This window comes from Vibrio mimicus CAIM 602 (assembly GCF_000338875.1).
Lineage (GTDB): Bacteria > Pseudomonadota > Gammaproteobacteria > Enterobacterales > Vibrionaceae > Vibrio > Vibrio mimicus.
Map to the genome: position 1 here is coordinate 1 of NZ_AOMO01000046.1, position 57671 is coordinate 57671.

General features: G+C 45.1%; 34 protein-coding genes, 1 tRNA gene and 3 pseudogenes (1 of these 38 running past the window's edge). 27 read left to right on the forward strand and 11 right to left on the reverse strand.

Translation table 11 applies throughout. From position 1 onward, the window contains the following. The first annotated feature begins 68 nt into the window (after positions 1-68). Positions 69-142, forward strand: a tRNA-Gly gene (locus D908_RS04955). Between the two features lie 293 nt (positions 143-435). On the opposite strand, the gene D908_RS04950 is transcribed toward D908_RS04955, so the two are convergent. After that, on the reverse strand, positions 436-1017 hold the full coding sequence (locus D908_RS04950) for a TetR/AcrR family transcriptional regulator (protein ID WP_005526044.1): 582 nt from the start codon (positions 1015-1017) through the stop codon (positions 436-438). Positions 1018-1155: 138 nt separating this feature from the next. On the opposite strand from D908_RS04950, the gene D908_RS22590 reads away from it, so the two are divergent. The 4 genes from D908_RS22590 to D908_RS04940 all read left to right on the forward strand — a co-directional run bounded on the left by D908_RS22590 (position 1156) and on the right by D908_RS04940 (position 5381). Further along, a complete protein-coding gene (locus D908_RS22590) occupies positions 1156-1524 on the forward strand; it encodes an MFS transporter (RefSeq protein ID WP_235047370.1) in 369 nt (122 codons plus the stop codon). 64 nt (positions 1525-1588) lie between these two features. Next, on the forward strand, positions 1589-2359 hold the full coding sequence (locus D908_RS22595; RefSeq protein ID WP_235047371.1) for an MFS transporter: 771 nt from the start codon (positions 1589-1591) through the stop codon (positions 2357-2359). A gap of 389 nt (positions 2360-2748) precedes the next feature. After that, complete coding sequence (locus tag D908_RS04945) at positions 2749-4317, forward strand: gamma-glutamyltransferase family protein (RefSeq protein ID WP_005526046.1); 1569 nt, start codon at positions 2749-2751, stop codon at positions 4315-4317. A gap of 77 nt (positions 4318-4394) precedes the next feature. Next, positions 4395-5381 (forward strand): Solitary outer membrane autotransporter beta-barrel domain, encoded by a 987-nt coding sequence (locus D908_RS04940; protein WP_000777558.1) that lies wholly within the window; start codon positions 4395-4397, stop codon positions 5379-5381. On the opposite strand, the gene D908_RS04935 is transcribed toward D908_RS04940, so the two are convergent. Next, positions 5378-6616 carry a GGDEF domain-containing protein gene (locus tag D908_RS04935; protein WP_005526049.1) on the reverse strand — a complete coding sequence of 413 codons (1239 nt, stop codon included), beginning with the start codon at positions 6614-6616 and terminating at the stop codon, positions 5378-5380. The two genes, D908_RS04940 and D908_RS04935, sit on opposite strands and share 4 nt — an antisense overlap. Positions 6617-6895: 279 nt before the next feature. On the opposite strand from D908_RS04935, the gene D908_RS04930 reads away from it, so the two are divergent. From D908_RS04930 to D908_RS04845, 20 genes and pseudogenes are all read left to right on the forward strand, one after another. Beyond that, positions 6896-7270, forward strand: coding sequence for a late competence development ComFB family protein (locus tag D908_RS04930; RefSeq protein ID WP_001176542.1), 375 nt, complete (start codon positions 6896-6898; stop codon positions 7268-7270). An 11-nt stretch (positions 7271-7281) separates the two neighbouring features. After that, entirely contained in the window at positions 7282-7560 is a 279-nt protein-coding gene (locus D908_RS04925; RefSeq protein ID WP_000522490.1) for an HlyU family transcriptional regulator, read from the forward strand. 292 nt (positions 7561-7852) lie between these two features. Beyond that, positions 7853-9391: a Re/Si-specific NAD(P)(+) transhydrogenase subunit alpha gene (pntA, locus tag D908_RS04920; RefSeq protein WP_001165526.1), complete on the forward strand. Its 1539-nt coding sequence runs from the start codon at positions 7853-7855 to the stop codon at positions 9389-9391. 9 nt (positions 9392-9400) lie between these two features. Continuing rightward, complete coding sequence (gene pntB / locus D908_RS04915) at positions 9401-10777, forward strand: Re/Si-specific NAD(P)(+) transhydrogenase subunit beta (RefSeq protein ID WP_005526052.1); 1377 nt, start codon at positions 9401-9403, stop codon at positions 10775-10777. A gap of 118 nt (positions 10778-10895) precedes the next feature. Continuing rightward, positions 10896-12377, forward strand: a complete 1482-nt coding sequence (vxrA, locus tag D908_RS04910) for a sensor histidine kinase VxrA (protein ID WP_022578896.1) — start codon at positions 10896-10898, stop codon at positions 12375-12377. Next, positions 12352-13008 (forward strand): response regulator transcription factor VxrB, encoded by a 657-nt coding sequence (gene vxrB / locus D908_RS04905; protein WP_000815040.1) that lies wholly within the window; start codon positions 12352-12354, stop codon positions 13006-13008. Before vxrA ends, vxrB begins: the two co-directional genes overlap by 26 nt. Positions 13009-13010: 2 nt before the next feature. Continuing rightward, a complete protein-coding gene (locus D908_RS04900) occupies positions 13011-13895 on the forward strand; it encodes a DUF2861 family protein (RefSeq protein ID WP_005526055.1) in 885 nt (294 codons plus the stop codon). Between the two features lie 59 nt (positions 13896-13954). Then, entirely contained in the window at positions 13955-15121 is a 1167-nt protein-coding gene (locus D908_RS04895) for a conjugal transfer protein TraF (protein ID WP_005526058.1), read from the forward strand. A gap of 42 nt (positions 15122-15163) precedes the next feature. Then, positions 15164-15325 carry a YoaH family protein gene (locus tag D908_RS04890; RefSeq protein WP_000459076.1) on the forward strand — a complete coding sequence of 54 codons (162 nt, stop codon included), beginning with the start codon at positions 15164-15166 and terminating at the stop codon, positions 15323-15325. A gap of 270 nt (positions 15326-15595) precedes the next feature. Next, positions 15596-15838 (forward strand): annotated as a pseudogene (locus D908_RS0119740) (single-stranded DNA-binding protein). A 481-nt stretch (positions 15839-16319) separates the two neighbouring features. Next, a complete protein-coding gene (locus D908_RS04885) occupies positions 16320-17294 on the forward strand; it encodes a helix-turn-helix transcriptional regulator (RefSeq protein ID WP_005526063.1) in 975 nt (324 codons plus the stop codon). A gap of 157 nt (positions 17295-17451) precedes the next feature. Beyond that, positions 17452-18426 (forward strand): helix-turn-helix transcriptional regulator, encoded by a 975-nt coding sequence (locus tag D908_RS04880; protein WP_005526066.1) that lies wholly within the window; start codon positions 17452-17454, stop codon positions 18424-18426. A 329-nt stretch (positions 18427-18755) separates the two neighbouring features. After that, positions 18756-20642 (forward strand): TonB-dependent receptor, encoded by a 1887-nt coding sequence (locus D908_RS04875; RefSeq protein ID WP_005526067.1) that lies wholly within the window; start codon positions 18756-18758, stop codon positions 20640-20642. Then, a complete protein-coding gene (locus tag D908_RS04870; protein WP_005526070.1) occupies positions 20623-21912 on the forward strand; it encodes an MFS transporter in 1290 nt (429 codons plus the stop codon). Before D908_RS04875 ends, D908_RS04870 begins: the two co-directional genes overlap by 20 nt. A 110-nt stretch (positions 21913-22022) precedes the next feature. After that, on the forward strand, positions 22023-28187 hold the full coding sequence (locus D908_RS04865; protein WP_005526072.1) for a non-ribosomal peptide synthetase: 6165 nt from the start codon (positions 22023-22025) through the stop codon (positions 28185-28187). A 61-nt stretch (positions 28188-28248) separates the two neighbouring features. Beyond that, positions 28249-40374 carry a hybrid non-ribosomal peptide synthetase/type I polyketide synthase gene (locus D908_RS04860; RefSeq protein ID WP_005526074.1) on the forward strand — a complete coding sequence of 4042 codons (12126 nt, stop codon included), beginning with the start codon at positions 28249-28251 and terminating at the stop codon, positions 40372-40374. Next, positions 40367-41475, forward strand: a pseudogene (locus D908_RS0119745) (Gfo/Idh/MocA family oxidoreductase). Before D908_RS04860 ends, D908_RS0119745 begins: the two are co-directional and overlap by 8 nt. Further along, complete coding sequence (locus D908_RS04855) at positions 41472-42338, forward strand: thioesterase II family protein (RefSeq protein WP_005526076.1); 867 nt, start codon at positions 41472-41474, stop codon at positions 42336-42338. The pseudogene D908_RS0119745 and the gene D908_RS04855 overlap by 4 nt, the downstream one beginning before the upstream one ends. Next, positions 42331-43719: a salicylate synthase gene (locus tag D908_RS04850; RefSeq protein ID WP_005526078.1), complete on the forward strand. Its 1389-nt coding sequence runs from the start codon at positions 42331-42333 to the stop codon at positions 43717-43719. The genes D908_RS04855 and D908_RS04850 overlap by 8 nt, the downstream gene beginning before the upstream one ends. Next, positions 43719-45353, forward strand: a complete 1635-nt coding sequence (locus tag D908_RS04845; protein WP_005526081.1) for a (2,3-dihydroxybenzoyl)adenylate synthase — start codon at positions 43719-43721, stop codon at positions 45351-45353. Before D908_RS04850 ends, D908_RS04845 begins: the two co-directional genes overlap by 1 nt. 53 nt (positions 45354-45406) lie before the next feature. On the opposite strand, the gene D908_RS04840 is transcribed toward D908_RS04845, so the two are convergent. The 8 genes and pseudogenes from D908_RS04840 to D908_RS04815 all read right to left on the reverse strand — a co-directional run bounded on the left by D908_RS04840 (position 45407) and on the right by D908_RS04815 (position 52379). After that, positions 45407-47095, reverse strand: coding sequence for an ABC transporter ATP-binding protein (locus D908_RS04840; RefSeq protein ID WP_005526083.1), 1689 nt, complete (start codon positions 47093-47095; stop codon positions 45407-45409). Next, positions 47088-48740: an ATP-binding cassette domain-containing protein gene (locus D908_RS04835; protein ID WP_005526084.1), complete on the reverse strand. Its 1653-nt coding sequence runs from the start codon at positions 48738-48740 to the stop codon at positions 47088-47090. Before D908_RS04835 ends, D908_RS04840 begins: the two co-directional genes overlap by 8 nt. Positions 48741-48894: 154 nt before the next feature. Next, positions 48895-49101 (reverse strand): annotated as a pseudogene (locus D908_RS22600) (4'-phosphopantetheinyl transferase superfamily protein); the annotation flags it as partial. Positions 49102-49137: 36 nt separating this feature from the next. Next, a complete protein-coding gene (locus tag D908_RS0119750) occupies positions 49138-49596 on the reverse strand; it encodes a 4'-phosphopantetheinyl transferase family protein (RefSeq protein WP_005526088.1) in 459 nt (152 codons plus the stop codon). Between the two features lie 154 nt (positions 49597-49750). Then, positions 49751-50062 (reverse strand): stress response translation initiation inhibitor YciH, encoded by a 312-nt coding sequence (gene yciH / locus D908_RS04830; protein ID WP_000177193.1) that lies wholly within the window; start codon positions 50060-50062, stop codon positions 49751-49753. A gap of 10 nt (positions 50063-50072) precedes the next feature. Beyond that, entirely contained in the window at positions 50073-50456 is a 384-nt protein-coding gene (locus D908_RS04825) for a DUF3319 domain-containing protein (RefSeq protein ID WP_005526091.1), read from the reverse strand. A gap of 189 nt (positions 50457-50645) precedes the next feature. After that, complete coding sequence (locus D908_RS04820; RefSeq protein ID WP_005526093.1) at positions 50646-51650, reverse strand: D-alanine--D-alanine ligase; 1005 nt, start codon at positions 51648-51650, stop codon at positions 50646-50648. Positions 51651-51800: 150 nt separating this feature from the next. Further along, positions 51801-52379: an SPOR domain-containing protein gene (locus D908_RS04815; RefSeq protein WP_000724564.1), complete on the reverse strand. Its 579-nt coding sequence runs from the start codon at positions 52377-52379 to the stop codon at positions 51801-51803. 217 nt (positions 52380-52596) lie between these two features. Here D908_RS04815 and D908_RS04810 point away from each other — a divergent pair, with 217 nt between their 5' ends. Then, positions 52597-55278: a bifunctional acetate--CoA ligase family protein/GNAT family N-acetyltransferase gene (locus tag D908_RS04810; RefSeq protein WP_001016198.1), complete on the forward strand. Its 2682-nt coding sequence runs from the start codon at positions 52597-52599 to the stop codon at positions 55276-55278. A gap of 50 nt (positions 55279-55328) precedes the next feature. On the opposite strand, the gene D908_RS04805 is transcribed toward D908_RS04810, so the two are convergent. Then, positions 55329-56216, reverse strand: a complete 888-nt coding sequence (locus D908_RS04805) for a LysR substrate-binding domain-containing protein (protein ID WP_000950827.1) — start codon at positions 56214-56216, stop codon at positions 55329-55331. A gap of 238 nt (positions 56217-56454) precedes the next feature. Here D908_RS04805 and D908_RS04800 point away from each other — a divergent pair, with 238 nt between their 5' ends. Further along, positions 56455-57671 carry the 5' portion of a TonB-dependent hemoglobin/transferrin/lactoferrin family receptor gene (locus tag D908_RS04800; RefSeq protein ID WP_005526097.1) on the forward strand. Its footprint extends 919 nt past the window's final position, so only the first 1217 of its 2136 coding nucleotides appear in the window; it begins with the start codon at positions 56455-56457; its stop codon lies beyond the right edge, outside the window.

The window sequence follows — 57671 nt, forward strand, 5'->3', positions numbered from 1 at the left end:
ATGCAAATGATTAAAAAGGGGTTTTCTTTTCTCAAGAGTGTGGCATATTAGCGACGTCACTTCGATGCGCGGGCATCGTATAATGCTATTACCTCAGCCTTCCAAGCTGATGATGCGGGTTCGATTCCCGCTGCCCGCTCCAATCTTTTATTAAAATCAGCGAATTTATCCGAATCATATTGTAGATAGGCACTAATATAGAACATGGTGTCACAATGTACATGCTCAGAAACTGCTCTTCGACTTACTACGCTTGAAATTGTTTTCCCAATTCTAGATTACCCTAAGAGCTTACCGCACAAAACAAAGCTCACGAGACAAAGGCTTCTAGCTGTTCGGTAGGTTCTTCTTAGCCAATAGGTTTTCAGTATTACCTCTATGGAGAGTAACCTAAAACGATCTTTGGTACCTGAGGATCCTCGCATGATCATGCTGTCAGGCACGTATCCCTTGTAGAAGCAATTCCATAGCAGAAAGAGCCTGCGTTAAACGGTCTTTGCTGTTTTCGGACTCAGCGATCCAAAATGCGGCCTCGACCAGACTGCCGTAAATCATCAAGGCTAAGGCTTCGGGACTAGATTGCACCACAATGCCGAGCTGCATGAGCTGCTCCAGCAGCTTTTGCATAGATGTGATGCAGTACCGTTGTTCTCCCAGAGAAGGTGGGCCTAAAACCGCCCTAGCATCCCGTAGTACGATGCGCTGGATCTCGGGCTCCTGCGCCATTTCTAGGTAGGCCTTGCAGCGGTTCCTGAAGCCTTCCCAGGCATCATCGGTACCATTGGAAATGGCCAGCAGCCTAGCATCTATCTCAGCATCAATTTGAGCGACCACAGCGGCCAGCAGCCCCTTCTTGTCACCGAAGTGGTGATAGAGCGCTCCACGAGTCAGACCAGCCTGTGCGGTAAGGTCGTCCATTGAGGTGTCGGCATAACCCTGCTCGCTGAAAACTTGGCGTGCAGTAGCCAGCAGTGTGGCACGGGTTTCTTCCATCTCGGCTCGGGTACGTCGAACCATAGTCTCCTCCTTCATAAATACATTCTTGCATTATTTACATACATCTCGTATGTTTAATTTTAATCATACGAGATGTATGTATTATTCCCGCTCAGCGCTGCTTTAGCAAGTTGGGCTCTATAGATAAGGAGAGTTTATATGCCCAATCCATATAGTGAACTGTTCGACACCCATGGCACCAAAGGTTTTTCTCTGGCAGGTCTTATAGCGCGTATTCCGTTGCCGATGACCGGTATCGGCATCATTACCATGTTGTCGCAACTACGCGGCAGCTATGGCTTGGCAGGTGCAGTGGCAGCCACCTTCGTATTGACCTATGCGTTGCTATCTCCGCAAATCTCACGCTTGGTCGATAGGCACGGCCAAGGCCGGGTATTGCCGACTGCTGCTGGTATCAGTGTGATGGGGATTTTGCTGTTGGTTGTCTGTTCGCATTGGCAGATGCCAGACTGGACTTTGTTTATAGGTGCGGTGCTAGCGGGCTTTATGCCGAGTATGTCGGCATAAAGCCCGCTGGACAGCCATCTACCGGGGAGAATCTCGCTTACAGACTGCCTACTCACTGGAAACGGTGCTTGATGAAGTAACTTTTATTGCAGGCCCTCCGCTGTCGGTGGGGCTATCGGTGGCTCTGTTTCCTCAGGCAGGCCCACTAGTGGCTGCGGTACTGCTGGCATTCGGTGTACTGACCTTTGTCGTATTGCGTGGTACTGAGCCACTGATAGTGCAGCGCGACGCTGTGTTAGACAGCTCTGGGTCAGTTATCCGGTTGGCAGATGTGCGTCTGCTGACACTGTTGATGATTGCAATGGGGATCATTGTGGGAACGGTCGATATCGTCAGCGTTGCGTTTGCCGAACAGATGGGACGCCCAGCAGCGGCCAGTTTTGTGTTGTCGGCGTACGCGATTGGCTCCTGCCTGGCAGGTCTGCTGTTTGGTGCGCTCAAGCTGAAAACCCCAATGCACCAGTTGCTGCTAATCGGAGGGCTGGCGACCGCAGCAACGACACTACCACTGTTGCTTGCAGGCAATATCGTCGGCTTGGCTGGAGCGGTGTTTGTTGCTGGTTTGTTCTTTGCCCCAACAATGATCGTGACAATGTCACTGGTTGAGCGCATCGTGCCGGAAAACAAGCTGACAGAAGGCATGACCTGGCTTCTTGCGGGTTTGAATATCGGGGTAGCGATGGGTGCTGCTGTCTCTGGTCAGGTTGTGGATATGGAAGGGGCACGCGGTGGCTTTAGCGTAGCTCTTGTTGCAGGAGGTGCTGTGCTGGTTGTGGCTCTGTGGTGTTATCGCCGTATGAGGGAGCATGCATCTACAGTTTCCTACTCCGTGTAAAAGTGGGGGCTAGCGCCCCCATTTCTCTTGATGTTTTCTTGTCTAGTCGGTGATATAGGGTCAGTCACTAACGTGTAATTGGGGGATTGGGTCAAATAGTCTCACGGCATAGCCATGCAACTAGCACGTTTTCTCAAGTCCAGATACTCAACTTGCTGGAGTGTTTGTGAAACAGCCACAGTTTTTCGAATCGTTCTTCCCCCACTGCTAGTTAGAGGATGCCGCTGTGCAGACTCAAAAAATGCGGCCACATTCAAAGATTATTGCTCTAATCCTTGTCTATGTTTCCCCCAAAATTCTGCTTATCTTCCAGCATATCTACCAACGTACAATAGCTCAGCCAAGTCAAAACGATTAAGTTGTTCTCGTAATAGTTTACGAGGTGATTTATGGCCAATGTCGCGTTTACCGCTCCACACCACAAAGCCAGTGAAGTTGGGTTAAATATCCTCCGCCAAGGTGGTACAGCTTGTGAGGCTATGGTTGCTGCTGCAGCTATGGTCGCCGTTCAGTATCCACATATGAACAGTATTGGTGGTGATGGTTTTTGGTTGATTGCAGCTAAAAATAAATCTCCTATTACGATTGATGCCTGTGGCGCTTCAGCACAACATATTGCTCTTGAGCAGTATGATCCTACCCAAGGTTTGCCACAACAAGGTGGTAAAGCGGCACTCACCATGGCTGGAACTATCTCAGGTTGGCAAAGTGCATTACAGCTTTTCTCTTCTGGTATCCGTCAGCAGGGCTTATTAGAGCCCGCGATTCAAGCTGCGGAGCAGGGAATACTCACAACCTCTAGCCTTGCTGCTGCGAGTCAAAAAACATGGGCAAGACTTTATGAATTGGATGACTTTGCGCGTATTTATCTCAATCAATCTCGACAGAAACTAAATTCCGGTGACATTGTCACGCAGAAAGAGTTAGCTAGCACGCTGTCTTACCTAGCTCAGGATGGACTTGACAGTTTTTACCGCGGAGATTTAGCCAAACAGTTAGCTAAAGAGTTAGAGCAAGCAGGTAGCCCGTTACGGTTATCGGATTTTTCTCAACATCAGGCTCGTATTGGTACACCGCTAACCTATGAAACTTCGCAAGGACAATTCTACAATCTCGGAGCACCAACGCAGGGGCTTGCATCATTACTTATTTTAGGAATTTATGATCGCTTGGTTAATCAGGCTAAATCGACAGCTGATCATGTTCATCTGTTGATTGAAGCAACAAAACTGGCTTTCGATATACGTAACCAAACGATCACAGATGAAAAATGTCTTTCAGTGCCACTGCAGGATTACCTTACTCAGGCACATATCAATTCTCTTGCACGCAATATTCAGTTAAATCAAGCGACATCTTGGCCAAAAGAAACTCAATTAGGTGATACCGTGTGGATGGGAGCTTTAGATCAGTACGGCACTATGGTCAGTTTTATTCAGAGTATCTATTGGGAATTTGGCAGTGGTTTGGTATTGCCATCGAGTGGCGTACTTTGGAATATTCGTAGCCAAAGTTTTTCGTTAGATCCTGAACATATCAATTGTCTTGCACCCAACAAAAAGCCTTTTCACACTCTTAATCCGGCCTATACACAGCTCAACGATGGTAGAAGAATTGTCTATGGAACCATGGGAGGCGATGGGCAGCCGCAAACCCAAGCTTGCTTAATCAGTCGCTATCTCTATCAACAGGAACCCCTTCAACAATCGATTGCTCAACCACGCTGGCTGTTAGGAAGAACGTGGGGAGATAGCACTACACAACTCCGAATGGAATCAACATTAGCAAAGCAGTTGGAAAGCTCGCTAGCAGAGCGCGGCCATCAGATTCATGCTGTCCCAGATAAAAGTGAAATGATGGGACATGCAGGAGCAATAGTGCTACACAAGGGGGGGAATGTCGATGTCGCTACTGATCCACGCAGTGATGGTACTGGATTACACACATCCGTTGAATAATCTAGTTTTACAGTACCTTAAATGCATCAAGTCGATTATCATCTGCAACCTAAGCGTTGAATGGGTATCGAGAGTTTATGAAGTTATCTTTAAACCTTGTCTGTGGGTGTTTCATTGTTGTGTCAGCTCAGGCATCAGCACAAAGCTATGCTTTTATCGAAGAGTATCTTGAACAAGCATTCTCTTCGAGTGTGGTATTAGCAGATAGTGATGTGTTTACCGCTGGATTCAACAATTTTGACCCTAACGATTGGTTTCATACCGATAACGAAAATTTAGGTACAGCAGAATCGATTGAAAATCGCCAAAGATACAAATCGAGTACCTTGCCTATCACTCTTTCATTAAGTGATGACGAGGCATACCACAAACATCAACTGTTTTTCCGCCTGTCAGCTTCTGTTATAGACGATGATTTAACTCTTCCTGATGCACTAAATTCAGGTCAAACGGAACACTATCGACAATCAGTGTTAGGCGGGGCTGCATTCTACCGCTATCAATATCGCTTAACCGAAAACTGGACATTAACCCCTGCGGTTGGTACGCATCTGCTTTATTTCAAAAACAGTGTGACTTTTAACAATCCTTCCTTTAAGAAGCTGTTATCACCGTTTGATGGCGTACTGGTGAACACTTATGCGTGGGCAAATTTGTTTGAAACTAATTTGAAGATCCAATACGACGAAGAAAAAAGCTGGGGCCATTGGCGAGCTTCTTCTGCTTGGCATTATTTCGGCGGATACGGGTGGGGTAGAGCCAACAACGGCCAAATTGGAAACCCTGAAGGTTGGTATGTCGCCAATACATTGACTGGTGTTTACGACTTCACCCAAGTGGGGCGTTCCGTACAATCAATTTATGGCAGTATCCGACGGGTTGATGTGGGCAGTACAACTCAAGAACCGCTGGGCACTTCAAACTATTACGAAGCCAGTTTCGGTTGGTTAATGACACCACCTTTTGAAATTGAATTCGTCGATAACATTGGATTAGGTTTAACCTTTAACTACGGCAGTGCATTTAAAGGTGGTAGCATCGTACTCTTCTTTAATCAAGATTAGCTCGCCAGTTTGACGCAGTTTCTCCCAGCTTGTTTCGCTTTATAGAGTGCGGCATCTGCAGCCTTTAACGCTTCATTAGGATTTCGATGTAACTGGGAATCACATACACCAATACTGATGGTTATCGTGACAATGTCACTATTGGATTTTCGAGTTCGCTTTTTAGCCCCTTCAGTATCACTTTTAGGACGCTTACTCGAGTTGCGGATCACTAATTCATAAGATTCAATGTCTTGGCGCAATGCTTCAATGAAAGGCAGCACTTCATCAGCCAGTCTATTCCTATAGATAATCGAAAATTCTTCTCCACCATAGCGATAAACTCGAGCTTTACCTTCAATCAAACGCAATCTCGACGCAACCAGTTTTAAAACATCATCACCGGTGTCATGTCCGTAGGTATCATTGAATTTTTTAAAGTGGTCCACATCAAGCATCGCAAGCGTAAATTTTTTCCCAATATGTTTTAAATCCTGATCTAAAGCTTGTCGCCCAGGAATTTGAGTTAAGGGATCATTAAATGCCATCTCATGTCCAGCTGAAATCAAATAAACCAATATCAGCAAGCCTGATAGTGAAAACATCGTGGTTGATACATAGGGGATATGGAACAGCACAAACGCATTCATCCCCAATAAAATGGCACTGTACACCACCACATCGAGGATCTGGTTGCGGGTTAACACTGAAATGCCAGCAATACCGACTAGTGCAACAAGGTAAGCAACAATAATCAGGGGTAAACGTGATATTTGTGGCACGACAAAAAATAGATTTTCGGTCAGAGTTGAATGGTCTGTCTCACCGATGTGCAGCCGCGTCAACCAAGCCCAAAACGTACAAAGAAGTAAAAAAGCCAGATAGCTGAGAAAGGATTTACTAAATAATCCTGCATTTTTATACGCATAGGGTAAAAAGCAAGCCACAGGAAGCAACAAACTCAACATTATGAGCTCAAGCATTGTAGAGCTTTCAGTCAGAGGTGTTTGTAAACGAACTTGAATCAGCCAGTAGGAAAACAGCATAGTCACTGCAACCATAGCGATCCGACTTTGCTTAAAAATATGAGCGACAATCAGCGACACTAAAAACAGTATGTAAGGTAGATTAACCGCCATACCTAAGTTGGACTTTATTACCAGCACCACATTGCTCATACCTAGCCAGATTGCGACCAGCAGCAATAAAGGAAAACCAAAACGAAACCAAGGTGAAGTAACAAAGCTAGAAGACATGAATACCAAAAGGTCTACATCGAATTAATGACAATTCTACTATTAAAATCTATTGCCAAGCATACTTTGATTTCATGATTTTCCAAGCTTTTTACTAAACTTAGGTGACGATAACAGCGCTTATCGAGTAAGTTTATTGTGACAAGTGTTTGATTGATTAAATATGAACCTCAGAAAATTCGACTACAGTAATCTCAGAGCCTCAGATCATTTTGCGCATCGAGTTACTAACCAGTCTGATGTGCAAGGTTTTCGGTTGCCTTATTTGGGAGAGACAAGATGCAATTGAATGAAGATGTTCATAACTACATGGAGACTTTAGTGGGCCAAGTGCTTGGGTCACCAGAATATTCAGATGTGTATGATCAGGACCAATTGGCTGATTTAGCATGCTTGGCGCTGTGCCAACTTAAACCACTTTATATTCGACATGATATCGATTTTCTTTCTGCCTTACCTGAAAGCAAACTAGTGATTCTTAAAGAACATGCCATGATTGCTGTTCAAGCCGCAGAATCCATGATAGTAAATGACCGACGTCAGAATCGAGATCGTGATGTGCCTGTGATCTTCACTCACGCGCGATTTGATGATGATGCAGAGTTGGAGTGGTTTGAAACTCCAATTGTCAACAAAATTAACCGTCGTCAATAAGGAAAGCCTAAGTGGGATTATTTTCGCGCCTTTTTGGTAAAACCCAACAACCAGAACCAGCTCAAGCCGAACCAGTAGAGTATAAAGGTTTTATGATCTACCAAGAGCCAATAGCAGAAAATGGCCAGTTTCGTGTTGCAGGGCGCATCACACAAGAAATCAATGGTGAGCTAAAAACGCATCGCTTTATTCGCTCGGACTTAGTTTCGAATAAAGCGGATGCTGAAGAGCTGATGTTGAAAAAAGCCCAGTTATTTATTGATCAAATGTCAGGACAGATCTTTTCCTAACTGGCCAATATATTGATGGAAATCATGAATATCCCATCCTGCTAAGGCTATGCTTAGTCACATTTTTAATGTGGCACGATGTAACTCCCTGTTTTTAAGGAAAATAGCCTTCACTGGTTCGACCTCTGCTTTGTGTGAAAACCGTTGTAATTATCTAACAGAGTTCACACAATCAGCCTCAACTTGACATTAAAAGTAACCAAGCTTCGTAATTGAATTACAAACAACTTGCAGTTCATGTCATCGTCCGATAAAAACATTTAATCATTGTGCCAATAGTCAAGGAACCGCTATGCAAATTGGTGTACCAAAAGAACGACTCGCTGGAGAAACGCGAGTAGCCGCTTCACCGTCCTCGGTTGAGCAGCTGATAAAACTAGGTTTTGAGGTTTGTATCGAATCAAAAGCCGGAGCGCTTGCCAGTTTCGATGATGCAGCTTATACCACAGCAGGGGCCACAATCGGCTCAAGCGAAGAAGTTTGGGCTTGTCCGCTTATCCTCAAAGTAAATGCACCACTAGATGACGAAATTTCTCTTCTGAAAGAGGGAACAACGTTGGTCAGTTTCATTTGGCCTGCGCAAAATCCTGCTTTAATGGAAAAGCTTGCCAGCAAGAATATCAACGTTTTAGCCATGGATGCGGTGCCGCGTATTTCACGCGCACAAGCACTTGATGCGCTTTCTTCTATGGCAAACATTGCTGGTTACCGTGCAGTCGTCGAAGCGGCTCATGAATTTGGACGTTTCTTTACAGGTCAAATTACCGCAGCAGGTAAAGTTCCACCGGCAAAAGTATTTGTGGCTGGTGCTGGCGTTGCGGGTTTGGCTGCAATCGGTGCTGCAGGCAGTTTAGGTGCCATTGTTCGCGCTTTTGACGTTCGTCCTGAAGTTAAAGAGCAAGTGCAATCCATGGGTGCTGAGTTTTTGGAAGTTAACTTCCAAGAAACCGCTGGCTCAGGTGATGGCTATGCAAAAGAGATGTCTGATGACTTCAATCGCAAAGCTGCTGAACTGTATGCTGCACAAGCGAAAGATGTAGACATCATAATCACTACCGCACTGATCCCAGGAAAACCTGCGCCAAAACTGATCACCAAAGAAATGGTGGACAGCATGAAAGCAGGCAGTGTGATTGTCGATCTTGCCGCTGCGAACGGTGGTAACTGTGAATACACAGTAAAAGATCAGGTGATTACTACGGCTAATGGCGTAAAAGTGATCGGCTATACCGATATGGTGGGCCGTCTACCAACGCAATCTTCACAACTTTATGCCACTAACTTGGTCAACCTACTAAAGCTTCTGTGCAAAGAAAAAGATGGCAATATCGACATTAACTTTGAAGATGTAGTGCTTCGTGGTGTTACTGTCATTAAAGAAGGTGAAGTCACTTGGCCAGCGCCACCTATTCAGGTGTCAGCGCAACCTCAACAAAAAGCGAAAGCACAACCAGTAAAAGCGCAGAAAAAAGAAGCCGAACCCACATCACCAATCAAAAAACTGGCGGGTTTAGCGGTTGGTGTAGGTCTGTTTGCGTGGGTTGCCTCTGTTGCACCAGCTGCTTTCCTTGGTCACTTCACCGTATTTGTACTCGCTTGTGTGGTCGGTTACTACGTAGTTTGGAACGTGACACATGCACTACATACACCTTTAATGTCTGTAACTAACGCAATCTCAGGCATTATTGTTGTAGGTGCACTGTTACAAATTGGTCAGGGCAGTGGCATTGTGACCTTCTTGTCCTTTATCGCTATTTTGATTGCAAGCATCAACATTTTTGGTGGTTTTACTGTCACCAAACGTATGCTTGAAATGTTCCGTAAAAACTAGGAGTACACAATGTCTGCAGGATTGGTACAAGCAGCGTACATTGTTGCTGCTGTGTTTTTCATCATGAGCTTGGCTGGTTTGTCTAAACAAGAATCAGCAAGATTTGGTAACTACTATGGTATTGCTGGTATGGCAATTGCCTTACTGGCCACCATTTTTAGCCCAAGTGCACAAGGTATTGCATGGGTGCTATTGGCTATGGTGATCGGTGGTGGTATCGGTATCCACTACGCAAAGAAAGTGGAAATGACCGAAATGCCAGAACTGGTTGCGGTGTTACACAGCTTCGTGGGTATGGCAGCAGTATTGGTTGGCTTTAACAGCTACATCGATGCGCCAGAAGCTGCAACCCATGCTGAACACGTAATTCACTTGGTCGAAGTATTCTTGGGTATTTTTATCGGTGCCGTTACCTTTACTGGGTCGATTGTCGCGTTTGGAAAGCTGCGTGGTATCATCAAGTCAACACCATTAAATCTACCTCACAAGCACAAACTGAATTTGGCCGCTCTGGTTGTTTCAGGTTTACTACTCATTCATTTTGTAAACGTGAATGGTAGTTTATTTGCACTGATCGTGATGACCTTGATCGCTTTTGCCTTTGGTTACCACCTAGTAGCTTCAATTGGTGGTGCTGATATGCCAGTTGTGGTTTCTATGCTCAACTCTTATTCAGGATGGGCAGCAGCAGCGGCAGGTTTCATGCTTGCCAACGATCTACTGATTGTGACTGGTGCATTAGTTGGTTCTTCAGGTGCGATTCTGTCTTACATCATGTGTAAAGCGATGAACCGTTCGTTTATCAGTGTAATCGCAGGTGGTTTTGGCCAAGAAGTTGTGATTAGCAGTGATGAAGAGCAGGGCGAACACCGTGAAACCACGGCGGAAGAAGTCGCTGACATGCTGAAAAATTCTAAGTCAGTTATCATCACTCCGGGATATGGTATGGCCGTCGCTCAGGCACAATATCCTGTTTACGAAATTACAGAGAAACTGCGTGCACAAGGCGTAACGGTTCGATTTGGTATTCATCCAGTAGCGGGACGTTTGCCTGGTCATATGAACGTATTGTTAGCTGAAGCGAAAGTGCCTTACGACATCGTATTGGAAATGGATGAAATTAATGAAGATTTCACCGATACCGATACTGTTCTGGTTATTGGTGCTAACGACACCGTTAACCCAGCGGCACTGGAAGATCCGAATAGCCCAATTGCAGGCATGCCAGTACTTGAGGTGTGGAATGCGAAAAACGTTATTGTATTCAAACGCTCTATGAATACGGGTTATGCTGGTGTTCAAAATCCCCTGTTCTTTAAAGAGAACACTATGATGCTGTTTGGTGATGCGAAGGAGAGTGTCGACTCCATCGCTAAAGCACTATAAAATCAGCACCCATCAGAAGCCAGCATCACGCTGGCTTCTTCGTTTTATGGCTTGCCATTATTGACATCAATATAACACTCGAATTTCTCTTTACCAGATAATGCGTTATAGTTTTCGCATGCTATTAAAACCAAATAATCCCTTGATAAGAGCGCTCAACCTAACATTGGCAAGTTTATGCTTCGCCATATTACCGACATCTGTGTATGCCGATTCGCTGCCTGAGCGCATCGATCTCTTCGTTTCGCTTTTTGATTACAATTCAGCAGCGACGACTTACGACATTCGTTCAATTCAAAACGATTTCCCGACGCGCTTACTGACTCCAGATAGTATGCTGCCACAAACGTCAGTGTATCCGCTAAAAGATATTCAGTTGCTCTATAAGCTCTCACTAAATTGCACTGGGAAGTTGCCGCTCAGCCCGTTGATCACGGAGCCACTGGTTTTTACACGCTCACTATGCAAAGGCTCGAGCCTTTCCCCACGATGGTTTGCTCGCAGCGGATTGATCCATCCAGGCGGAGGAACTTACGCATTCCGTTATGCAGAAAAGTATCCTGCACAATTTGAAAATCTGCTGCCTTATATGCATATTCAAGAGCGCCCCAATGCTGCAGAAGGAACACTGCTTTACCATCTACAAAATATGAGTGAAGACTCGATCAACGCCTTGATCGCAGGTGCATCAATGTTTGGTTCAGGTAGTGAACTTTGGCTAAGAAAAGGGGATATCTATTATCTCTTTAACGAAGAAAGCTGGCTAACCAATGCTAACAAGGCCGGATTGAGCTACAGTTTGTTGTCCGCCGATAACACTTGCTTTATTCAACGCGGGAACATCTGCTGGGATGTTGAAGATCATTCAGATCTTTTACGGTCAAGCATGATCATTCTGGTGATGGCGAATATTTTCCTAGTACTGGGGTGGTCAGGTTACCGTTGGAACTCTAAACGGCAAGAAATGCGCAGCCGTATGCTGATTTTACAAATTCTTACCCATGAATTACGCACTCCGATCGCTAGTCTTTCGTTAACTGTTGAAGGTTTCCGTCGGGAGTTTGAGCATTTGCCGGAATCTCTGTACGATGAGTTCCGTCGTTTGTGTGAAGATTCAAGGCGTTTACGTCAGCTAGCAGAAGCGAGCAAAGATTATTTACAGTCTGATAGCAAACCATTAGCTTCAGACTGGGTTCCATCTGTTGAAGAGTGGCTACAATATAAAGTTGAAGAAGAATTCAGTGGTGCAGTCACCCTGAAACTCAATCAAGATGTCGCCGCCAAGCTAAATGTGTACTGGTTAGGAACGTGTGTGGATAATTTATTGCGTAATGCTGTCAAATATGGTGTTGCGCCTGTCACTCTTGAAGTGATAACTCAAACAAACTTAGTCACTTTTAGAGTGACAGACCAAGGCTCGTTAACTCATCGTGATTGGCGTCATTTACGCAAACCATTTGTGAGTAAAAGCGGATTAGGTCTTGGTTTGACCATTGTCGAATCTATGGTGGGGCGAATGGGCGGCAAAATGTCGCTTGAAGGTCCGCCAACTACTTTTATTTTGGAGATACCTTGTGAAACAGACACTGCTTCTCGTTGAAGATGATAAAAACCTCGCTGACGGCCTATTGGTCAGTTTAGAGCAAGCCGGTTATGACTGTTTACATGCAGAGACCATTGCAGATGTCAAACAGCATTGGGACAAGGCTGATCTCGTGATCCTCGATCGCCAGTTGCCAGATGGAGACTCCGTTCAACATTTGTTGGACTGGAAAAAAATCAAAGATATCCCTGTGATTCTGTTAACTGCTTTAGTCACAGTAAAAGACAAAGTAACAGGACTGGATGCAGGCGCTAACGACTATCTTACGAAGCCTTTTGCAGAAGCAGAGCTGTTCGCTCGTATTCGCGCACAGCTACGTTCGCCTGATAATGGTCAAGATGACAGTAAAGTTGTAACAGCCAACTTAACCATTGATAAAGCAACTCGTGAAGTTTTCTTCAATGGTGAGTCAATCACGCTAACCCGTACCGAATTTGATTTGTTGTTATTTTTAGCCAGTAACTTAGGCCGAGTGTTTACTCGTGATGAGCTTCTTGATCATGTGTGGGGATATAACCATTTCCCAACAACTCGAACAGTAGACACGCATGTACTTCAGCTGCGTCAAAAACTACCAGGGCTTGAAATTGAAACACTGCGTGGTGTTGGCTATAAAATGAAAGCGTGATCATGGCTAGGCCAAATACTTTTTTGTTGTTATCAGGTGTGCTATTGAGCACACCTGTAGCTGCTGATGTAACAGGGTGGTTTGAAAAGAACACCCCATTAACTCAAGCCCATCAGCATCTACTAAACAATGATCTGGAAAATATGTTCAGTTCATTAGTTGAAGTGTGGCAGCTAGAAAAAAATAAAAACCTGAAAACACACCTAAATGATTTGTTGATTCAATCTCTAACCGTTGATTGCGGTAAAGGGCTCGACAATAAGCCATTTCCTGAGTGGATTCAGGCTGTAACCATAAGACGAGTGGATGTTCAAAGCCCTGGGCGTGATGCATATCAAGTTGCAATTGATACCAAAACCAAAGTGCCTATCGCAGATATTCGTTTAACCAAATGGGTCGATAAAGTCGTTTCTACTGATGGTACACTCACCAATCGTGGTGACAATGGCACATCAGGTATTTACACCTATGCTCAGCGCTATAACCTGACGAATCCTCTCGGGGCTGGATTATATCGTATTGATATAACAGCAGCGGATCAGGAGTCTTGGAGTGCATGGGTTATTTTTGGCGACACCATCGCTAAGCAAGTAGTCCGTTGGACATCGAAAGATGAATGGCAGATCCAGAAAACCCAGTTACTTAATCCGCATTGCCCATTACCTAAGCTATCCATTTCCGTTTTTGATCACATTGATGGTAACTATAAACAGATTTGGAGTGAAAGCTATGAATCAGATTATCCAACCAACTTAGAGAACGTATCCTTACCATCAGACCGTTACATTGTCACAGTTTCTATGATTCACCAACGTTGGCAAGGACCGCTAGCTATTGAACAATCTCAAGTTATTAGTAAAACCTACGACGTTAATGTAGAGGAATGATTGAAGATATTGGACAATATGCCGCTATAAAGAAAAAGGACGAATAGGCTTACATCACTATGAAAAAAATCTCTCTTTCCTTTGGTGTTTCATTAGTTTTAATTTCTCCACTTGTGCTAAGTGCTAACTATGCCATTGAAGCTCGTGGGGATGCCATGGGCGGTGTCGGTGTCGTTTCAGGAAACTTTCTAACAGGGCCATTTTATAACCCAGCTCTGGTGGCCATTTATCGCCGTAATGATGATGTCGGTATGATTCTGCCGAGTATTGGTTTGTCTTATAACGACCCCAATGACCTAATCACTGATTTAGATAAAGTCACTGAAATTATCAATCAAAGCTCCAAAGGTGATTACAGCAACGTCGGTGACCTCAGTAAAAGCTTGACCTCGATGCAGGGTGATGTACTGAATGCTGAATTAGGCGGTGTAGTCGCTTTTGCAATACCGAATCAATTTATATCTGCCAACGTTTTCGGCAAAGCCTACACTGAATCATTTGTTTCTCCGATTATTGATAGCCGTGTATGTACAGATGATCTTTGCGAGCTAGATCGAGCAAAGGCTAGTTCAATCAATGCGGTATCTGTTGGAGTGACAGAACTTGGGATTAGCTTGGCCAAGTATCAGACATTTCTAGGCCAGCATATTGCTTTTGGCGTAACACCAAAGCTACAACGGGTGTATACCTATGTCTATGAAGCAAGCTTAAACAGCTACGACATTAAAGATTTACGAGACAACGGTACAGGCGAAACCATTTTTAATATGGATGCTGGTGCGCTATGGTTCTACGGACCAGTTCGAATTGGTTTTGCAGCAACCAATTTAATTTCTCGTGAAATAAAAACCCAAACCATCACATCATCTGTTTCTGGAAACCCGATTTCGTATTCTTACGATATGAAGCCACAATATACTGTTGGTGCGGGGATTGTAGCTGATTACTTCACTCTGAGCGTAGACTATGACCTCAATGAAGAAGAACGCTACAAAGATTTTAAAGACAATACTCAAATGATCCGTGTTGGCGGTGAAATTGACATCATGCGTCAATTGAAGTTGAGGGCAGGGTACAACAAAAACTTAGCGTACGATAACACAGAAGGAACAATTACTGGTGGTATCGGACTTTCTCCACTGAATCTCTTCCAACTTGATATCGGTGCAAGTTATACCAATGAAAATGCAATGGGAGCCTACATCAACTTCCTTGCGAGTTACTAAGCATATCTTTATAGTATGGCTCCTTTTTGAGGAGCCTTTTTCATGTTTGATGATTTACCTACATTAACTCATGCTGAGCAACAAGCCGCAGTTGAACAAATTCAAAAATTGATGGCAGAAGGCATCAGTACCGCGGAAGCAATAAAAATCATTGCTCAACAAATACGTCAAGATAAAGCAACACAAAACGAAGGCACTCAATGAGTGCCTTTTTTAATGTCTTCTAAAATAAGTAACATCAAAAACATGCAGTAATCGCATTCGCATTTTACAACCATTATTTATATGAAAACTATCAAAAGCAATCACTTACGTCGACATTTTGTGCTGATCGCTTCGGTCTGACGGAAGGATTTCCGTTGTGTCTGTAATAAACTTACGAAGCGCCAGTAGGCGCATGATTTGACAGAATACTTCACTGATTACGCTACAGTGTCACAATTGGAAGTGACGTGCCTATGCTCAGAATAAAAAGTGTTCAAAGAGAATAAACGTGTTGAAACTCGAGCTATTAAAGGTAAAGAGGACAAGACGTCCCGTGGAACAAACCGCTTACGTTTATCTGGGCGGTAAATTCCCTGTAGAAATGAAAATCGGTCTAGACGAAGGCTGCTACCATATGCAGTCGGGCTTTATACAGTGAACAGCTCTAGCTATATTGTTAATAATTACGGAGGCTTGGAACTCAAGAAGTACGGATTAACAATCGAACCGTAAGAGAAGTCGATCTGTAAAATGACTGCCATAGGGCTTAAGATTTGTGGCAGTGGAAATCCGTTACAAAAACCATCCCAAAACCAAAACACCTTAGTGCGTATTATATATATTATGTTAAATAAACATGGAAAGTAAACTCACTAACTAATGCCCGAACCACTTTCCTGCGAACAATTAAACATAACTGGATTTACCATAAAATATCGAATAATCATATTTATCATTTTCAATGTTAAGTATGATTATTTGATAATGACCAAGATGCCACTACTCAATTCAGACGTGTGCATGAAATGAAACACTTCTATTTTGAGCAGACAAAGTAATCAAGTTGATGAGAATTACTAGTTCTAAAATGAAAAATTAATAAATATGAGAACTCATAAAAGACAAATGCTCTCTTTATGATGTGATGCGCTTTTATTACACATGTGAATCCGATGTGCAGTACCTACCCAAGCATTTTGAACGGTATCTATAAATGAACAGCGTTTATTCGAAGTCTACATCTGCGCACATCCAATTAGCTAAACCCCTTCGCCAAGAAAAAGCCTCTGAGCTACAACAAACGCCTGTCTGCCACTCTCTTGGAGGCTGTTTAGGTTGTCACATTCATACTTTGTCGGGCTACGGAGGTTGTACGTCTTATGAGCCTAACACCAAGGAGGATCTCTATTGTTTACGCTTACTGACGGTGATAAAGGGCGAGAATGTTATCTGGTATCACGGTACAGATAAGCCAATTAGCTTGCACAATGGAAAAAGTGTTCTGATCTTTTCCGCCAACTCTTTTAATGGCGTCTTCATCAGCGAGGAGGAAAGCTACATCGAAATATCAGATATCCGCTTCGACTGCCAATATCTGACTTCGATTTATCAACAGATGAAAGATAGCCTTGCTGACAACGGCATCAATCCACTTACGGAAAATCGTCCTTTGATCTTTGATACCAGCATTGAAATTCAACAGTTTATCAACCAGCTAAATACGCACGATGGAATGTGCAGTGCCACTGACCATTTGTATGCCGTCTCACAGGCCTACCAGTGTCTATCGAAATTACTAAACCAAATTCCCATGCTCAAAACAAACAAGAAGCATGACAACTCCTCACGACTGTCCAACCGCACACTCAACAAGATACGCAAAGCACACGCGATGATAACTTCAGAACCGGGAAAAAATTGGTGCTTAAACGAATTATGTCGACAGGTTTGCACAAATGAAACCAGCTTTAAGCGTGGTTTTAAACTTCTTTTCAACACCACATTCTCCAAGCTACTTCAGCAAACGCGTATGAAGATTGCCGCCGAAGAGCTTGAGCACACAGATCACCCCGTTATTGATATCTCCTTTAAAGTGGGATATTCCAGCCCCTCACATTTTACTAAGCTCTTTAAACAACACTTTGGACAGAATCCACTTCAATACCGTAAAAATCACCAACAGCTTTAGTAGATGACTTCATCTAATTGAGCAAAATCAGTCAGGGAATGATAATGACTTCCCTGCTTTTTTGAACAATTCAATAGTTAAAGTGAATCATTTCGTAGACGCCCATTAATGGTAATGATAACCTTTATCAATTGAAGAGTGCTAAAATCATCATACTATGCCCTACTATCGACTCCCTTTCAGTTTGGACTTGATGGAAGAGTCCATTCAGACTAATGGCAACATCTTGTTCAAGCAAGAATGTGGCGAATTCTCTCTGCGCTGCAATTTACTTAATGATGGAATTATCATGAGTAATTTTAAAGGGCTCTTTCAAACGCCAACGCAGTTAGATACAACGGATATCACCGACGACGACACTGTCACTTTGATGTTAAATTTAGGAAACTCCGTTTACTATAAAATCAACAATTTAAACTCACCAAAAATTTTTGCGGCTAACACTATCGCTCTTTGTTACTCCGGCGTGAGAACAGGATTTTGTCGTTACCAGCCTCAAACGACTCAGTTATTTGCCTTACAAATCCCAAGGCGGATGCTGCTTGAATACCTAGACATCATGCAGATTGGACAAAACATACTTCATATGCTGCAGCGGCAGATTCCTTTCTTCCTGATGAAACCAGCTGAACCAGCTTTTCGACATATTGCTCTTAAGCTATCGGCACATGAGCAACTGAGTGATGCTCTTTGTCGTCAACTCTCCTATTCCTTCATCAGCGATACAACACGTTATCTACTTAACGATAATGCTCATCAACAGTATGACAATCGATGCACCAATCTTGAAAAAGCAATTTGCATTTTAGATAAGGAATTTATCCTGCCGCCCACAATTACAGAATTAGCTCGCAGGGTTGGAACTAACGAAACAACGCTTAAACAATGCTTTAAAAAAGAACTCAATACGACGATTCATCAATATATTATTTTGCAAAGAATGATTAAAGCCGCCGATTTACTCTCTGCGCAATCCTATTCCGTTTCACATATTGCCCATGAAGTGGGTTATTCCAATCATGGTCATTTTGCCAGTGCATTTAAGAAAGAATTTGGATGCACCCCTTCTTCATTTATATCTCTGAAAAAATCGAATACCCCACCAAAGCCTTACTATCAACATATCAAATAATAAGGTTGCCATGTTTTAAACGTAACAAAAAACAATGAGACAACTTCAGTAATTAAATGAATAAACAAAAGTTTAAAACGCAAATCTCCATGTTAACTCATTACTCTTTGTTTAAAAGAATTCCCAAAACACCAAGAAGCGTCGATTCGCGCTTTTTTTATGTCTTATTCAGTTAGAAGAAATAGCTGGTAATCCGCAACATAAGCTCAAAGCTTTAACTAAAGGAAAGACTAGATGCACAAGAAAGTCCCTCAAATCTCCTCGCTCACTTTAACCATGGTTTTGAGCACACTTACCCACCTCTTCTCGCAACCGAAAATGCCCGAGAAGTGATTGTCATTGAGTCAAGTAAACAATCGATTCCTCTAGAACGGATAGACAGTTCGGTTTTAGTAAAAACCGGAGAAGAACTCGAACGTGCTGGCATTTATCAAGTGCAAGATTTGGGAAAGGTCTTCCCTGGTTTAGTGATTCAATCCAGAGGCAACCGCACTTATGCTAATACGACAATTCGCGGGATCAGTTCCCCCGATTATTACTCCCCCACAGTCAGTGTTTATGTGGACGGTGTACTGCAAGACAATGCCTTTCTCACCCAGCAACTACTGAACATTGAACGTGTCGAGTTATTACGGGGTCCACAGGGCACTCTGTATGGGGGGAACGCTCAAGGTGGCATCATTAATATCGTTACCAAAAAATCTACGGGGCAACCTAAAGCCGCAGCCGATGTCTCTTACAGTAATCTGAGTAAACAGTTCAATGGTTCTAGCGCATTTGCGCTCACTGACTCTGTGTACACTGATGTGGTTGTTCGCGCACTCAAGCATGATGGGAATATTACGCATCTACCAAGCAACACTAAGGATGCGAACGATACGCAAGAGTTTAGTGGTGTAGCTCGTATCCACTATTTGCCACAAAACTCCCCCCTAACCCTGTCTTTTTCTGTATCGAGTGACAATCTTGATAGTCATGAAGAGTGGTATTTAACTCAATCTGAGTTCGACAATAAAGAAACACGCCAACCTATCCCTGAGTTACAACGCATCGTCAATAGTTATGCTTTACAAGTCGGTTACGACTTGGGAGAAACTCAACTTACAAGCGTTACGGCCTATCAAAACCGTAATATCGAACGTCAGTTCATTGGTGGCAATTGGCAAGAGGATCAAAACACATTCAGTCAGGAATTTCGAGCCAACACCTCCTTTAACGAGACATTGTCTACCCTGTTTGGTGCTTATTTCGAGCACCGTGATTTTGATGCAAAATCAGGTGCAACCTCTAAGGTTACTAATCAGGTTAAAACTGATAACTATGCTCTTTTTGGGCAAGCCATCTATGCAATGACCGATGCCGTTGACCTCACTTTAGGTATACGTGCCTCACATCTTTCAACTCGCGCAGATTACAGTGGTAATCCAGCATGGATGATTAATGCTTACAACCAAGATAAGTCCGAGAATACCCTCTCTCCAAAAGCTGCCATTGGTTGGCAACTTAATGAGGACACGAGAATTTTCACCTCTCTTTCTAGCGGTTATCGCCCGGGAGGCTTTAGTTCGCAACCTCGCAGCAACGGCGACAAAAACGGCTATAAAGATGAGAAATCACTGAATGGTGAACTCGGTTGGCGTACACGGTTGGTTGAGGATACCCTTGAATTCAGTGGCGCTCTTTACTGGATTAAAACCCAAGATCTTCAGCTTTATACTGGCAATCCGGGCAGTCAGGTGCTCAGAAATATGGGAGATGCTCGTAGCCATGGTTTAGAACTTCAATTTGCCTTCTACCCAACCCATGACTTGACTCTGACTTTAGGCGGTACTTTGGGTGAGTCGACCTTTGAATCGGGCAATCAGGGCTTAGATGGCAAAACACTCCCTTACGCTCCCAACACAACAGTTGTTGCTGGCATTGAATACTTCTTACCTCAGTCATGGGTGGATGGTGAACTCTCCATTTCATCCAATGCGCGCTACACATCCAGCGTCTTTTTCGATGAGAACAATAGCTTGTCACAGCCTAGCTACACCTTAGTCGATCTTGGTGTCAGCTATGTGGTGAATCCACATCTTTCATTGCGCCTATTTGGTAACAACATTACAGACCAAGAATACAAAACCTACGCATTTGCGATGCCAGGCTCAAGCCTAATGAGCAACTATGGTCAAGGCCGTGAAATCGGCTTAAATGTCAAACTTGAGTGGTAATGAAATGGCCCTTTCAACAACTCACCATCCAACACTTAGCCTAAAAACATTACTTCCACTCATGGCGGGTGTGTACACCATACAGAGCCTTATCGGTATGTTTTCACTGCAGGGGATCCCTGCAGTGTTACGCTCGGAAGGAGTTCCCACCTCTCAAATCGGCCTTTTCTATTTAACTATGCTCCCTTGGGCGCTGAAATTCCTTTGGGCACCTTATATCGAAAAGATACGTCACCGAGGAACAACCTTTGCTCATCACGGGGGCCTAATTGTTATGGCTCAAGCTGGTATTTTGCTCACTCTTGGGGCGTTTGCATTCACTTCTGCTCTTACTCACCAAGCCTGGTTATTTGCGGGTGTGTTATTGCTCGCCTTACTCTCTACTATTGCAGATATCAGTACAGATGGATTGGCTGTCGATCAATTACATTCCTCGCAAAGACGGTTAGGAAACGTCATGCAAGTGGGTGGCGCCTACCTAGGCGCACTGTTTGGCGGTGGCGTATTTATTTATCTCACCGCCAGTGTTAGTTGGCAGAATGCAACTCTTCTACTTATAGCTCTTGTCGCATTAATGTCTATGCCGAGCATAGTGTTGTTCAGTAAACACAAGCTTCAAACAAACTCTCTGAGTCGTCATACACCTTCGCTGAAAACAGCGTTTTCTAATCCTAAAGTGACACTGGGGCTACTTTTGGTCGCGCTGTTCCAATCAGGAACTCGCGGAGTCCAGTCGATGATGATGCCATTTATGTATGATCAAGGTCTTACACTAGAAAATCTTGGTTTATTGGTGGCTGGAGGTGGCATAGTCACCGCCATTATAGGTATAGGGTTTAGTGGCTGGTTAATGAAACACGTGAGTGCAATACAAATGGTTATTGGCTGCCTAGTACTCGAAATGTTCATCTATAGTGGCTTTGCTCTTTACTCAACGTCGATTCTACAGCTACCGCATGGGTTAGAAACTTTGTATGTATTCAATGCAATACTGACCGCCGCGAAATTTGTTGCCCTGTATACCTTAATGATGGAGTGGTCCTATGGTAATCAAGCTGGTGTCGACTTCTCGCTCTTCCAATCAATGGATATGTTGATGGCGATTTTGATGGCGATGGTATGTGGGTGGATAATTACAAATTATGGCTATCAGATACATTACCTGTTTGCACTGATAGCCTCAGCCCTCGCTCTAGGCAAAGCAACTCAAATTCTTTCTGAACAGACCTCACCGAGTAAGGAAGCTCACTATGTCCCCAATAATCCTTAACGCCTAGTTTTTGCCCGTGCTTACACGGGCTCTACCTCTCTTTCACTTTAGTGATTGCATACGCCATCACAGGACGTGCTCATTCAAAATTTAACGGAGTCAGCTGCCTTATGTCATTTCAGAACGAACTTTTATCCACTTTCCGAGAGGCGATTTGCCAATCATTGAGCATTCCAATTCATGGGTTGAATGAAACCGACAATTTATTCGAACTTGGTTTAGATTCGATGTTCATGATGCGCATGGTAAACCAATTCCGCCGTGCTGGATGTAAGGTGACATTAAAGGAGATATATCAAAACCCAACACTTGCTCAAATAGACCAGTTGATAGAGAGCAAGTTGACCACTTCGACGGCACTCTCCACTCCTAGCCCACGATTCCAATCATTTCCAACTATGAAAGATGGCGTTCCCTTTGCCATGACGCCAGTACAACTTGCCTATTACATAGGCCGAGGTGAACAACAAGTTTTGGGTGGGAATGGCTGTCACCTCTATCAGGAATTCAACACTCTTGGTCTTGAAGCTTCATCGTTAGAAGAGGCAATCAATGTGTTAATACATCGGCATCCTATGCTGAGTGTTGCTTTTCAAAGTGACGGTACACAACGTTGGGTGGAGCCTGTCCGCAAACACCGACTCCCCTTGCACGATCTCAGACATTTATCCGAAGAAGATGCCCATCAGGCGATGCTGGCACTTCGTGATCAACTCAGTCATCAAGTTCTTGATGTACATAACGGGCAAACCTTTGATTTTCAGATGGCATTACTGAATGAAGGCCACAGCCGCGTATATGTCAGTATTGATCTGCTTGTCATGGACGCTTCGAGCTTTAGCCTGTTTTTCAATGAATTATCCTTGCTGTTGCAAGGAAAAACCTTGCCACAACAGCAATCGGACTATGATTTCCGCAGTTATCTTCTGCAAGAACAAGAAGAATTTAATACTCAACGGAAAGCGGCATCTCTATTTTGGCAGGAGCAGCATGAGCGATTACCCGCAGCTCCAAACTTACCATTGGTGCAAGATCCCGCTCAGCTAAAAAAACCGACATTCCACCGCCGTCGATATCCATTAACTCCAGCTCAATGGCAACAATTTCAAACGCTCGCATCATCCAATCAAGTAACGCCAACAATGGTGCTGGCAACGTTATTCGCGGCCGTATTGTCACGTTGGAGTGGTCAACGCCAATTGTTGCTCAATCTCACACTGTTTGACTGTCACCCATTCAACCCACACATGAATGAGATGCTGGCAGACTTCACCAATATTCTGCTTCTAGATGTCGAGATCAACGAAGCAAGCGTGCTTGAGCTTATTCAGGCACATCAGCAACGTTTCGCTGAACTTTACGAACACCGAATCGTTTCTGGTGTTGAAGTGCTGCGAGATCTCAAAAAGAACGGCAGCCATCCCCATGGCGCGCCTATTGTGTTTACCAGTAATCTTAATCGCTCGTTATTTGGTGATGATGCTGACAGCCCGCTTGGTGAGCCAGGTTGGGGAATATCGCAAACTCCCCAAGTTTGGTTGGATTTTGTAGCGTTCAAACAAGGTAATGGAATTGTGCTGCAATGGGATGGGATTGATGCGCTCTTCCCAACCGATTTTGTTGATACCATGTTTGATGCTTTCACCCAACTGGTGGAATACCTACTGCAAGACCAGTCAGTTTGGCATTCGCCACTCCATGATTTATTGCCTGAAAAGCAAAAACAAGTGCGGGAACAGCGTAACCACACTCATGAAGAAGTGCCACAAGGTTTACTGCACGACCGAATATTTGAACAAGCGCAAATCAACCCAAATAACACAGCCCTGATCAGTGCTGAGCAAACATTAAGTTTTAATGAAGTCGCAACCAAAGCCAAACAACTAGCGCAAAGTTTGATTGAAGCTGGAATGCATAGTGGGGAGCATGTCGCTGTCAGTATGGAGAAAGGCTTAGGACAGGTCATTGCGGTTCTGGCTATTCTACATACTGGCGGCGTGTACGTTCCTATTGCTCCAAATCAACCTTTAAGCCGTCGCCAATCAATTATAGAGAATGCCAATATTCGGATTGTAGTGCGGTGTAAGACTGCGAAAGAGAAATTTGAGTGGACGTCATCGACCCACATTGACTGGCAAGAAACCAGTAACACTCTCCTAGATTATTCTCCACATTCTCGAAGCCCTAAAGATACTGCTTATATCATCTATACCTCAGGCTCAACCGGTACACCGAAAGGAGTCGTGATTTCTCATCAATCAGCGCTCAATACATGTCTTGATATTAACCAGCGCCATGGTATTTCCCATCGTGATCGCGTACTGGCGATTTCTGCGCTGCATTTTGACCTATCTGTATACGATATATTTGGTGTGCTGGCAGCAGGCGGTGCTTTGGTTCTGCCACAAGAAGTGCAATCTCGCGACCCTATGGCGTGGAGCGGTCTGATTGCAGAGCATCAGGTAACTATTTGGAATAGCGTACCGGCACTGTTTGATATGTTCCTCACTTTCTGTGAAGGCATGAAACTCACAACACCCGTTCAATTAAGAGCTGTGATGCTTTCAGGTGACTGGATAGACCTTTCACTTCCCGCTCGATATCGCGCTTTCCAGCCACTCGGCACATTTAGCGCTATGGGTGGTGCCACTGAAGCCGCCATTTGGTCCAATGAGTACCTTGTCAATCACGTTGATCCACATTGGCGATCCATTCCTTACGGCTACCCATTAAAAAACCAATGTTATCGTGTGGTGGATGACGCTGGCCAAGATTGCCCAGATTGGGTACCAGGTGAACTCTGGATCGGCGGCATAGGTGTTGCTCAAGGTTATTGGAATGATGAGGCGCGTACCTTAGCCCAATTTGTTGAAACTACTTGCCCGCAGACTCATAAAATGCAGCGTTGGTATCGCACTGGCGACACTGGTTGTTATTGGCCTGACGGTACACTCGAGTTTCTAGGTCGTAAAGATAACCAAGTGAAAGTCGGTGGTTATCGAATTGAATTAGGTGAGATCGATGCTGCGTTGAACCGTGTCCAAGGAGTTCGTCATGGTGTTGCGCTAGCCACTAGCCTCTCTGGTGGCAGAGATAAACAACTCGAATGTTTTGTGGTAGTCGAGGGCAATACACTCTGCTCAGAGGTCGAGCCAGATCCATCTCTCCCGCAAGACTACGCGGTATTTTTTTCAGACATTGAGAGTGCAACAGCCCCTCAAGTTACCTCTTTGATTGCCCATTTCTTACATCAACATCTCACGGCTTATTTGCCCGAAAACAACCACCCCAAACCTTTGGCAATATTTGCACAACAGTATGGGGTAAGCGCTCGTTATTTCGATCTCTTTGAGCAGTGGTGGCATTTTCTTTGTGCACAGGGTTATGCGGAAAAACATACCCAAGACACAGGTGGATCATATCGACTACTACCCTTGACTTCGGATAGCGAAGTCACGACTCATCCATGGCAAAGCTTCCTTTATTGTAGTGATTTATTGCATAACGTTCTGAGTGAACAAACTACAGCACAAGCACTGCTGGAAAGTGATCTTTCCCCAGAAGTAATGTTGATGAAAGAACCCGCATTCCAGACTCTGCTGACCCAGATCATTAAAGCGATTTCCACACTGTCCGATAAGCTCAACAGACCGATTCAACTGGTTGAAATCGAAGCTCGCAGTGCTCTTTTGGCGCAACAAGTCTGTTCATTATTAGGGCCAGAAAAAGTGCAATATCGAGCACTGGATTCGTCCTTAAGCTTGGTTCAACAAGCTGAAAAGCGTCTAAAGCGCTTAAGCCATGCACAAGCTCAACATGCCTCGATGGCCGATATGACGCCCCTCATCGGGCAAGCTGACATTCTAATTCTCAACAATGTCCTGCATCGCCAGAACGATCCTGCACGCACTCTTAAACAAGTGATAGACATACTGAAACCTCAAGGCATGCTGCTAGTCAGCGAGATGGCGACATTACCCGAGGCCGCTTTGATCAGCGCTCAAGTATTAGAGCAGCAGTCTCCCTCACTGCTGTCGTTCGCTGAACTGGATAGCGCATTTAAACAGGCCAACCTCGGTTTACAACATACTGTGTGTATGGAAGAGCATCGACTCTATGTACTCAAAAACCATAATGCGCACAACAAACCCGATAGCGATAAATTGTCAGCCAAACTTAGTACGCTGCTTCCCCCTTACATGGTGCCGAAACGTTTTACGTTTATGGAAGCCTTGCCGCTAACCCCAAATGGTAAAGTCGACCGAAAAGCCTTGTCAGACGCAACCTTAGCAACAAGCCCAAGAACATTGCCTCACAAGCCGGTATTGACTGAAAAAGAGAAGGTACTAGCCAGAGTTTGGCAAACGTTATTTAACCATTCAGATTTAGATGTCGAGAGTGATTTTTTCCTACTCGGCGGTGATAGTTTACTTGCAACTCGCTGCATTGGAGCACTGCAACACCAAGGCTACCATGCTGACTTAACTCAGCTTTTCAGTTCACCTACCTTAGGCCAATTTGCAGCCACATTAATGATGATGGAGCCTGACGAGCCAACAAGCTTAACTCCTTTAGTCGCAAAGCCTACCCATCGATATCTGCCCTTCCCGATGACCGAAGTTCAACAAGCTTATTGGGTTGGTCGTCAATCAGACTTTGCGTTAGGTGATACAAGCTCTCAGTTTTTTATTGAGTTTCGAGTAAAGCAGCTAGATGTTGAACGTTTCAACCAAGCGATGAACCGCCTGATTCAACGTCATGACATGCTTCGTGCCGTGGTACGTGACCACCAACAACAAGTTTTGATCAGCGTCCCCTTCTTTTCTCTAACCTGCCATGCACTTGATGAATTAGAGGGTTCTCAGGCTAATGCGATTCGTGATGGGTTGTCCCATCAGGTAAAAAATCCGGCGTTGTGGCCTCTGTTTTCGGTAGAAGCCATTACCCACACAAGCGGCGAAGCGCGAATTTTCATTAACTTAGACAATATGATGCTTGATGGACTGAGCATGCAGATCTTCTTTGCTGAATTGGAAGAACTTTACCAAGATCCTTCTCGCACACTTCCTGTACTTGAGATTACGTTTAGAGACTTCGTTGAATGGCAGCAACAGACCGAAACCAAACAAGATCTGTCAGCGGCAAAAGCCTATTGGCAACAAAGACTGACTCATCTGCCTTCAGCGCCAAATTTACCAATCCAAGCGGATCCAGCGACGATCAGTAAACCGAAATTTATTCGCGCCGCTGGCTCACTATCGCCCAAAGAGTGGCAAGCGCTGAAAGTCATCGCAGCAAGACATCAAGTGACGCCATCGGTGGTGTTGATGAATGCCTATGCTTGCACGCTCTCCGCTTGGAGCAACCATCAAGCATTGACTCTTAACCTCACCTTGTTCGATCGACCGGATGTCCACCCCAATATCCAGCAGATAATGGGGGACTTCACTACCTTGTTACTTCTGGCATGGCATCCTGAGTACGATTGGATGGCAAGCCTGAAACGCTTGCAAAACCAATTAGCCAATGATCTCCAACATAGCCAAATTTCAGCGGTTTGGGTAATGCGTGAGTTGGCACGTCAACAGCAACAAGCCAGCACAATGATGCCAGTCGTCTTTACCAGTGCGCTTGGAACATCAGAAGGTGATTTTCTCTCCAATTCAGGTTGGCTTAAACCGACTTGGGGGATCTCGCAAACCCCACAAATCTGGCTAGATCATCAAGTTTATGAATCATCGGGACATCTATGTCTCAACTGGGATGCAGTTGAAGCGCTACTTCCTCAACCGCTGCTAAACCAAATGTTTGAACAATACCTTTCTTTGTTAAAAACCTTAGCAACTCAACCTGAGTCTTGGACTATGTCCATTAACCAGTTATTGCCTATCCAGCGCACTGAAACTCGCTTTATACCAGCACAAGCTTCTTCTGTTGATCTTGAGCCGATCAGATCTAGAGACGACGGAGATCCCGCTACGATCGAGAAGATTCAGCAGGTTTTTAAGCAGATCGTCAACTCTGCTATCGGTGAAAAAGAGAACTTCTTCGATGCGGGCGCTAACTCGCTGCAATTGGTTCAGTTACACGCCGCATTACATCAAATGTCCATGCCTTTATCGGTCACTGACTTATTTACTTACCCATCTCCTGCCTTGCTAGCAGCCTTCTTATCTGAAGGATGGCTCAGCGATAAACCTAGTGATGATCAGCTGGCGCGTAGACAACGACAAAACGACAGAAAACTGAACCGCCGACAACGAGTTCAATCATAACCACAGCACATGAAGGGTTGCGCGGAGAACCGAGCACTGCATTAGCATTCAGAGGATAACAATGAATAACCTAGACAACTCATTTGGAAACAGTGACCCGATTGCCGTTATCGGGTTGGCTTGCCGCTTTCCAAAAGCGCCAAACGCAGAGGTATTTTGGCACAATCTGATTCATGGTATTTCAGGCCAGTCTTATTTCACTCAAGAAGAACTAAGCGCGGCAGGGATCTCAGACCAAATATTTCAGCAAGATAATTTTGTTCCCAGTGGAGCCATTATCGAAAATCCAGAGTTCTTTGATGCCGGATTGTTCGGATATTCTCCGACGGAAGCGCTTTCCATCGATCCACAGCAAAGGCTATTTTTACAAAATGTTTGGCATGCACTTGAAGATGCAGGTTACTCCCCCACGTCCATAAAAGCTAAAACAGGGGTTTTTGGCTCGATTCGAGCCAGCACATATCCTTCTTTTGCGGATTTTGATGTTACCCAAGTTGGTCAGGTCAAAGGGCTACAAGCCTTAGTAGGTAATGATAAAGATTATCTAGCCACCCGAGTGGCCCATAAATTCAACTTCACTGGTCCTGCATTCACCGTTCAAACCGCATGTTCTAGCTCCTTAGTTGCCACTCACCTTGCCTGTGAAAGCTTGCGTTCGGGGGAATGTGATATGGCGATCGCAGGAGGCGTTGCCGTGTCATTCCCTCAAGCGTCTGGTTACCAGTACCAATCAGGCATGATCTTCTCGCCAGATGGCGTGTGTCGTCCTTTTGATGTCAATGCCAACGGCACTTTCGGTGGTCATGGCTTAGGGTGTGTAGTGCTAAAACGCCTGGACGATGCGATACAAGATGGCGATACGATTCTCGCGATTCTACGAGGCAGTGCTATCAACAACGATGGCCAAAATAAAGTCGGCTTTACAGCCCCTTCGGTCAGTGGCCAAAGCCAAGTGCTTACCGATGCGTTGCATTTGGCGGATGTAAATCCTGACGATGTGGAGATGATAGAAACCCATGGTACTGGCACAAAACTGGGCGACCCCATTGAGATCACGGCGATAAAACAAGCCTACTCACGTAACTCACAAGGAAATCCCTGCTTTTTGGGCTCGGTGAAAAGTGGGTTTGGTCATCTGGATACTGCTGCCGGCATCGCCTCTTTAATAAAAACCATATTGTCGGTATCACGCGGTAAGATCCCTGCATCGCTAAACATTTATCAACCTAATCCCGCTTTAGGCCTTGAAGACTCAAGCTTCAAGCTTTCCACCGAAACGATAGATTGGCAGAGCAACATTCGTACCGCTGGTGTCTCTTCATTCGGAATTGGCGGTACAAACTGCCACATGATAGTGCAATCGGTATCTGACTTTACCGAGCCATCAACTCCCATCGTTAGCCCTGAGATCACAAAGCTGCTGATTTCAGCGAATAGCGAAACTTCATTGCGACAACTGGCCGCACAATACGCGACGCGATTAGAACAACATGGTGACTGGGGTGACATAGCTTATTCAGCCATCTCGAGCCGTTCTTTGGATCTTCCGTATCGTTTAGCGGTGAATTGCGACTTATCCGCTATCGAGCACCTGCGCCACTACGCAGAATCAGGGCAAACCGCTCCTTGTTTACAAGTTGGACAAAGAGCAGAAAAGAACAAAATAGTATGGTGTTTCACTGGCCAAGGAAGCCAATGGGCTGGCATGGGTCACGAGTTATACCAAACCAGCTCAGCATTTCGTCAAAGCATCGAACTCAGCCAGCAGTATGCGCTAGACGTTACAAAGACGCCCCTAACCGAGTACCTGTTTGGTGAGAAAACGGATTTACTGAAACGCACCGACTATGCCCAACTGGCTATCGTAGCGTTTGAAATCGCAATGGCTGCTCATTGGCAAGCCAAAGGCTTCGAACCCGATATTGTGATGGGTCATTCGGTCGGTGAATTTGCCGCTTGTGTAGTAGCAGGCTACCTCAGCCACCAGCATGCTATTTTGCTTGTCGCCGAACGAGGCAGACTGATGCACCAATGCGCTCAAACACAAGCTGGCGCTATGTTGGCCGTTTTCGCAGAACAATCCGTGCTGGATTCACGGTTAACTCTGCACTCTCTGGATCTGGCCGCGCATAACGGCGATCTACACTGGGTTTACTCAGGTCAGATAAGCGATATCGATCAAGCAATACAGGATCTTGAGGGACATAACATCCATTACAAAAAATTGGACGTGCCCTGCGCAGCGCACTCTCGATTACTGGATGATATGTTGCCCTCCTTCACTGAGTTTGCTGCGAGCATCCCAGCCTCTGAAGGCACAATCACCCTTATCTCTTCACTGACAGGTCAACCGATCGCCCATGCAAGTACACTCAACGCTCATTACTGGGCACGTCATGTACGAGAGCCAGTGCAATTCCATCAAAGTGTTGAGTCAGCTTTAGTACAAAAGGCGAATATTTTTATGGAGATGGGGCCTGCGGCTCATCTTAGCTCGATTGGGCGACGAGAAGTTTGGTCGCACCCAGCTCACTGGCTACATACCTGTCAATCGAGCCTTTCCTCACAACGCGCAGAAGCAGAAGCGTTAGCTACACTCTTTGTCGCTGGAATTGATAAAGCGTGGCCGACACTGTTCAAGCTGCAAGGACGACGATGTGCTTTACCGCTGTATGCCTTTGATGAACAACAATACTGGTATCAGCTGTCCACCGTGCAACAAGCTGAGCACAGCCAAATTCCCCTCAGCACAGAAGTTGAAAAACCGGCCTCGATCCAAGCCATTTATGAAATGCTGCGTTGCTGTGTTATTCGCGATCTGCTTCGCGCTTGTTCAGATCAACCGCGCTTTACACTGCGTGATGTTATTCGAGGCGGCCGCCTGCTACCACGCTACCGCGATCTTGTTGCTGCACTCTTAGATAGAGTGATAGAGCACGGCTACGTGCAAAAGCACGGAAAAACATTCAAATACAGTGCAACGCCTTTACCCGCCACTGAGCTTGTCGCACAATGGTTACGAGACGCTTTGCTCGCCAATCAAGAACCCACATCACTTCAGTTGACCGACCTTCGTGTACTGTGTGATGCGGCACCTCGCATCCAAGATCTATTGAGTCGCTACAATCCTCTTCCCGAGCACGCTACCAATCATTTTGTGGAAATCGAACTCTTGCTGCGTACTCAATCCGTTACAGCGCAACAACTCAATACAAAATGTGCGGTATCGAACGATTCTCATCTGCTGTATTTGGATTGGCCACATCAAGCAACCGAACAGAGCTGGGAAGCCGTCATTGCCCAGCAAATCCCCCGCTTTGTGCATGAAAACCGTAGTGATTGGCAGCTTTCCGTCACTCATGCATTCTCCCCAAACGCCATTACTCAGCTTGTGGTGCATCGTGCGGCACAAATGTGGGGGGAAGTGAAGTACCGCCTCAGAGGGCAATTAACCTCCGGCCAGTGGGCTTGGGTTGGTGATGTCAAAACCCCGAATTTCAATGAACTTTCAGAACTAACGCCGCTGCCTTCTCCACATAATCGGTATCAATGGCAGTGGCAACTTACTGAACCTTGCCAACAAATGCTTCCTGTAAGCCAATCTGACATCGCATGCGCCTTCTCAACTAAAGGGGAACTTTACCGCGTGAATTCGGCACTCAGCCTTTTGGTGTTGCCAGATGGATCTCTGGCCGACAGTGCTGCACAAGTAGCAAATGCCCTGGTGGGTGATTTTGAAACCCTTTATGTGCTGACCTCAAAAGGCATTCCTGCTCAAAACAACGATACTGTAGAGCCAGAAAAATTTGCGCTGATTTCTTTGGTACGTGTAGCGCGCACTGAGCGAAAACATCAGCAGATTTATCTCCTTGATATTAACGAGCATGACACTCGTGTCATTGCTGATGCACTCATGTATGCGCCATTTCATCAATCCTTTGATATTGCCTATCGCAACCAAAGCTACTGGTTTCCACAACTTGTCCATGCGGAGCCTGTGAAGGATACGATTCCTTCTAGTTGGTTTACCGCTTCGGGCTGGCATATTGTGACTGGAGGGACAGGAGGAATTGGTCGAATCCTCATTCAGTGGCTAGCAAAATCAGGCGTGCGCAATATCGCCGTGATTGGACGGCGTAAGCCGACAGACTGGGGAGAGTTTTGCCAAACCATGTCAAGACAAGGCTGCCACATCACGACTTTGCTCTGTGATTTGAGTGTTGATGGAGAGCTAGAGCAAACACTTAACGGTTGGCAACACGATTTGCCGATCATTGGAGCATTTCACGCCGCAGGTATACCAGCCCACGGCTTGCTGGCTCAATGGGAAGCCCAAGAAGCCAGAGCATTAATCCAAGTCAAAGCTAACTCTTTTGCCTCGTTACACCGTTGGCTAGAGAGTCAAAAGGCGCAGTATTTGGTCGGTTTTTCTTCTGTCGCGTCCTTAGGAGCGTTAGGACAAGGGGCCTATGCTATCGCTAACGCTTATCTGGATGGCTATGCCCTCGCTCAGCAAGATAAACCCGGTTGTCGAGTGGTGAGCATTGCTTGGGGGGCATGGGATAAAGTCGGCATGACGTCAGAACTGGCTCTACTCGATAAGCTTGCCAAAGAAGGTATGCATACCATCAGTCCAGAAGAAGGGGTATGGCAAGTTAGCCAAAGCTTGCTCAGTGGATCACCAGTTACTTTGGCGATGAATATCGAACCTCAGCACGCTAATTTTTGCCGCTATTTTAAGCCGTTAGACATATCCAATACGCAGTCTTCCCTTGTTGAGCCAACAGATTTAATCCCTAAACAGCCGATCACTGACTTATTGGCGTGGATGACAGATCGTATCCGTTACCAATTGGGTATCAGCGAAAACACAACGATCAGTGCAACACAGGATTTATTGCAACTCGGTTTAGACTCATTGCAATTCTTAGAGCTTAGCGCCTGCCTACAAAAACAGTTTGCAATCAAAATCAATCCTGAAGAAGCCTATCGCGATATGTCGGTAGCGGGCTTGGTGGCGATGATCGAGCAGAAACGCAATGAGGATCGTCAACACACGACAGTTGAGCCGTTTATTATTGATCAAGAGAACCTATATTCACCTTTTCCTCTCACCCCCATTCAACACGCATATTGGATTGGTCGTGAGCCATGGGTGCAATACGGTGGTATTGCGTGTCATGTCGTGTTTGAGTGGGATAAGAACCTCACCGAATTTGACCCACAAAAATTTGAAGCCGCTTGGAATGCCTTAATTCAGCGTCACGACATGCTGCGTATGACAATCACCGCCAGTGGTGAGCAAGTGGTTCATGCTCATGTTCCCCATTTTGCAATAACAGAAACAGATCTGCGCTCACTCACTCAGGAAGCACAGAACGACGCGCTTGAGCAGATCCGCCATCGCATGCGTCACCAAGTTCGCCCTGCGGATGTCTGGCCGCTGTTCGATGTATCCCTCAGCCGCCTTTCTGAGGTAAAAGTCCGATTGCACCTGAACTTAGATCTGCTGCAATTTGATGTGCAAAGCTTCAAGATCATGATGGATGATTTAGCCGCTGCGTACCAAGGCAAGACCTTATCTCACTTGCCTATCACCTTCCGCGATTACGTGATGCATGAGCAAAAATTGCGTCAACTCCCTGACTGGCAAACTTCATGGAACTACTGGCAACAAACCATTCCAACCCTGCCTAAAGCACCAATGTTGCCTCTTAACCCTGACTATAACCATCGTGAACCGGTGTTTATCACTTTGGAGGGGCGGCTTAACCGTGTGCAATGGCAAACCCTGAAAGCACAATGGCAGCAGTGGAGTGTAACGCCCTCTGCAGGTTTGCTCACACTGTTTGCACATACCTTAGCCAAATGGGCCCGTAGTCCTGACTTCACCTTAAACATGACTTTTTTCAATCGTCAGCCTTTTCATGAAGCGGTACATCACCTGATTGGTGACTTCACTTCTGTTCTACTGATGGATTTCCAACATGAGCAGGATGCCAGTTTAAAACAACGTATGTTGGCAACTCAAAACACGCTTTGGCAACGTTTAGGCCATAGCCAAGTGAATGGCGTTGAAGTAATAAGAGAGTTGGCTAAGCACTGGAAAACCTCAGGCAAGTTAAGCGAACAGGAAGCGACACTACCGTTAACGCCTGTGGTGTTTACAAGCATGCTCGGCATGTCGATGGATGGTATGGATATCGAGCAAGCGATGACGCATCTACTGGGTGATCCTGTTTACGTGCTCAGCCAAACGCCTCAAGTCTGGCTTGATCACCAAATCATGGAAGTCGATGGCGATTTGACCTTTAACTGGTACTGCATGGACGGTGTGCTAGAGCCTAAATTGGTAGAAAACATGTTTGAAAGTTATCAGGACTTACTGCAACAGTGCGCGCAGACCCCAGAGTTACTTGAGAACGCATTGCCTACCCCAAAACACAATGAGACTCCCATTTTTACAGGAGCAACTCAGGAACAACATATAGATTGGCCATCTATCCCCATTCCGGAGATTTCACCAGATATTGCTCAAGAAGTGACGCAAGCATGGACTCATCTTGAGTATCAAGCTCTCCATGGGATCTGGGTGACTCTCCAACATCACCAGTTGTTCACTTCACCAGAACAAAGCTATAGCGCAGTTGAGATCACCCAACAACTCAACGTCACCGATAAGCACCATAAGCTTATCCACCTTTGGCTTGATCAATTATGCCGAGATGGCGTGTTAATCCATAAAGATGGCGAATTTCGCTACAGCGGCAGTTTCCCGGATGAGCCGGACTCAACGTTGCCTCAACAAGCATGGTGTCAACGTTTATCCCATTATTTGGACGAAAATATCCAAGCACATTCCGCCTTGCTGAATGGTAGCCAATCGGCGTTAGAATTACTGTTCAAAGACAAAACCATTACGGATAGCCTCTACCGCACTAACCCATCACTGCGCCTCTTAAACCAAAGTGCAGCTCAAGCGATTAGTGCCATCGCAAACATGCAGGCTCAAGGTCTTTGTGTTCTCGAAATCGGTGCGGGTACCGCGGCAACCACATGCGAAGTATTGAATCTTGCTTCACCGATGATCCATGACTATCAATTTACGGATGTTTCTCACGCATTCCTGAATGAAGCACGCGAAATGTTGGTTGCATACCCGCAAGTCAGTTATGGGTTGCTCAATATCAATCAGCCCGTCAGTGAGAAATTCCACATTGAAGGTGGTTATCACGTCATCTTGGCCGTCAATGTGCTGCACGATGCCGTCGATCTTCCCAGCAGCTTGCAACGCCTTCGTTCTCTATTAGCAGAAGATGGCTTTTTGATTTTTATTGAGGCCACTGATCAATACAGCCCAATGCAGCTTGCCACAGTCGGTTTTATTGAGGGCATCAACGCATTCAGTGATTTTCGACAACAAGCTCAAAGTGGCATGCTGACCCAACCTGCTTGGCTCGCACTGCTCGAAGAGCAAGGCTTTGTCCCTCATTTTACTTACCCAACCGATAGTGTTTCAGTGCTACGCCAACATCTGATCATCGCTCAAAATAGTGGCCAATCGTTGGAGCCAGCCGCTTTCCGTCCTAGTACGGAACAAGAGAAGGCTCAACCCTCGGTAGCGAGCGCGTTGACGATGCATCCACAAGGCAACTCCGAGCTCTTCAATCAAGTGACCGAGCTATGGACCTCCATACTTAAACGACCTGTACAAGCAAACAGTGATTTCTTCCACAGTGGTGGTGATAGCTTAATGGCAACCAAAATGGTTGTTGCGTTGCATCAGCAAGGTGTTATTAACGCGACCCTTCAACTGATTTTCGAACATCCTGTATTGCAAGACTTTGTCGCACGTTTGGATAACCTCAAAGAAGATTGCGTACCAAATTCAGAACCGCAGCCTTCCCATTGGCAACAAGAAATCATTCGAGATACCTGGCAAAGCTTGTTGAATACGGAGATCCAAAATCAGACGGATTTCTTCCACTCAGGCGGTGATAGCCTCATGGCCACCAAAATGGTGGTTGCACTGCAACAGGCAGGAGTCAAACAGGCGAGCTTACAGTTGATTTTTGAGCATTCACAATTTGCTGAATTCTGCGCTGCCCTATATGACGCTGAACCTGAAACCATCGAAGAGGATCAGATAAAAACGGAAAAAGTTCCGTCATGTAAAGCCATGGTCCGCCAATACCCGCTTACTCCGCTACAAAACGCCTACTGGTTAGGTGAAAACGCTCTATTTTCTTTAGGCAATGGAATCGCTCATTTCTATGCCGAATTGGAGATTCAGCATCTGGATCGACACAGGCTAACCCAAGCATGGAACACGCTAGTTCAATTTCACGATCAACTGCGAGGAGAAATCCAAGCTGGCCAGTATTGCATTCATCCAACTGTTCCGGAATATCAACCGCAATTCACTGATCTCAGCACAATGGATGAACAACAGAAGAAATGTTGGCTTCATACAGCGAGAGAGCGAATCGCGAATCAAGGCGTTTCTACCCACCAATGGCCACTGTTCGATATCCATCTTGTGCAAATTGACAGTAATACCTCTTTTGTCCATCTGGTGATTGACTTAGTGGTAGCCGATGGCAAAAGCCTGAATACTTTGTTCCAACAGTGGCTTGCTCTCTATAACGATCCCGCCACCGAACTGACCAAGCCAGCAATGGCAACCGATACATATTTCCATGAGTTAGCAAAGCTCAAAGACTCAGAGCAGTACCAACAGGCAAAAACCTATTGGCTGCAACGTGTACCAACACTGCCAGATGCACCGGCACTTCCCCTGTCGGAAGTGCGCTCTGAAGTATTGTCACAAAGCGTACTGACTCACCATCTCAACGCGGATCTCTGGGCGAAGATTCAACAGGCATCCTTTGCTCATAACCTCTTACCTTCAATGACTATGCTCTCTGCGTTTTGTCTCGTGCTCAGCAAATGGAGTGAAAACAAACATTTCTCCATCAATGTGCTACATGGCAACCGTCAAGCCATGCAACCTGAGTCGGAAAGCATTATCGGCAACCTTTCCACGACGTCCATGCTGGAAGTCAATGCTACTCAAATCGGTTCATTCCTCTCATTTGTTGAGCAAATTCAGCAACAAATGGCCAGCGATCTGGCAAATGCCCATTTTGATGGTCAGCAGGTATTAACAGAGAAAAACCGCCACAACCACAACTTCAGCACAGGTATGCCAGTCGTGTTCAACGACACGGTATCCGTTGGGCAGAGCCGACCATTACAACAGGGGAAATTGAACGAGTTCGGAGCACAGACACCGCATGTTTACCTTGATGCAATGTTGATTTCATCTCCATGCGGGGGAATACAGATTAAATGGACCATTCAAGAGTCTCATCTGAAATCTGGGATTTTCGATGCCATGTTTGCGACCTATATCAGCGCACTTGAAACCATTCCAGCTCTGTTATGGACAAATCCGCTTGCCCTGCCGCTGGTTGCTCCACAGCAATATATTCGTGAACAAGTTAACGACACGCCCTTAGAAAACCAAGACGCTAGCTCGGTCTCCACGCTGTGTGACTTGGTGCGTCTCGGCGTAGAGCAATATCCACAGCAGATTGCTATTCAGCAAGGCGACTTGGAACTCACCTACCAAGAACTTTGGTCTTCCGCCCAGAACCTAGCAACAGAGATCCTTAAACAGCAAGATGACTCACCATTAATCGCGATTGTAATGGATAAAAGCTGGCAGCAGATTCTGGCTAGCATAGGCATTCTTCTGGCTGGTAAAGCTTATATGCCCGTTGACGCAACTTATCCAGCTCAGCGGATTCAGGCGCTGTTACAACAAGGTGGCGTTAATACCGTGATCGCTCAGACCTCCGATCTCGAAATACTTCCTCACTACCGCATTATCGTGCCTGAGCTGAGTAACGACACCATTGGTGACTTTACGCCTGTACCCATTCGCGCCACGGATCTGGCGTATGTGATTTTTACTTCGGGTTCAACTGGTCAACCCAAAGGGGTGATGATGGAGCACGCTGCGGTGGTCAACACCCTGTTGGATCTTAACCAGCGTATTGCCCTTAATCGTCACGACCGTGTGCTTGCTATTTCAGCCCTCAACTTTGATCTCTCTGTCTTTGATATTTTTTCAACTCTCAGTCGAGGCGCAAGAATCGTGATCCCTTCGATTTCATCAAGCCAAGACCCTGAAGCCTTAGTACGCTTGGCACAACAATCCGGCATTACTATCTGGAATAGTGTGCCAGCCTTTGCCCAACTGTTAGCTGACTTGCTAGAGCTAAACTCAAGTCCGCTGCAAAGCTTGCGTCATATTATGATGAGTGGTGATTGGATACCGGTGAACTTACCGGATCGACTGACCAAAGTTGCTCCTAATGCACAATTGCTTAGCTTAGGTGGAGCCACTGAAGCGGCGATTTGGTCAATCTGCCACCCTATTGAGAAAAGTTATGCGGATCAAACCAGCATTCCTTACGGCAAGCCTCTGAGTAATCAGCACTTTTATATTTTCGACCAGCAACTAGAGCCTTGCCCTGATTGGGTAACCGGAGAGCTCTATATTGGCGGACATGGGTTAGCACGAGGATATTGGCAAGACCAAGAAAGAACGGATCACGCTTTTATCATTCATCCAATGAGCGGCGAACGCCTGTATAAAACTGGCGATCTGGGGCGTTATTTGCCTGACGGCAACATCGAATTTTTAGGCCGAAACGATCACCAAGTGAAAATCAATGGCTATCGTATTGAACTTGGTGAAGTAGAGAATGCCCTACGCCAATGCCCATATTGCAGTACCGGTATTCAGGTTCAAGATGCGATCGTGCAAGCGGATAAGCACAGTAAGAATGGAATGCGCTTAATCGCCTACGTTCAATACGCCCCCCACAGCCAAGTGGACAACCAAGCTTTGCTTGAATACATGCGGAAAGTATTGCCGCACTACCTATGCCCAGCACAAATCATCGCAGTGGATCATTTCCCATTAACGCCCAATGGCAAAGTGGATCGCTCTGCGCTACCTCATCCTGAAACTAACGTTGCCGATGAAATGATGCGGATGCCCTCCTCACAGCATGAGCAGGCCCTAGCGAAAATTTGGGCAGAATGCCTAAATTTAGAGGTTATCCCAGCGAACCAAAGCTTTTTCGATCTTGGAGGAAACTCGCTGATCGCCGTGCGCTTACTTAACCAAATCAATCGCAGACTTGATGCCTCTCTCAATGCTGGAGAGTTGCAAACCCATGACACGATTGAACGTCTTGCTACTTTGCTCGCGAGCCAATCCCAAAATGAACCTAAGATGCCAGTCAAACTCACATCAAACAGTGATAACCAGAATTACACACTGTTTATTGTTCACCCTATTGGCGGCCACTTACTCAGTTATCAGACTTTAGCCAGCGAATTAGACAATATCACCCTGTATGGGCTTGCCTATCAGGAACACCACGCATCACCTGATAAAGCAACCGATATCCATACTTTAGCTCAGCACTATCTCGCCATGGTCCGTCGTGTACAACCAAACGGCCCATACCACCTAGCGGGTTGGTCATTTGGCGGTGTAGTCGCCTTTGAAATGGCGCAGCAGCTCATTCAGCAGGGAGAGACTGTACAGCAATGTGTATTGATTGATAGTTATAAACCGAGTAAGAACCCAACACATGCATTAACCGATGAAGCCATTCGTCAGCATTTCTACGCCGATTGCATGGGTCGATTCCCAAAGCTAACCCATTGTGAAACGCCAAGTTTCCAATCGGATGCAGAGTTCTGCTCTCAATTAGCCATCGCTTTTTCGAGCATGGACTCAGGTCCATTAGACTGCTCAACCCTTGCTCATTTGCTCAAGGTATATCAACAAAACTTACGTTCTATGTTGAATTATCAGCCCTCTCACTTAGGTGAGTTCCCTGTGACGCTCTATGCCGCGCAATCAAACCAGCACCTTGATTTTATGAGCTACCAACATCCCGATATTGCTCAACGGGCATGCCATGGCTGGAGTGATTACTGCTCCCCGACCATTCAACTCATGCCGGGAGATCACTACACGCTATTGCAACAGCCGAATGTGAAAACGCTGGCACGAGCACTTTCCGATCTGCTGATGAACAATCCGCATTCGCTACATTCACTCCACAAACAAAATGCAGAAGAACTGACCAATGAATAATCGTAAGAAAGTCGTCATCGTTGGGGCCAAATTTGGCGAGTTATACTTGAATGCTTTTATCGAATCACACTCGGAATTTGAGCTCGCTGGCATTCTAGCTCAAGGCAGTCAACGTTCAAAAAATCTGGCCATCGCTTCGGGATCCCGCTCTATCAAAGAGTTTCACAGTTACCGCAGGATATTACAATTGCCTGTGTCGTTATCCGCGCTTCCGTTATCGGTGGCGTTGGTAACCTACTGGTTGAAGAACTACTCAAACGCAAAATTCATGTTTTGCAAGAACATCCTGTTTCAGCCAAAGAAATACAGCGCCACCTAAGCCTTGCAGAACAATGTGGCGTCCAGTACCGAGTAAACAGCTTCTATTCCGCATGTCGAGCTGGTCAAACGCTGATCTCAAGCGCTCAGAAAATAACGGAACAAGCACTCAAAAGCGCAAGCCATGGCAACTTCACTACCAGCCGCCAATTACTCTATTCGACATTGGATATTCTCTTGTTGGCACTGAGAAATGGCGGCCCTCTAAAACCGACATTACTAGGAAAGCAACGTCAATTCGATCTTATCAACCTCCAATCGGAGCAAGGCGAGTATCTTTTGCAACTGCAAAACTATCTTGATCCACAAGACCCTGATATGCATAACCTCGCGATGCATCGCATCATGTTAGGTTGGGATGCGGGTTATTTATCTATGGTTGATAGCTATGGACCCATTCATTGGACTCCTGTGCTGCATGCCGATCATCACCTCAGCGATCAAAATAGCTTATATCAAGCCGTCAGCAGTCCAGAGGGGCAATACCTCAACCAGCCCACAACTCAAGTTCTATATCACCAGCCGAATCTCGTTAAAGACCTATTTGAAGAATTAGGACCAGAAGGTGTGATCTTCACACTAGAACAGTTCTGTCACTTAATTGATGGACAGATTGGCTCTCACTCTTTGACGCCATCCCATCAACTCAACGTTGCTCAATTATGGGAAGACATACTCACCCTATGTGGGCAGCCACAAGAAAAAGCCATCCCCCCCTCTCCACGTATTTCGCTGCAAGCATTCGATACACAACATAATGATGCAAAGGGGGGAATGTTATGAGCCATGTGTTCAAAACCCTTTATCAACATGGATCGCGACCTCGACATATTTGGGTAATTTGCCCTTTTGCTGGCGGTAGCTTAAGTGCATTCAAAAGTTGGATGTCGCTTGATCAAAAGATACTGCCGGAAGAGTCTCTCATCCTCCTTGCAACTTACCCAGGACGCGATCATCGGATGCGTGAGTGCCCACTGGCCAGCATTGCTGAATTAGCCAACGAGGTGACAGACGCTTTGATGACATGGTTAACACAAACTCCATTATCGATAGACGCCCGCATTCAACTTTGTGGTCACAGCATGGGAGCCCAAGTGGCCTATGAAGTTTGCCAAAGGTTCGAGACCTATTATGGTGCCCCAAACCCTATTCAAACGCTGATTATTTCAGGCTGTCATGCACCACATATTGAAAGCCGAAGAAAGCTTAGTCATCTAAACAATGATGACTTTATTGATGAATTAATCGCGATTGGCAGTGGTAGCCCTGTGTTGAAACAGCACCCTGAGTTACTGCCGATGTTTATGCCTATGTTAAGAGCCGACTTTCTAGCGACCGAAAATTATTACTACCCTGTTAGGCCGTCTGAAGGTCGGCTGAGGCATACCTCATGTGTGCTCGTCTATGGAGAAAGTGATCCAGAAGCGTGGAAGTCTGAAGTCATGGCATGGCATACCTGGCTCACCCCGCCACACTCCGAGATCACGACTATCTCAGTATCTGGCGATCACTTTTACATCACTGCAAACCCAGAACTCTTTCTCAAACGGATCAGTGAACAGATCAACAAGAAGATACAGACGCCAATCGGCACCTTCGCAATCAAACCTTGCATAACCAACGTCTCAGGAGACCATCATGGCTAACATCCACACCACGCATTTCAGCTCCTTCGTATTAGGCCATCAATGTCATCCACTCCAACTAGTGAGTGCGCTGACTTCGGCTTCTTTTTGCGATGAGTATCTTGTGTATGAACATCAGAGCGAATGGGCTGTCGGAATCAATAAATTGCAACACTTAACGGTTAATAACCGAGGAGAAATGTGTGATTTTGAAGGTAATACTCAACCAATCAACCCTCGCCATCTGTGCCAACACATTTATCGTGCAACGCAAACAATCCCGTTTAAAAACTGGCGGCTATTCGGTCGAGTCGATTTTGAGTTCAGTCGTTTTGCTCTCGACTTAAAACAACAGGATAGTGAACGAACTTTGTTCGAACTGTTTATCCCGAAAATCGAACTGCGCATCAATTCAAATCAGATCATTATCCGAACCATCGATAGTTCTGTTGTCCCGAAAATTCAGGCGATCATCGCAGCAACGTCAGCTTTGTCCTTACCATCAGAGACAGCAAATAAGGTTCTATCGCAAGCAGATATTGTTAATCGTCATGAAGTTAAGCATCACTATCAGCAAACCGTTGCTTCTGCAGTCAATGAAATCAAAGCCGATCAGTACAAGAAAGTTATCTTATCCCGTCCCGCCATACTGCCTATGAATATAGACATACAGAAAAGTTTCATGGTTGGTAGATTGCACAATACCCCTGCCCGTTCTTTTATGCTCAAACTCAATGATCTGGAAGCGTTCGGTTTTTCACCAGAAACCGTTCTAGAAGTCAATCAACAAGGTAAAGTCAGTACCCAACCTTTGGCGGGCACTCGTTTTCTACCTCAAGATCAAGATGAAGCAGCAAAACTTAAAAAAGAGCTGTTGACCGATCCCAAAGAAATTGCCGAACACGCTGCTTCTGTAAAGTTGGCTATCGAAGAACTCGAGCAGGTATGTACGGCTTCCAGTGTTCATGTTTCTGAGTTTATGACGGTGTCAGAAAGAGGCAGCGTGCAACATCTAGCTTCGCGAGTGGCTGGTCAACTCGCACCAGATAAATCCGCATGGGATGCTTTTAATATTCTATTTCCATCCATTACAGCATCAGGCATTCCAAAGCGTGAAGCGATTGACGCAATTGCCCGTTTTGAAAAACAACCCAGAAAACTCTATAGCGGCAGTGTTCTCATCGCGGATCAAGATGGCTTTTTCGATGCAGCTTTGGTTCTAAGAGCAGGATACAAATCACAGGCGACCTCTATGCTTCAAGCTGGTGCCGGTATCATCAGCCTATCCAACCCGCACAGAGAATGGGAAGAAACTTGCGAAAAAATGGCCTGTGTTCTTAACCATTTAGTCTTTGAACAAACTCAGGTACAGAGCGAGCCTGTTACCTGCGAGGTAGAATAATGAATGGCAGCAATACAACGCCAGACTTGCTTCAGGGCTTTACTCCATACCCAAAAGATCAAGCGGAAAAATATCAAAAGGCTGGGTTTTGGGAGCATATCCCCTTATGGACCATCTTGACCCAAGGCGTAGATCTGCACGCTGATCGCATTGCAGTGATGGATGACGAACGCCAACTGACATACCAACAACTCTTAGAGGCAGCCGATGGTATGGCACAACGCTTGGTGCAAGATGGGCTACAAACGGGTGAACGAGTCGTCATTCAGCTCTCCAACTCGTGCCGTTTTCCTATTGCTCTGTTTGCTACCCTTCGGGCAGGCTTGGTTCCTGTTTTGGCATTGCCTGCCCATGGCTTCGCCGAAATCGATCACTTCATACAAACTGCTGATGCCAAAAGCTACATTGGTGAAAATCAACAAGGAATTGAGCTCGCCAAAAGCTTAACGGCCAAGCATGTCACGTTAAGAAGCACCTATTTACTTGGTGATAACAGTGGTTCTCATTTTCTTGAATACTGTCTACCTCACCCTTTCACGCCCCCTCACATTGAGCCAGAAAATCCGGCACTGTTTTTAGTATCCGGTGGAACAACGGGACTCCCCAAGTTAATCCCGCGAACTCATAATGATTACCTTTTCAATATCCGTTGCTGCTGCAAAGCCAGTGAGATCCACAAAAATGATGTTTATCTGGCAGTTTTACCCGCAGCGCACAACTTTACGTTAGGTTGTCCTGGTTTTTTAGGCGTACTCGCTAGCGGTGGAAAAGTGGTATTTTCTAACCAAGCAGAAGCGGATCACTGTTTTACATTAATTGAGCAGCACCGAGTTACCGCAACGGCATTAGTGCCCTCTTTAGCTCAGCTTTGGACAGAGGCGACACAATGGGAAGAGAATGATCTGTCGAGTCTGCGCTTGTTACAGGTAGGGGGTTCGAAGCTGGCTTACAGCGATGCTCTAGAGGTTCAACAAGCTTTCCCCAATGCCTTGCAACAAGTATTTGGGATGGCTGAAGGGCTTATCTGCTGTACTCGGTTAGGTGATGTCGCTGAAGTTATTGCTTCCAGACAGGGACGTCCAGTTTGTGGATTGGATGAAATTCGAGTCGTAGACAGTAATGGTAACTTTATAACTGATGGTGAAGAGGGAGAGTTACTGACACGAGGTCCTTACACGTTGCGCGGTTACTACCGAGCAGCCGAACATAACCAGCGATCTTTCACTCCAGATGGTTTCTATTGTAGTGGTGATAAAGTTCGCATTGATAGCAACCAATACCTCACGGTGACAGGACGAATCAAAGATGTGGTTAACCGCGCAGGTGAATGCATTGCAACCGATGAGATTGAAGAGCACTTACTCGCCCATCCAGACGTCGCGCAAGTAGCGGTACTTCCAGTGCCTGACCCTTATCTGGGGGAGCGCATAGGCGTAGCTCTCATTTCGAAAGGCGCAGCCTTAACATTACAAGAGCTTCGTCAGTTCTTAAAAAACCGAAAATTGGCCTCGTTTAAACTGCCGGATGAACTGCAACTCGTGAACACTTTACCCAAAACTGCGGTTGGTAAAGTAGATAAGAAAGCCATTTTGGGGCCGAATGGCCAGCCTTGGATGCTGAAAAAACTGCCATAACGAACACAACCCGCACCATTTGGTGCGGGTTGTTGAACGATCATTCGCTATTCTTAAGCCATTTTTCCCGCGTACCAAAGCTGTTGGTAACCTTGGTGAGCTCTTAGCATCTCCTCATGAGTCCCTGATTTCACCACACGCCCCTCTTCAATAAAATAAATTTTGTCGACATGTTGAATGGTATCAAGACGATGAGCGACCGATATAACGGTTTTCCCTTGCGCTAGCCTTGCAATGGATTTGAGTACATGGTTCTGAGTTTGGGTATCTAACGCTGAGGTAAACTCATCAAGCAATAATACAGGGGCATCATGTAAAAGTGCTCGAGCAATGGATAGCCTTTGTCGCTCTCCACCCGACAATTGATTGCCATTCTCCCCCACTGCTGAGTCCATTCCTTCGGGTAACTTGGCGATGAGATCGCTCAATCCAGCAGCCTTAATGGCGTCAAGCAACTCTAACTCTGTTGCCTCTGGTTTAGCTAACAACAAGTTGTCACGCAAACTCCCACCGAGTAATTGCACATCCTGAGTCACATAAGCAATGTGGCGGTACCACTCTTGTGTACCGATCTCATCAAACGATCGCTGTCCCATCATCACTTTGCCTTGGGTGGGAATATGAAATGCAGCAATGACATCAAGCAAAGATGTTTTCCCTGAACCACTTTTCCCGACCAAAGCGATATGTTCACCTTCGGCAATATCAAGGTTAATGTCATTGAGTATCGGCTTACCCTCTAACGATAAATGAATATTCTTGAGTGCGACATTGCATGCCGATGGCTTGCAACCTTCGGATGATTGTTGCGGCAACTGAGTAAGATGATGCAACCGTTCCGCTGCTTTGAACATATAACGTAGGAGCGCGGCATACACAGTCATTCGAGTGAGCGGCCGGATACAGGCTACTATGGCAATGACAACAACAAGGCATTGCGCCATCGTCAGCATCTCGTGTTGAATAAACCAGTAAGATAGGGCGAGATGTGCCACCACCCCAATTTCTAAGACAAATGTGGCCATCAACACGCCTATACCACCTAGCCACTCTAAACCTAGCCCGGCTTTTCTTTGAGTTTCAATTTGTTCACACAGTGGGTCCAACAACCTATGGCTTTGACCAAAACGGCGTAATGTTGGCAAACATTCAATGTACTCCAGCAATTGGCTACTGCTCTCTACATTCGCATGATGTGTATGTTCCGATTGATGACTAAAACGTTTTTCCATCATCACCACACAGCTCAATGCCAGTGTAAAAGTGCAGATAAGTGTTATACCAAGCAGCGGTTGGATGAAAATGACTATCAGCAGCATGGCACATGGGATCACCCAAGTTGAAATAAATTCAGTCAGGAGGTGGCTGAAAATATCCTCAAACTGCTTCAGGTCTGAGGTCAGCAACTTTATTTTTTCTCCCAATCGCTTACCTCTAAGGGTTGCGAGCGGTTGTCGGCGAATATCGGCCAGAAGCTGAATCCGTAAATGATGGGTGATCTCATATGCACCGAGAAAACTTTGTTTTGTATTCTGTCCCACAAACCACTGAATAAAAATAACCCCAATTGCCAAGGCCAACATCCATCCGAAAGGCGGCGAGTCAGAGTAAAGCAGAAACCAAAACAGCATTAGCCAAATGACCAGTGCTATTGACTCAGTAACCACTTTGCTGAGTAATCCTTGCCAGAAACGTTGAGTTTTTGCCCCACTATGAATAATGATTTGCTGAATTTTATTCATGACAGAGCTCCATAACCTGACCAGAATGAACAACTAAACGTTGATCAACCTGTTTAACTTGTCGGGAGCGGTGACTGATAATGATCTGAATTTGCTCTGGAAAGTAGCTACGTAACACCTCTAAAACAACTTGTTCAGTGAATGGATCTAAGTGTGCAGTCGCCTCATCTAATACGAGGATCGGCGTTTTGGCTAATGCCGCACGGATCATCGCTAAGCGTTGCATCTCACCCCCACTAAATAAACGACTGGCCTCTCCAATATCACACTGAAGCTGGGCAGGAAGCTCTTGAACCAATTGTTTAAGCTTGAACAACTCCAATAGGAACCAAATTTCATCATCCTCAATGTTACGCTTAGCTAAAGTTAAGTTGTCACGCAGCGTCCCTGAGAAAAACACCACATGTTGATCAACTGACGCTATAAAGTGGCTACGACTTTCATCATCCAAATTTGCAATCAACTGCTCATTGATGAACCAACCTCCAGCCTCAGCCTCCAGCTCACCCAACAAAGTGGCTAGCAAAGTACTTTTTCCAGCTCCTGATTCTCCTTCTATGGTAATACGCTGCCCCGGTTTAAAACTCAGGTTTACTTGGTCCAAAATTCGGTGTTGCCCACGTGATACCGCTAGATTCCTGCACGCTAGAGCTTGAAGTGGAGCTTGGTAAGCGACGTTGTCACTTTCTAACGAACCGCACAAAGGCAAAATTCTGTCTATCGCAATCAAGGATTGTTGTATCTGAGAAAATATCTGTGTCAGATCTAACCAAGGTTTGAGCAAGCCTGCACTAATACAAACAACCATGAGCAAATCCACCGCAGTTAGCTGTCCGCTATCAACCAAGATGATCGCTACAGGGACAACTAAAATCAGCGAAATTTGTGCAAGTGTAATAAAGGTGACCCAAGCTCCAACCATGGTTTGGGTATAGCCGTTTACGATCTTATGGTGAGATTGCAAAGTGCGTTTTAATTCAAGATAGGAGTTTGAGTCCACCGCAAACAATTTCATTACACCGATGCTACGCAGAAACTCCATTTGCGCATGATGTAGGTTAGCTACAACACGGTTGTATTTTTCTTGTCGAGTGGCAAATCCTCGCATCATCCAAATTTGCGCCACCATCGCCAAAGGAAGCGGTGCAAGTGCAAGCAATGCTAAACGCCAATCAATGTAAAAAAGCATCCCCACCATCAAAATCGGCATTAATACGCCATTGATCATATCAGTGCCATGATGAGCGATAAGAGGCTCCAAACTCTGGCACTCATCCGTGATGCGTTTTTCGATATCTCCCCTTTTTAAGCTACGCAGCTGATCTATTTTCATCTTCGCCAAAGAACGAACCATATGCTGCCTTACGTTCTGAATAATGTGGTAAGCAGCCAGATGAGCGAACCACACCGCCAAAGCATAAAATGCGTAACGAACAGACAGCGCAATTGCCATAGCGATTAGATACACCAACGGTGATTGGCCATGATAAATGGCCATTACAGATAGATAGAAAAAGACCCACGATACCCACTCGACCAAGCTGCACAATACTGCACTACTAGCCGATATTACGACTCTATTTCTTTCACTCACTAACATGCTTTTGAGCGCAGCCATGCGGCTCATGCTTTGTGCAAGTAGCATAAAAACTCCATAAATGGAGATCATTCTTATAGAGTTTTTTATCCGCAACTAACGCAATCAGGCGAAAAAATATCGAATTTCGAAACTCATCGACATTGAGTGAATAAAGACGAAGCTGCCCAGAGGGAAAACATTTTCAAGCGGTCAATAGGGATCAATCAGTAATAATGGTTAAAACAACATCTTGATGAACAAAATAATGTCCTACAGCCTGCCATCCCTTGGGATAAGCTGCACTTAACGATCTAAGAAGAGTTATTTGAAACTGGCCGCTATTGGGTTCAATCCAATCTACTCGTGCGTCTTCAAAACCGAAAAACTGTTTTACTTGCGGGTATAGGGCTTTATACAAGCTTTCCTTAGCAGAAAAAAATCAATGTAATTCCTTGATAAAATTCTAATTCGCACCGCTCAAGAAGAGATTGTTCGGAAGCATCAATGATTCTTGGGCTAATTCTTGCGCCAAACTAGGAGACATCCAAGATTCTAAGTCGACACCAATAATCTGATGATCACTGAAATAAGAAACAGCGGCCAACGCATAGGTATCGGTGTGAGTGATCGAACCCGATATCCCATCAGGCCACTGTGGTGATCGATTATCACCAATGGGAATTTGATAGTTTTGCTGAGTTAATTTTTTAAGTGCTTCTCGTGCTACGTAGCGGCCAGCTAAATACTCCGCTTTGCGCTTATTAACTGCTCTATTCAAGGTTATTGGCTCATCAATCCCATGCTCTAAAAAACTGTTCGGATGATATTGCGATACATTAAATGATATGGAATGGCAAACTATATGCTTTGGAGAGCTTAAGAATGCATCGCCAAGATGACGAAAAATTTTTGAGTCGTCCATTTTTCTACCTGTTACGTTTTTTGCGTAATTCAGTTAAAAATTCGAGCTGGTATTATTTAGACAACTCGACAAGTTTCAGGAATACCAAGTGCTGAGATGCAAAGTTAGCGACTTATCAGAGGTTTTGCTTGGATTATGGACATAAAAAAGCGGGTTAACCACCCGCCAATTTTACTTTGAAGCCTTTGGATTCAATCAATGTCTTGAGCAGCTCGCGGACATCACCTTGAATTTCAATATCGCCATCTTTTACTGCTCCACCACAACCGCATTTTTTCTTAAATTCGGCAGCAAGCAGCTTTAATGTCGCGTCATCAACATCTAAACCTTTCACTATTGTAACGCCTTTGCCTTTGCGTCCTTTAGTTTCACGAAAAATTCGTACGATGCCATCGCCTTTTGGGCGTTCTACTTTTTCCGGTTCAGGCTTAATGCGCCCAACTTCGGTTGAATACACCAATGTCATAATGTTTAATCTATCTTTTTTGTTGAGCTTGTTGTTGCATCGCTCTTTGTCTTGCAACTAAGTAAGCTTCGATATGTTTTTGAATGGCGATTTTGGAACCTTTGATCAAACGGCCATTAAAAAAGCAATACCACTCGTTAGCTTCACCAGTATCATTTTTAATGGTGAAACCATTGAATTGCTCCTGAGCACCAGCCGAAACTTCACGTTTCTGACCGATAGACTCAAACTCTTTCGGATCGATGATCGAAGCTGTATCACAAAACCAATCGATACTCTTTTTCACCGCAGCTAAATTGCCAGTCAATACGTGGCTTTTTATCCTTACTTGCCATATCTCAGTCGAATTGGCAGCCGACTGGAGATTAAAACCTCGATAAGTTGCAACAGCCATATATACTCTGCTTTTTTGTTGATATTACCTAAATAATAATTCTATATCTGAGCTTATCAAGTATATTATCGCTAATTCGTTAGCTAACAGAGAGTTATCTCGTATCTTTTGACACTTTTACCAATGCATTGCCACCTTCCAAGTTTTAAAACTCAGATTAAGGTGACAATGTCACCAAATGCTTGAGTCCTACTTTGCACTGGCTAATGTGCTGATAACACATTGAGCTAAAAATTCACTAAAGCGATGCCCATTATGCTCCAGCATTTTAGGGAACATGGAAATTGGCGTCATTCCTGGGAATGTATTGACTTCATTGAGATAAATGTGACCGTCTTGAGTTAGGAAGAAATCAATGCGAGACAGATGACGAAGCTTCATATGAACAAAAACACGCTCCGCACTTTGCTGAATGAGTTCACGTTGCTCATCAGTCAAATTTTCAGCTTCAATGAGTGTACGAGAATGGCTTGTTGCACTGTATTTCTCTTCATAAGAATAGAAAGCATCTTCAGGAGCAATGATCTCACCTGGTTTGGAAATAAACAGTTTCCCATTCATTTCATAAGCTGCAACCTCAAGCTCTCTTGGTTTGACGGCTTTTTCCACTAACACTTGCTCAGAAAAACCAAACGCAGCCTCAATTGCAGCAGCAATTTGCTCTTCATTGGTTACCTTGTAACATCCAACGGAAGAGCCTTGACGTGCAGCTTTGACAAAGATGCTCCCCCAATTGCGGAAGGCTTGTCTCGCTTTTTCAACCGAGTCTGGCGTGTTTTGAGTCAAGAATAGATATGGCGTATTTGGTATACCTAGTGCGTCATACCACAGTTTGGATGTGATTTTGTTAAAGCTGTTCGCACTCGCTTCTGGCCCACAACCTAGGTATGGGATGCCAGCAAGTTCAAGCATGGACTGAATATCCCCTGTTTCACCAGGAAAACCATGGATACAAGGCACCACAAAATCAATTGGATAAGAGATATTATCGCCATTTAACGTCGCACTGTTGGTATCTAGATAAACCAGTTCACCATGCTTAGAAAACCAGCCTTCTTTTTTCATCTCAACACGAACTACATTGAATTCAGGTGTAAGTTCAAGTTGCTGCTGGATGTAATTTGCTGATACGAGTGAAATTTCGTGCTCAGATGAGCCGCCACCACATAAAAGTAGGATTGTAGTCTTAGTCATTAATCTTTCCGTGACACCGAAGTAGTAATTGATGGCTATGATAGTTCATTCAAAGTCAACTTACAGTCAATGTTATCGTTTCTTACGAAAACCTTATTCAACTGCTTATAGAACAAACAATAAAGGGGCCTAAGCCCCTTTAAGAAAGTATTAGTTTAATTTGTTGAGTGTTGGAAACTCAGAATTCTTAATCGAGTCAATGCTCTTCACGAATGGTTTCATTGAGCGTAAGTCACTCGGCAAATTGGAGATCGCTTCTGTCGCTTCTTGACGCGTCGCGTAATCTCCAAAAAGAACGGTATACCACTTTGTACCATTCACCATCTTGTAGTTTTCCCAGATAGGTTGTCCATTTTTTGGCAACTTAGAAGCGAATTGATCCACTTTGCTTTGTGCTCCCACAGCGACAACCTGAATAGTAAAACCGTAGCGAGGATTCATCGCAACTTGTTTTGCTGTCGGTGGTGTGATGGAAACGGCTGGTTTAGCCTGTGGACTCATCTTAACCACTTTTTTCTCATTGTCGGTCGGACTAATTTTGACAACATTTTGTTCGACGTTTTGCTCAGAGATGCCTTCAGCAGCACCGCTTTCCGAAATAACGGGTTGCTCAACTGTAGCAACAGCAAACTCTTCGCGATGACTTTCTGTCTTCACGTCCGTGGTATAACTACCTGATGCGCAAGCTGTAAGAATTGCCGATAGCCCAATAACTGTGATTTTTTTCATGGATTTAGTCATGTCTTAGGTACAAAGTGCTTTAAATCATGCACATTGCAACAGAGAGAATCAAGCGTGCAGCATCAATATATGCACCTATCCTGTGATTTATGACACAAAGTAACCAAAGGGAACTGTAAACTCGATCACAGAGGTCTTTTTCTGCCTCACTGAGCTCACAATATTTGGTTAACATATAACAGACACTCAATAAGGCAGGCAGACTATGAATCACTTGAATCAACTGCTTAAACCCAAATCTGTTGCTGTTATTGGCGCATCGATTCGGCAATTTCGCGCTGGTAACATTGTGATGAAAAACTTGCTTCAGGGTGGTTTTGATGGCGCTATCATGCCTGTCACTCCGTACTACCCTGCTGTTTGTGGTGTTTTGGCTTACAAGACGATCGCCGATCTACCAATCATTCCAGATATTGCGATTCTCTGTACCCATGCTTCCCGCAACGTTAGCTTGTTTAACCAATTAGCAGAAAAAGGGGTCAAACAAGTTATTGTTTTATCCTCAGACATGTATTCCCTTGATGCGCAAGGCGAAGAAATTCAAGCACAGTGTATGGCAATTGCTAAGCCTGCTGGCATGCGTATTCTTGGACCGAACAGCCTAGGTTTGATCTTGCCTTGGATACATTTCAATGGTTCTTTTTCGCCGGTTTCCGCACTGAAAGGTAACATCGCGTTCATTTCACAATCCGCTGCGGTATGTACCACTATTCTTGACTGGGCGAATGATAAAGGTATCGGTTTTTCAGCATTTATCTCTTTAGGAAACGCAAGTGATATCGATTTTGCCGATTTACTCGATACATTGAGTACCGACAAACACACGGATGCCATCCTACTTTATGTCGATACTATTCGTGACGCTCGGCGCTTTATGTCGGCCGCCCGAGCCGCTTCACGTAACCGCAGGATCTTAGTGCTAAAAGGCGGACGGACAAAAGCGGGAAGAAAAGCCGCGCAAATGCACACTGGTGGTGATGATACCCTAGATATTATTTACGACTCTGCGATTCGCCGCACCGGTATGCTCAGAGTAAACAATACTCATGAGCTGTTTGCTGCCGTAGAAACGTTAACGCACTCAGTACCACTGAGAGGTGAACGCCTCGCCATTATCACCAATGGTGGCGGGCCGGCAATTATGGCGGTTGATGCTCTTCTGGAACGGGGCGGTAAACTAGCTCAGCTCGAAGACTCAATTTATGAGAAGTTGAACCAGACGCTTCCGCAAAGTTGGTCGCACAGCAACCCTGTCGATATTGTGGGTGATGCCGATCATCAGCGTTACATCTCTGCATTAAATATTTTGCTTGAAAGCGAAACGATCGATGCCATTTTGATAATGCACAGTCCGTCAGCTATCGCACATTCAGAACAGACGGCTCAAGCACTTGTTGAAGCCATTCAAAAACATCCACGCGCAAAGCGCTTTAATATCCTAACCAACTGGTCTGGCGAACTTTCAGCTAAGCCAGCACGCACCATTTTTAACCAAGCGGGCATTCCCACTTATCGTACCCCGGAAAGCGCGGTAACAGCCTTTATGCACTTAGTGGAGTACAGGCGCAATCAGAAACACCTGATGGAAACTCCGACTACTACGGAAGTTGTGCATGCCTCAGAAATGCATACGGCAAAATCGTGGATTGAAGAACAACTAGGAGAAAATGAGAACGCTAGTTTGGATACTCACCAAATTGGTACTCTATTCAAATGCTTTAATTTTAACGTGCTACCAACGTGGATTGCGTCTGATAGTACAGAAGCAGTCCATATTGCTGAGACCATTGGATATCCGGTTGCAGTTAAATTGAGATCTCCCGACATAGCTCATAAATCGGATGTGCAAGGGGTAATGCTTAACTTGCGAAACCGAGTAGAAGTAGCCAATGCTGCGCAAGCGATTCTTGATCGAACTCAGCTCTCCTATCCTTCAGCAAACATTCACGGCCTTTTAGTACAAGGTATGGCAAAGTTGGCGGGCGGTGAAGAATTGAGAATTAAGGTTAAAACTGATGCTACTTTTGGCCCCGTTATTTTGCTTGGGCAAGGCGGATCTGAGTGGGATGAATCACTTGATGCGGCGGCAGCACTACCTCCATTGAATATGACGCTAGCACGCTACCTGATTGTTCGAGCGATTCGAGGTGGCAAAATTAGGCTACAGAAACTCCCCGTCCCCATTGATATAGAAGGTTTATCTGAATTTTTGGTGCGCATTTCACAGATGGTCATTGAATGCCCTGAAGTTCATGAACTGGATATCCATCCACTACTGGTCAATGGCAGCCAGTTTACGATTCTTGATGCCAATTTAGTATTACGTCGATTTAGTGGCGATGCTCAAAACCGTCTTGCTATCCGACCTTATCCAACCGAGTTGGAAGAGCGCTGTCAGGCTCGTGATGGCGAATGGCTCACCGTACGACCTATATTGCCGGAAGATGAACCCAAACATGCCGCTTTCATCAAGAAGGTTTCAAAAGAAGATCTCTATAAGCGCTTTTTCTCTGATGTGGGTGAATTTAACCACGAGGCATTAGCCAATTTAACCCAAATCGATTTTGACCGAGAAATGGCCTTTGTGGCTGTCAGTGGTGAAGGTGAAGATTCAGAAATCATTGGCGTATCAAGAGCCTTAATTAACCATGAAAATACTGATGCTGAATTCGCGATACTGATTCGTTCAGATTTGAAAGGAAAAGGCCTTGGCCGAATCCTAATGCGAAAAATCATAGACTACTGTCGTTCAAAAGGTACTCAGCAGATGTCCGGAATGACGATGCCCACCAACCGTGGAATGCTGACCCTAGCCCAGAAAATGGGTTTCGAAGTTGAAATTCATTTCGAGGATGGAACTGCTGACATGGTGTTGCCTCTGCGCTAAAGCACAAAAGTGACAGAGGATCCTAAAGATCCTCCGTCACTTTTGATGATCTACGCCCAGCGCCAGTTCTTTTTCAGGTATTGAATACACCATGATTTGGCTTCGCCCATCTGGTTTCGTCGCCAAGCCAAGACGATTTCCATTTCAGAATCTTCAGATCCGTTGATGTATTGCAACTCGCCTCTATCAATATAAGGTTGGGCGACTTGTTGTGGCAAAGTACCAATACCTAAACCTGCCACTAAAGCTTTGCATTTCGCATCTAACGTACTGACGGTTAAACGAGGTTGCCGCTGTAGAATATTCACACTCATTGCTGGCTGCTCACGCGCTGTATCAGCAATTGCAATTGCGCGATATTTCTCCCTAGCCTCTTCGTTAAATTCTCCAGCTCGGCGATGAACATAGTGAGCAGGAGCTGCAACCCAAATCATTTTCATCTTGCCAATGGTTTCCGCTTTCACATCTTGTGGTAAGGCGTCAATACGAGGGCAAATCAGCAGATCTGCCCGACCCGTTGCTAATGCCTCCCAACAACCAGCCAATATCTCATCCTGAATCCGCACTCGCGTTTTACTGATGTTGCCAAGGGCTTCCACCATGGAAAACAGATTGGTAGCAGGCACAATACCATCGAGCGCGATGGTAATATCCAGCTCCCAACCGTTGGCCAGTAGAGTTGCATCATTAACCAATTTTTCTGTTGCAGCAAGGATTGCCCTGCCTCGTTCTAAGATAAGCTTACCTGCCTCGGTAAAATTTGCTCTATGACCTGAGCGGTCAAAAATCATCAGATCCAAGTCTTGTTCAAGTTTCTGGATTTGATAACTCAAGGAGCTAGGAGCACGATTTAGCTCATTAGCCGCAGCCGCAAAGCTACCTCTACGTTCTATGGCATCCAGAATATGTAGTGCTTCTAACGTGATTGGACTTAGCAAGGCTTTCTCCTGTAGATCATCTCATTGGCTCAACTTTGTGAGTTTAATCACATTTAATGAATGTACTAATTACTTACCATTTAAATATAACATTTTGATTAATCGATTTATTTTGACAAGGTGTTACTTTTTTCAGCATAAAACAAGACAAGCAATTCAATGTAAATGATAGTAATTATCATTAATGTTTATTAGAATTCCCGCGTCTAATTCAACAAGGAAAACGCAGGTAGTTCAAATGTATAAAAAATCTCTGCTCGCTAGTGCAATTGTTGTAGCACTTATGCCTTCAGCATACGCTGAACAACAATCACAATTCAACGAAGTTGTTGTTACTGCAACACGTTCAACCCAAAACAAACAAGATGTTGCGGCATCAATTGACACGGTTAGTGCTCAAGACATCGATAACACTCTAGCTACAGATGTCAAAGATGCACTCAAATATACACCGGGTGTCGAGGTAAAATCAGGTAGCCGTTTTGGAATCTCTGGCTTTAATATTCGCGGCATGGAAGATAGCCGTATTCTTACGGTCATTGACGGCGTTCAGCAACCCGTAGGTTATAACCCTGGCGCAAGCGAACAGCGAAAATACAGTAATGCTATTGAAGTTGACACCCTACAAGCCATTGAGGTGAACAAAGGCCCTTCGTCTACCCTTTACGGTTCTGACGCTCTAGGTGGTTTAGTTCAGTTTCGAACTAAAAACCCAAGCGATGTATTAATTAACGATGAAGATGGTCACCGTTTTGGTATCAAATCAACCTACACTTCGGTTGATGAACAATTTAAAAACACGCTGACCTGGGCAATGAGACAAGGCAAACTTGAAACCTTGTTGATGGCCACTTATGCCCAAGGGCATGAAACAAAATCACACGACTCAGGTGCAGATATTGAAGGCCCTGGACGTGGCTTAACCAACCCTGCGGATACGGAATTAGGCAATCTACTGGCTAAAGCTCAATACCAAGCCAATGAAGATCATCGTTTAGGGGTAACCATTGAGCATTACACTAAAAACTATGATGAAGATGAGCTTAGCTACAACGGTTATGCCATCATGCCGGGCTTTGTCTATAGCAACAACTACAACGAAGACGTGAATAAACGTACTCGTATTTCATTAGATCACCAATGGTTAATGGATACTCTATTGGTCGATCAAAGCCTTGTAACACTGAGTTACCAAGACTCCAGTACTCTAAATAAAAACTACGATACAACACCAAGTGCCGGTGCTCGTATGCGTGAGCGTGACTCGGCCGATAAGGCAGTACAGTTTGACGTTCAGCTTAATAAGCTTATTGACTCCGATGGTTTATCACATGACGTCACTTATGGTGGCTCTTATCTAAATAACGCATTTAGCTTACAAAATACCGACCATTTATATAAAACAGGCACATCGCGTGATGGCAGCACGGGAGTGCCAGACGCAGACATCATCAA

Bases quoted from the DNA above. Each gene is read 5' to 3' on its own strand.
- D908_RS04950 (WP_005526044.1), bottom strand. From the start codon at position 1,017: ATGGTTCGACGTACCCGAGCCGAGATGGAAGAAACCCGTGCCACACTG.
- D908_RS22590 (WP_235047370.1), top strand. From the start codon at position 1,156: ATGCCCAATCCATATAGTGAACTGTTCGACACCCATGGCACCAAAGGT.
- D908_RS04945 (WP_005526046.1), top strand. From the start codon at position 2,749: ATGGCCAATGTCGCGTTTACCGCTCCACACCACAAAGCCAGTGAAGTT.
- D908_RS04940 (WP_000777558.1), top strand. From the start codon at position 4,395: ATGAAGTTATCTTTAAACCTTGTCTGTGGGTGTTTCATTGTTGTGTCA.
- D908_RS04935 (WP_005526049.1), bottom strand. From the start codon at position 6,616: ATGTCTTCTAGCTTTGTTACTTCACCTTGGTTTCGTTTTGGTTTTCCT.
- D908_RS04930 (WP_001176542.1), top strand. From the start codon at position 6,896: ATGCAATTGAATGAAGATGTTCATAACTACATGGAGACTTTAGTGGGC.
- pntA (WP_001165526.1), top strand. From the start codon at position 7,853: ATGCAAATTGGTGTACCAAAAGAACGACTCGCTGGAGAAACGCGAGTA.
- pntB (WP_005526052.1), top strand. From the start codon at position 9,401: ATGTCTGCAGGATTGGTACAAGCAGCGTACATTGTTGCTGCTGTGTTT.
- vxrA (WP_022578896.1), top strand. From the start codon at position 10,896: ATGCTATTAAAACCAAATAATCCCTTGATAAGAGCGCTCAACCTAACA.
- D908_RS04900 (WP_005526055.1), top strand. From the start codon at position 13,011: ATGGCTAGGCCAAATACTTTTTTGTTGTTATCAGGTGTGCTATTGAGC.
- D908_RS04895 (WP_005526058.1), top strand. From the start codon at position 13,955: ATGAAAAAAATCTCTCTTTCCTTTGGTGTTTCATTAGTTTTAATTTCT.
- D908_RS04890 (WP_000459076.1), top strand. From the start codon at position 15,164: ATGTTTGATGATTTACCTACATTAACTCATGCTGAGCAACAAGCCGCA.
- D908_RS04885 (WP_005526063.1), top strand. From the start codon at position 16,320: ATGAACAGCGTTTATTCGAAGTCTACATCTGCGCACATCCAATTAGCT.
- D908_RS04880 (WP_005526066.1), top strand. From the start codon at position 17,452: ATGCCCTACTATCGACTCCCTTTCAGTTTGGACTTGATGGAAGAGTCC.
- D908_RS04870 (WP_005526070.1), top strand. From the start codon at position 20,623: ATGTCAAACTTGAGTGGTAATGAAATGGCCCTTTCAACAACTCACCAT.
- D908_RS04865 (WP_005526072.1), top strand. From the start codon at position 22,023: ATGTCATTTCAGAACGAACTTTTATCCACTTTCCGAGAGGCGATTTGC.
- D908_RS04860 (WP_005526074.1), top strand. From the start codon at position 28,249: ATGAATAACCTAGACAACTCATTTGGAAACAGTGACCCGATTGCCGTT.
- D908_RS04855 (WP_005526076.1), top strand. From the start codon at position 41,472: ATGAGCCATGTGTTCAAAACCCTTTATCAACATGGATCGCGACCTCGA.
- D908_RS04850 (WP_005526078.1), top strand. From the start codon at position 42,331: ATGGCTAACATCCACACCACGCATTTCAGCTCCTTCGTATTAGGCCAT.
- D908_RS04845 (WP_005526081.1), top strand. From the start codon at position 43,719: ATGAATGGCAGCAATACAACGCCAGACTTGCTTCAGGGCTTTACTCCA.
- D908_RS04840 (WP_005526083.1), bottom strand. From the start codon at position 47,095: ATGAATAAAATTCAGCAAATCATTATTCATAGTGGGGCAAAAACTCAA.
- D908_RS04835 (WP_005526084.1), bottom strand. From the start codon at position 48,740: ATGCTACTTGCACAAAGCATGAGCCGCATGGCTGCGCTCAAAAGCATG.
- D908_RS0119750 (WP_005526088.1), bottom strand. From the start codon at position 49,596: ATGGACGACTCAAAAATTTTTCGTCATCTTGGCGATGCATTCTTAAGC.
- yciH (WP_000177193.1), bottom strand. From the start codon at position 50,062: ATGACATTGGTGTATTCAACCGAAGTTGGGCGCATTAAGCCTGAACCG.
- D908_RS04825 (WP_005526091.1), bottom strand. From the start codon at position 50,456: ATGGCTGTTGCAACTTATCGAGGTTTTAATCTCCAGTCGGCTGCCAAT.
- D908_RS04820 (WP_005526093.1), bottom strand. From the start codon at position 51,650: ATGACTAAGACTACAATCCTACTTTTATGTGGTGGCGGCTCATCTGAG.
- D908_RS04815 (WP_000724564.1), bottom strand. From the start codon at position 52,379: ATGAAAAAAATCACAGTTATTGGGCTATCGGCAATTCTTACAGCTTGC.
- D908_RS04810 (WP_001016198.1), top strand. From the start codon at position 52,597: ATGAATCACTTGAATCAACTGCTTAAACCCAAATCTGTTGCTGTTATT.